General features: G+C 48.0%; 41 protein-coding genes and 2 pseudogenes (2 of these 43 only partly in view). 5 read left to right on the plus strand and 38 right to left on the minus strand.

Features of this window, described 5'->3' with window-relative positions; translation table 11 throughout:
- The 23 genes from HQN87_RS20690 to HQN87_RS33055 all read right to left on the minus strand — a co-directional run.
- Positions 1-919, minus strand: the 5' portion of a protein-coding gene (locus HQN87_RS20690) for a condensation domain-containing protein (protein WP_173137197.1). Its footprint begins 2,582 nt before the window's first position; 919 of the gene's 3,501 nt are visible here — the first part of the coding sequence; its start codon is at positions 917-919; its stop codon lies beyond the left edge, outside the window.
- Positions 912-6,713, minus strand: coding sequence for a non-ribosomal peptide synthetase (locus tag HQN87_RS20695; RefSeq protein WP_173137199.1), 5,802 nt, complete (start codon positions 6,711-6,713; stop codon positions 912-914). The genes HQN87_RS20690 and HQN87_RS20695 overlap by 8 nt, the downstream gene beginning before the upstream one ends.
- Positions 6,714-6,733: 20 nt before the next feature.
- Positions 6,734-7,888 (minus strand): U32 family peptidase, encoded by a 1,155-nt coding sequence (locus tag HQN87_RS20700; protein ID WP_173137201.1) that lies wholly within the window; start codon positions 7,886-7,888, stop codon positions 6,734-6,736.
- A gap of 37 nt (positions 7,889-7,925) precedes the next feature.
- Entirely contained in the window at positions 7,926-9,335 is a 1,410-nt protein-coding gene (locus HQN87_RS20705; protein ID WP_173137203.1) for a condensation domain-containing protein, read from the minus strand.
- 13 nt (positions 9,336-9,348) lie between these two features.
- Positions 9,349-10,878 carry an amino acid adenylation domain-containing protein gene (locus tag HQN87_RS20710; protein ID WP_173137205.1) on the minus strand — a complete coding sequence of 510 codons (1,530 nt, stop codon included), beginning with the start codon at positions 10,876-10,878 and terminating at the stop codon, positions 9,349-9,351.
- 18 nt (positions 10,879-10,896) lie between these two features.
- Entirely contained in the window at positions 10,897-11,895 is a 999-nt protein-coding gene (locus tag HQN87_RS20715; RefSeq protein WP_173137207.1) for a U32 family peptidase, read from the minus strand.
- A 16-nt stretch (positions 11,896-11,911) separates the two neighbouring features.
- A complete protein-coding gene (locus HQN87_RS20720; RefSeq protein ID WP_173137209.1) occupies positions 11,912-13,243 on the minus strand; it encodes a hypothetical protein in 1,332 nt (443 codons plus the stop codon).
- Positions 13,244-13,328: 85 nt separating this feature from the next.
- Positions 13,329-14,621 carry a hypothetical protein gene (locus HQN87_RS20725; protein WP_173137211.1) on the minus strand — a complete coding sequence of 431 codons (1,293 nt, stop codon included), beginning with the start codon at positions 14,619-14,621 and terminating at the stop codon, positions 13,329-13,331.
- Between the two features lie 29 nt (positions 14,622-14,650).
- The gene (locus HQN87_RS20730; RefSeq protein ID WP_173137213.1) at positions 14,651-15,805 is read right to left on the minus strand and encodes an acyl-CoA dehydrogenase family protein; all 1,155 of its coding nucleotides are present in this window, start codon (positions 15,803-15,805) and stop codon (positions 14,651-14,653) included.
- Positions 15,798-16,061, minus strand: a complete 264-nt coding sequence (locus HQN87_RS20735) for an acyl carrier protein (RefSeq protein ID WP_246552702.1) — start codon at positions 16,059-16,061, stop codon at positions 15,798-15,800. The genes HQN87_RS20730 and HQN87_RS20735 overlap by 8 nt, the downstream gene beginning before the upstream one ends.
- Positions 16,062-16,087: 26 nt before the next feature.
- Positions 16,088-16,942 carry a 3-hydroxyacyl-CoA dehydrogenase family protein gene (locus HQN87_RS20740; protein ID WP_173137215.1) on the minus strand — a complete coding sequence of 285 codons (855 nt, stop codon included), beginning with the start codon at positions 16,940-16,942 and terminating at the stop codon, positions 16,088-16,090.
- Positions 16,943-16,964: 22 nt separating this feature from the next.
- Positions 16,965-18,218, minus strand: a complete 1,254-nt coding sequence (locus HQN87_RS20745; protein WP_301953203.1) for an ACP S-malonyltransferase — start codon at positions 18,216-18,218, stop codon at positions 16,965-16,967.
- Complete coding sequence (locus HQN87_RS20750; RefSeq protein WP_367272758.1) at positions 18,211-21,387, minus strand: cyclic peptide export ABC transporter; 3,177 nt, start codon at positions 21,385-21,387, stop codon at positions 18,211-18,213. The genes HQN87_RS20745 and HQN87_RS20750 overlap by 8 nt, the downstream gene beginning before the upstream one ends.
- A complete protein-coding gene (gene cysC, locus HQN87_RS20755; RefSeq protein ID WP_173137221.1) occupies positions 21,332-21,949 on the minus strand; it encodes an adenylyl-sulfate kinase in 618 nt (205 codons plus the stop codon). The genes HQN87_RS20750 and cysC overlap by 56 nt, the downstream gene beginning before the upstream one ends.
- Before the next feature lie 23 nt (positions 21,950-21,972).
- Positions 21,973-26,493: a non-ribosomal peptide synthetase gene (locus HQN87_RS20760; RefSeq protein ID WP_173137223.1), complete on the minus strand. Its 4,521-nt coding sequence runs from the start codon at positions 26,491-26,493 to the stop codon at positions 21,973-21,975.
- A gap of 103 nt (positions 26,494-26,596) precedes the next feature.
- Positions 26,597-27,184 (minus strand): beta-sandwich domain-containing protein, encoded by a 588-nt coding sequence (locus HQN87_RS20765; protein ID WP_173137225.1) that lies wholly within the window; start codon positions 27,182-27,184, stop codon positions 26,597-26,599.
- Positions 27,150-28,145, minus strand: a complete 996-nt coding sequence (locus HQN87_RS20770) for a hypothetical protein (RefSeq protein ID WP_173137227.1) — start codon at positions 28,143-28,145, stop codon at positions 27,150-27,152. Before HQN87_RS20770 ends, HQN87_RS20765 begins: the two co-directional genes overlap by 35 nt.
- 387 nt (positions 28,146-28,532) lie before the next feature.
- Positions 28,533-30,083 carry a glycine betaine uptake BCCT transporter gene (locus HQN87_RS20775; protein WP_173137229.1) on the minus strand — a complete coding sequence of 517 codons (1,551 nt, stop codon included), beginning with the start codon at positions 30,081-30,083 and terminating at the stop codon, positions 28,533-28,535.
- A 367-nt stretch (positions 30,084-30,450) separates the two neighbouring features.
- Positions 30,451-31,476 (minus strand): glycoside hydrolase family 130 protein, encoded by a 1,026-nt coding sequence (locus HQN87_RS20780; RefSeq protein ID WP_173137231.1) that lies wholly within the window; start codon positions 31,474-31,476, stop codon positions 30,451-30,453.
- Positions 31,477-31,499: 23 nt separating this feature from the next.
- Positions 31,500-32,333, minus strand: a complete 834-nt coding sequence (locus HQN87_RS20785; protein WP_173137233.1) for a carbohydrate ABC transporter permease — start codon at positions 32,331-32,333, stop codon at positions 31,500-31,502.
- 5 nt (positions 32,334-32,338) lie between these two features.
- Positions 32,339-33,220 carry a carbohydrate ABC transporter permease gene (locus HQN87_RS20790; protein WP_173137235.1) on the minus strand — a complete coding sequence of 294 codons (882 nt, stop codon included), beginning with the start codon at positions 33,218-33,220 and terminating at the stop codon, positions 32,339-32,341.
- 28 nt (positions 33,221-33,248) lie between these two features.
- Complete coding sequence (locus tag HQN87_RS20795) at positions 33,249-34,622, minus strand: ABC transporter substrate-binding protein (protein ID WP_173137237.1); 1,374 nt, start codon at positions 34,620-34,622, stop codon at positions 33,249-33,251.
- 207 nt (positions 34,623-34,829) lie between these two features.
- The gene (locus tag HQN87_RS33055) at positions 34,830-35,597 is read right to left on the minus strand and encodes a response regulator transcription factor (protein ID WP_173137239.1); all 768 of its coding nucleotides are present in this window, start codon (positions 35,595-35,597) and stop codon (positions 34,830-34,832) included.
- A gap of 259 nt (positions 35,598-35,856) precedes the next feature.
- On the opposite strand from HQN87_RS33055, the gene HQN87_RS20805 reads away from it, so the two are divergent.
- The 3 genes from HQN87_RS20805 to HQN87_RS20815 are packed head-to-tail and all read left to right on the plus strand — an operon-like array spanning position 35,857 to position 39,214.
- Positions 35,857-36,831, plus strand: a complete 975-nt coding sequence (locus tag HQN87_RS20805) for a glycoside hydrolase family 113 (protein ID WP_173137241.1) — start codon at positions 35,857-35,859, stop codon at positions 36,829-36,831.
- Positions 36,828-38,042, plus strand: coding sequence for an AGE family epimerase/isomerase (locus HQN87_RS20810; RefSeq protein WP_254075586.1), 1,215 nt, complete (start codon positions 36,828-36,830; stop codon positions 38,040-38,042). The genes HQN87_RS20805 and HQN87_RS20810 overlap by 4 nt, the downstream gene beginning before the upstream one ends.
- The gene (locus HQN87_RS20815) at positions 38,042-39,214 is read left to right on the plus strand and encodes a glycoside hydrolase family 130 protein (protein ID WP_173137243.1); all 1,173 of its coding nucleotides are present in this window, start codon (positions 38,042-38,044) and stop codon (positions 39,212-39,214) included. Before HQN87_RS20810 ends, HQN87_RS20815 begins: the two co-directional genes overlap by 1 nt.
- Positions 39,215-39,300: 86 nt before the next feature.
- Here the strand turns inward: HQN87_RS20815 and HQN87_RS20820 are convergent, their stop codons facing one another.
- From HQN87_RS20820 to HQN87_RS20845, 6 genes are all read right to left on the minus strand, one after another.
- Entirely contained in the window at positions 39,301-40,581 is a 1,281-nt protein-coding gene (locus HQN87_RS20820; RefSeq protein ID WP_173137245.1) for an ABC transporter substrate-binding protein, read from the minus strand.
- 14 nt (positions 40,582-40,595) lie between these two features.
- Entirely contained in the window at positions 40,596-42,476 is a 1,881-nt protein-coding gene (locus HQN87_RS20825) for a cache domain-containing sensor histidine kinase (protein WP_173137247.1), read from the minus strand.
- Positions 42,477-42,853: 377 nt separating this feature from the next.
- Complete coding sequence (locus HQN87_RS20830) at positions 42,854-44,407, minus strand: glycoside hydrolase family 5 protein (RefSeq protein WP_367272759.1); 1,554 nt, start codon at positions 44,405-44,407, stop codon at positions 42,854-42,856.
- Between the two features lie 331 nt (positions 44,408-44,738).
- A complete protein-coding gene (gene arsC, locus HQN87_RS20835; protein ID WP_173137252.1) occupies positions 44,739-45,158 on the minus strand; it encodes an arsenate reductase (thioredoxin) in 420 nt (139 codons plus the stop codon).
- Positions 45,159-45,178: 20 nt separating this feature from the next.
- Positions 45,179-46,468 carry an arsenic transporter gene (locus HQN87_RS20840; RefSeq protein ID WP_173137254.1) on the minus strand — a complete coding sequence of 430 codons (1,290 nt, stop codon included), beginning with the start codon at positions 46,466-46,468 and terminating at the stop codon, positions 45,179-45,181.
- A 77-nt stretch (positions 46,469-46,545) separates the two neighbouring features.
- A complete protein-coding gene (locus tag HQN87_RS20845) occupies positions 46,546-46,872 on the minus strand; it encodes an ArsR/SmtB family transcription factor (protein ID WP_173137256.1) in 327 nt (108 codons plus the stop codon).
- 115 nt (positions 46,873-46,987) lie between these two features.
- Here HQN87_RS20845 and HQN87_RS20850 point away from each other — a divergent pair.
- Positions 46,988-47,386: pseudogene (locus HQN87_RS20850) on the plus strand (methyltransferase domain-containing protein); the annotation flags it as partial.
- A gap of 10 nt (positions 47,387-47,396) precedes the next feature.
- Here the strand turns inward: HQN87_RS20850 and HQN87_RS33220 are convergent.
- A pseudogene (locus HQN87_RS33220) lies at positions 47,397-47,503 on the minus strand (TetR/AcrR family transcriptional regulator); the annotation flags it as partial.
- 64 nt (positions 47,504-47,567) lie between these two features.
- On the opposite strand from HQN87_RS33220, the gene HQN87_RS20855 reads away from it, so the two are divergent.
- Entirely contained in the window at positions 47,568-47,711 is a 144-nt protein-coding gene (locus HQN87_RS20855) for a hypothetical protein (protein WP_173137260.1), read from the plus strand.
- 90 nt (positions 47,712-47,801) lie between these two features.
- Here the strand turns inward: HQN87_RS20855 and HQN87_RS20860 are convergent, their stop codons facing one another.
- From HQN87_RS20860 to HQN87_RS20895, 8 genes are all read right to left on the minus strand, one after another.
- A complete protein-coding gene (locus tag HQN87_RS20860) occupies positions 47,802-48,959 on the minus strand; it encodes a glycoside hydrolase family 172 protein (protein WP_173137262.1) in 1,158 nt (385 codons plus the stop codon).
- A gap of 26 nt (positions 48,960-48,985) precedes the next feature.
- Complete coding sequence (locus HQN87_RS20865) at positions 48,986-49,819, minus strand: carbohydrate ABC transporter permease (RefSeq protein ID WP_173137264.1); 834 nt, start codon at positions 49,817-49,819, stop codon at positions 48,986-48,988.
- Positions 49,816-50,751 (minus strand): carbohydrate ABC transporter permease, encoded by a 936-nt coding sequence (locus tag HQN87_RS20870; protein ID WP_173137266.1) that lies wholly within the window; start codon positions 50,749-50,751, stop codon positions 49,816-49,818. The genes HQN87_RS20865 and HQN87_RS20870 overlap by 4 nt, the downstream gene beginning before the upstream one ends.
- An 81-nt stretch (positions 50,752-50,832) precedes the next feature.
- Positions 50,833-52,251: an ABC transporter substrate-binding protein gene (locus HQN87_RS20875; RefSeq protein ID WP_173137268.1), complete on the minus strand. Its 1,419-nt coding sequence runs from the start codon at positions 52,249-52,251 to the stop codon at positions 50,833-50,835.
- 176 nt (positions 52,252-52,427) lie between these two features.
- Entirely contained in the window at positions 52,428-54,218 is a 1,791-nt protein-coding gene (locus tag HQN87_RS20880; protein ID WP_173137270.1) for a sensor histidine kinase, read from the minus strand.
- A gap of 7 nt (positions 54,219-54,225) precedes the next feature.
- A complete protein-coding gene (locus tag HQN87_RS20885) occupies positions 54,226-55,833 on the minus strand; it encodes a response regulator transcription factor (RefSeq protein WP_173137272.1) in 1,608 nt (535 codons plus the stop codon).
- A gap of 104 nt (positions 55,834-55,937) precedes the next feature.
- Positions 55,938-56,930, minus strand: a complete 993-nt coding sequence (locus tag HQN87_RS20890; protein ID WP_173137274.1) for a LacI family DNA-binding transcriptional regulator — start codon at positions 56,928-56,930, stop codon at positions 55,938-55,940.
- 45 nt (positions 56,931-56,975) lie between these two features.
- Positions 56,976-57,671, minus strand: partial view of a glycoside hydrolase family 172 protein gene (locus tag HQN87_RS20895; RefSeq protein WP_173137276.1) — the 3' portion only. Its footprint extends 393 nt past the window's final position; the window shows 696 of its 1,089 coding nt (coding positions 394-1,089); its start codon lies off the right edge, out of view; its stop codon occupies positions 56,976-56,978.

Consider the following 57,671-nt stretch of genomic DNA (forward strand, 5'->3'; position numbering starts at 1 on the left):
GCATAACTCTAGCAACCTTTAATGCCTGCCTGACAGCAAGGGCTTGAGCCTCTACACTTGGAGCCGTATAGCCTACCTTTTTGCTACCGTCATTATTCATGGCACTGCCCTTGATTACCGCATGAATGTTGTCACCGTCTGTCAATGCATCCTTTAATCGCTTAAGCACAACTACTCCAGCACCACTGCCGCCGACGGTTCCTTGTGCCTCATCGTCAAAAGACCGGCAATGTCCGTCCGGAGCCATAATCATTCCCTCGTCGTAAGTGTAGCCTTGCTTAAGCGGGGCCGTGATGGACACGCCTCCGGCCAGCATCATCCGGCACTCACCCGTCAGGATTGCTCTGCATGCTTGATGGATAGCAGTCAGAGTAGTGGAACAAGCAGTGTTGACCACGTATGCTGGCCCCTTCAAATCCAGTTTGTAGGCCAAAAGAGTGGCCAAGAACTGAACATTGATATAAGGATAAAGCGAGTGATCAAAACGCTCATCCATATAAGCATGGGCCTCCCAATTGAAATTGGCGGAGGCTCCGACGCAAATTCCGATATTCCCGGCGTAGGAATGCGGATTATAGCCTGCATCCTCCAGCGCATGCCAAGCACATTCATGAAGAAATCGAATCTGCGGGTCCATTATGTCTGCCTCAAGCGGATTATAGCCGAAAAAATTGGAGTCGAAGTATTCCAGGCCGCTGACTACACCTCTTGCCGGAACATATCCAGGGCTGCTTAACGTTTCTTCGTCCCAGCCAGCTTGTCGCAGCTCCTCTTCGGTAAAAAAGGAGATCGACTCTTTTCCATTCACGAGATTATTCCAATATTCCTCCAGATCTGCGGCTCCCGGAAATCTTCCCGCCATGCCGATTACCGCGATCTCCAGTCCTGTATATGCATTGGATTGCGGGATATTAGGCATTGTGATCACCGGTCAAGTTATAAATGGTATCCTGCATTAATTCAATCCCTGCTTCGATGTCAGGGTCACACGCCTCCAGAGAGGAAGCTTTATTGCTTAAATACCTCGCCAGATGGCTAATTGTTGGATGAGCGAATAAATCCGCTACCGGGATATCCCGCCGGAACTCTTGCTCCAAACGGCTGTTCATTTTTAGGAGAAGCATAGAATTCCCGCCCAGCTCAAAAAATTGATCATCGGCTCCGACACTATCCAGCTGCAGAATCTCCATCCATATGGCCGCAATTTGCTCCTCTACCCCGGAGGCCGGCCGGATATATTTCGATTTCGGCTGGAGCAAATACCGATCAGGACGGGGCAGCCGTTCCTTATCCAGCTTGCCGTTGACCGTAAGCGGAATACTGTCAACCTGTAATACATAGGCAGGAACCATGTGGTCAGGCAGATGTTCAGCAGCGTAACGCCGAAGTTCAGCAGTATCGAGTTGCTGGGAAGACACTGCATAGGCAATTAATTGCTTGTCGCCATTGGCGTTGTTGAGGTCAATTACATCAACCACCGTCTCCTTAACTATAGGAAAGGAAGAGAGTACTCCTTCCACTTCGCCCGGTTCGATCCGGTATCCGCGGACTTTGAGCTGCTGATCTTCCCGCCCCAGATAGATCATTTCACCATCCGCCATCCTGGCTGTGTCACCTGTCTTATACATTTTTGTTCCGACTGCAAAAGGATTGTCTACAAACCTTTCGGCTGTAAGTTTTTGATTTCCAATATATCCTTTGGCTAACCCGTCTCCGGCAATGTACATTTCTCCGGACACTCCTTCCGGAACGGGCTGCAGGCACTTATCCAGCAGGTATACGCTAGTATTTCCAGCAGGCTGTCCTATCGGAACGGACGTCCCTGTCATTCTGGCAGGGTCAAATAAATAGTGCATGCAGCCAACCGTTGCTTCAGTTGGACCGTACTCATTGAAGATTTCCGCCCGGCCTCCATAAAGCCGCCATATTTCATCAGCCAATGCGGTTGAAAGGCTCTCTCCACCTACAATGAACCTCTTAATGGCAGAATGGCTGTGCTTCTTACCGTGTAACAGCTTTAAATGAGAAGGAGTCAGCTTCACGGCTCCCACTTTGTCGCAGCTCATTACATCGTCAAGCAGTTGTTCGTTCCTGCCGTTAAACACGATAATTGCATTGCCGTTGATCAACGGCACAAACAACGAGGTGACGGTCAAATCAAAGGACAGGGAAGTGAACAAGGCAAAATGTAGCTGCTCCCCCCTAACATATTGTCTGGAAGCCCAGCAAGCATAGTTAGTCAAGCCTCTATGACTGATTTCAACCCCTTTGGGTTGTCCGGTTGACCCGGAAGTGTAAATAATATAGGCAGTATCCTCTACACCAATAGCTAATCCTAGATCTGCACTGTCATAGCTCAGATACAGCTTATCTTCCTCAATAATGAGAATATCTTCTTCGGAAAAGGTTAGCATGAGATCTTCCTTATTCCGTATTGCTGCTTCTTGAGCCAGCAGCAATACAGCCCCGCTGTCTTGCGAAATGTATTGTTGTCTGGCGGCCGGATATTGCGGGTCGATCGGTACATAGGCCGCCCCCGCCTTCAGCACAGCCAGTATAGCAACCACAGCCCCAATAGAGCGCTCAGCAAGCAAGGCTACAACATGTCCGCCGGCTCCTTTCCGCTGAAGAAGCCGGGCCAGCCGGTTGGAGCGTTCATTCAGCTCCTTGTAAGTAATGCTGCTGTCACCGCAATGGACTGCAACAGCGTCAGGAGTACGCCCAACCTGGCCTTCTATCAGCTGGATGATACTGCTGTCCCGGGGATACACTTCAGCAGTGTGATTAAATTGAACAAGCATACGTTCCGTCTCTTCTCCGGACAACAGCTCAAGCTCCCCGACGGAACGGCTTGGACGTCTCAGCGCATCCGCAAGCAGGCGCTGGTAATAATCAGCGAATCTTTCCACTGTGGAAGCCTTGAATAAGGCTGTTGCGTATTCAAATTCAAAGCATAATGTCCCGTTCACCTCCGTACATTGCAAGGTCAAGTCAAACTTTGATGTATCCCTTTGATAGCTATTAGGGGTTATGTTCAGGTTAGGAAGCCGAAGCTCCGGTATATCCGTATTTTGAACCATAAACATAGTGTCAAATAAAGGATTACGGTTTAAAGTTCTGACGGCGCCCACATGCTCAATCAGCTCCTGATACGGATAATCCTGATGCTCATAAGCCTTCAAGGTTGTTTCTCTTACTTGGCGAAGAAGCTCTTTGAAAGTAACCGCAGACGATACTTCCCCTTTGAGCGCCAAGGTATTTACGAACATCCCGATTACATTAGCAAGATCATCGTGCTTGCGGCCTGCAATAGGACTCCCGACAACAATGTTCTTCTGGCCAGTAAGTCTGTTAAGCAACATAAAATAAACAGTCAGCAGAACCATGAATATAGAGACATTCTCTGCGATTGCCAGTTTTTTCACTGAAGCTGCAATATCAGCCGGAATGGTGAAGCTTAAGGTGCTGCCTGCGAACCGGTTGATCCCCGGTCTCGGATAATCTAGCGGCAGCTCCAGCACAGGGATTTCTCCCTGGAACAGATTTGTCCAATACGCTCTGTCCTTTTCAAGCTCCTGCTTGTTCAGCTCCAGCCAGTTCACATAATCCTTATAGCTTACTCTGATCTCAGGAAGGTCGCTGCCTGAATATAAAGCCATGAATTCTTCAATCAGAATTTGAAGAGATACTCCATCTGCAATGATATGGTGAAGGTTAACCACAAGCTGCACCCTGCTGCCGGTCTGCCGAATGAGCCCTGCTCTCAGCAGCGGGGCCTCGGCAAGGTCGAAGGGCTGTATGAAATCTGAGATGATGGCTTCCAGGTCTTCTTCATCGCTGCCGCAGGAGAGCAGCGGCAGGGAAAAAGGAACCTCTGCATGAATACACTGTCCGTACTCCCCTTCGATAAGGTGGAAGGAGGTCCGGAAGGCTTCATGTCGCTGGATTAACCGCCGGAACACATCTTCCATATGTTCCTTGTGAACATCTCCTTCCATCGTCAGTACAGCGCTTAAATTGTACACGGTGCTGTCAGGCTGCAGCTGATGCAGAAAGTACAATCTGGCCTGGGCTGAGGACAGCGGATAATGATTCTGTTCCCTTACTCTTTCAATGGGGGTATACTCCATCTTCAGGGCGCTTTTTACGCAGTCCGCCTGTTCCTGAATCGTGAGCTTTTCAAAAAGTTCGCTGATAGACAGCTTGGCCTGCATCTGCTTATAGACTTTTGCAGTCAGTGCCGTAAGCTTTAAGGAATGACCGCCCAGCTCGAAAAAATTGGAATCCCGGCTAATCTGCTGTATGGGGATTTCCAAAATATCCGCCCAAATGGCAGCCAATGCTTGCTCGACCTGTCCCTGAGGAGGAATATGCTTAGCAGCGATCCGTTCAGTCCGCAATAAGGCTGAGGTATCCACCTTGCCGTTAGGCGTCAGTGCTATTTCATCCAGCTCAATAAAATAGGCCGGTACCATATATTCCGGCAAGCAGCTGCGTAAATAGGCCCGGAGCTCCGAATCTGAAGTCGTAGTTCCGGGGCGCTGCAGCACATAGTACGCATGCAAAGCCTGTTCCGGGGCGTAACTTCCCCCCATCCCGCTTAGAACTACAGCTTGCTTAATTTCGGTATGCCGCAGTAGCGCCCTTTCAATTTCAGCCGGCTCGATCCGGTAGCCTCTGATCTTGACTTGATGATCAAGCCGGCCTGCCAGCTCAATGGTTCCGTCCGGCAGCCACCTTCCTATATCACCTGTTTTGTACAGATTGCCTCCGCCTGGTATATAGGACTGCTCGATGAACTTCTCGCGGGTCAAGTTCTCCTTACCGAGATAACCCCGGGAAGAGATGCCTGTGCCTATCATGCACAGCTCGCCGTACATGCCTATCGGCTGAAGATTTCCCCGCTTGTCCACAATCAGAATGGAGGTGTTATCAATGGGTCTGCCGATACGGACCGCCTCTTCCTCCTGTTGATTTCTGTGCACTGCGGACAATACGGAACATTCGGTCACACCATATTCAATTGCCAGCTCCACTCCGTTTCCGATGCCTTTAACTTTGCTGACAAGTGCAGGGGAAACTTTGTCACCGGCCAGTACAATTGTCTGTAGGGTGACCAAGTCCTCCTGCCTGATGTGCTCAAGCATTGACTCAAGCAGCATAGGTACACAAATGAAATGAGTTACACCGCCCGCAACAATGGCTTCCCGTATACGGTTCATGTCCCGGTTCCCGTCCCCGCCCAGAATAATCACGCTGGCCCCGGAAATCAGAGGCGTAAAGAAGCTGGCGACAAATCCGTCAAAGGCACAAGAGAACAATTGCAAAGTAACGTCCTGAGGACCCAGATGGTAAGCCTTCTTGCGAAAAAGAAGCGTGTTGACCACATTTCTATGCTCGATCAGGGTTCCCTTTGGATTCCCCGTAGTTCCCGATGTATAGATGACATAAGCCAAATCTGCAGGTCCAGGCGCCACCATCCCTCTGCCGTGCTCCTCTATGCGTAGGTCCTTAATCACATGCGGAATTTCATTAAGGGGCAGATATTCAACCTGGGGCAAGCTCTCCATTCCTAGTAAATACCCGGCCGCTTCATCGCCCAGAACCAGCCCGACCCCGCTGTCTTCTATCATGTACAGAATTCGTTCCTTCGGATACCCCGGATCAATAGGCAAGTAGGCGGCGCCGGCCTTTCCGATTGCGAGCAAGGAGACAGCCAGCCAGCGGGATGGTGAGACCATGACCCCCACAATACTGTTCTGATTCACTCCCTTCTTAAGCAGCAGGAATGCCAGCTGGTCAGCTTGCCTGTCCAGTTCCGCATAGGTCAATTCCTCATAGCAGGAATCTGATTGCTCTGTCCCCTGTATGCGGACCGCTGTATGATCCGGAGTTTTCCGTGCCTGCTGCTCAAACAGACCCGTTATAGTCGCAGTTTCAGGGACCGGTACAGTCTCGCCTTGAAAAGTATAAAGGAGCTTTTCTTTTTCCCCGGCATCCATAACGGTTGCATCACCAATGGACATCTCAGTGTTCATCAGTACCTGACTCAGAACAGACTTGTAGGCGATGAGCATTCTGCTAATCTGGGCGGCGTCCACTTCTTCGGGGTTGTAGTTGACATTGTATTCAAGCCTGTTTCCAGTCTTCCGAACAGTTATTCTTAACGAGCATCTATTGAACTCATCCGAGTTCGGCAGATGTATGGCTTCATAGCTGAATCCATATTGGAACACGTGTTCATTGCTGTAAAGTTTCAGCTCCTCCAGAAGCTTGCTCACAGGATAGAACTGATTTGCATAACCGTCGATTACCGTCTGCTTTACCTGCATCAGTATACTTCTGAAGGTTGCTTCCGGCCGGAGATTGTCATGCAGCAGCACCGCCTTGTTATAATTTTGGCCGCTGTCTTTTAGAGTGGGCGACACGATTAGAATATCTTCGCTTCCCATATAGCGTACAAGCAGCGCTTTAAAAGCAGCCAGCAATAAGACATAGAGCGACAAGTCGTTACCTTTGCTCATTTTGTTCAATTTTTCACATACTTCTTCGTCCAACTGCACGATCTCATTGTGATCTCGGGAGAATGCTTCTCCAGTACGAAGGCCTGACAGCACAAACTCAGCTTCAGGGCAGCATCCATCCAGCTTCGTATGCCAATATTGTCTGGCCTCATCAAACACTTCAATGGAAGCTAATCGGTTAATAGTCATCTTCTTACTCTCCTTTTGCCCTAGAGATCAAAGTCAACCTCTACGGTACGTTTCATCTCCTCTTCCTCTGAACTGCAGGACTCTATCAATCCATTGAATTTGTCGTATTCGTGGTAGAAGGTCTGTGCCATTTGAACGACTTCGGTTGCCTTATCGTAGTCGATAATCTTTTTAGAGTAGTTGGTACAGTAGCTGCACGATTCACAGCTCTTCTGGCAGAAATGATCCTTCTCATAAAAAGGCTTGATAAATCCCTCTAATTTTTTATTGTCCAGTAAAATTTTGAAATGGTTGATTGAATGGAACATGTTGATAATATCCATCAAATCTCCATCATAGCTTCGGTCAAAATAGCATTTCAAAGTTCTTACGGGGTCACCCTTCATAACCAAGTGCCGGCCCTGCAGCTTGAAATAATGAATACCGACAGAAGTGTAATAAGGAATGTCTTCGGGCCGCACCCAGGAGATTTTCAACAAATTCCCAATGTCTCTATACCTCTGAAGTACACACCGGTGTTCATAATAGTTCACACTAATTTCGCTGGCCGATCCGGTAGAATCTCCGCCTATCTGATTATAATGAAACATACGATACACGCAGTCCTTCAGACAAATCGGATTGATTATGACTTCCACCTTATCCCCGAAGGTCTTCACGATCTCCCGCAAGCTGCCGAAGTTGCGGTTAATGGATTCGTCCACAACAATTCTGTCGACACCCATATCCCGGTAAAAGCTTGCTTTATTCGCATTCGTAATTTGACATAGTGTAGAAGACTTGACTGCAAAATCATATCCGGACGACTTTATAATTTCTACCAGCGAAGGTAAAGCTGCGGTAATGGAGCGAACCCCTGCCTGATACAAATCAGCAAGGAAGCTCCGGATCTCCTGTACTCCTTCTCTTGTGAACTCTTTATTATTTAAATAAATGGCATTAATCGTATAATTAAAGTCTATATTTTTGGCATTGGAATATTCGATGTATCTCCGTAAATCCAGCAGGTCGATCCGGGGCAGCTGGCTAACGGCTCTGCCTGAGGCCAGTTCATTATTAACCGTAATATTTCCGTAAGTCTCCAGTACCTTTGCATGAGCATATTCCTCATTCATTTGCGCGTACCGGTCAATGGTTTCCATTTTGAAATCAGAGGGAACGCTATAGTATTCCATGGGCTCACTTCTCCTTTGGTGGAAGACATGACTCAACCTAAATATCGAACTCAACAAGCAAATTTAATCGCTCGCTGTTTAGAACAGTTAACATGCTTTCTTTTTCTCCGGCTTCCATAAGCTCAATCTGCCTTACCTTCAACTCATTTTCGTTGGACGCGGACAAAATATGCTGCAGCACCCTATTCAAATGCAAGCCCATATCTTCTATTTCCGTTCCCGTGTACCTGCTGCTGTTATAGCTGAGGGTAAGCTCGATTCCGTGAAGCACAGAGATATTAAACACCAGATCATATTCAGCCTGGATGAGCATGGAATAGGAATTTACCCTGAGCGCATCATTGCCACAAATAGCTGCAAGATCCACCGGATAATTTTCCAGGACCACCATCGAATGAAACAGGTCATTTCCGCTTCCGCAGTACGTCTTGAGATCAGCCAGAGAGACATACTCGAACCCTTCTCTATCCTGCAGCATGTGCATGACTTGATCCAGCAGAGCAAGCAGCCTTTCTTCAGGTGTAATGTTCATCCGTAACGGCAAGGTATTAATGAACAATCCAACCATGTTCTCTACCTGCTTCAAATCCGGCTTCCTGCCCGACACGGTGGTGCCGAATACAATATCCTGCTCAGCATTGTATTTATACAGCAGAATCCCCCAGGCCGTATACATCAAGACTGCAAGTGTGATTTGATACTTCTTAAGGAAGATTTCTATCTCTGCCAGGTCAAAAGTTGAAGCTGGAACAAGGAAATTATTAATTGTTTTTTCCGCTTCTGTCTTTGGTTTTGGGTTCTGTTCCGCAGGACTTCTGTATTTTCGGAACCCTTGTAAGTATGTCTGCCAGTAGTCATGCTCTGCCTGCACATTTCTTCTGTTCAAGCTGCTTACGAAGGCTTTGTACTTGTTTTTGCAGGGTAAATCGGGCGTTCTGCCATGGTAGAGCTCATTATATATCCCGAAAAATTCCTTCAGCAAAACACCTGTGCTCCATCCGTCATAGAGAATATGATGATTGTTGAGAATCACGAGATACCGCTGCTCATTGGTCTTGCACACTACAATTCGAAAGGGAACATCCGTCAGCTCCACCCTTCTGCTGCGATCCGCGAGTATCAGCCTCTCTACTTCACATGAGGGGGCTTCACCGTCCTGCGCGAGATCAACAAACTCAATCACCGGGGAAGCATCCTTCAAAATAATCTGTACAGGATTCTCGATCAGCTCCCAACGGAACGTCGTACGCAGCATTTCATTTAATGCGACTACCTTATGCCAGGCCTGTTCAAACAAGGAGATATGCAGGTCCCCCGTTACCTCCAGGCTCATCTGCTCAAAGTATATATTGCTTGCAGGCTGCTTCAGATAATGAATCAGCATCCCCTTCTGCATCGGGGTCAGCGGCAAAATATCTTCAACATTGTCTCTGCGAAGCTTGTTCATAGCTACTCTCCCATTATGCAGTTGTGTATTGCGCCAGCTCCGCCAAGATAGCCCGGTCCAATTTGCCATTGGCGGTCAATGGCATCCTGTCTAGCTGAAACAGCTTGCTCGGCAGCATATAATCCGGCAAGAACGGCTTCAGCTCCGCTTTTAACCCAGCCAGCGACAATTCTTCTCCGGAAACAATGCAAGCGACAATATCAGCCGCTATGTCAGAGACTGGTCTGAATATTACTGCACATTCGGCACCTGGATGACTTTGGCGGATAACAGCCTCAATCTCCCCAAGCTCGATCCGTTGTCCGTTGATTTTCACCTGATGATCCAGCCGCCCCATATATTCAATATTGCCATCCGGCAGTTTGCGCCCCAAGTCCCCGGTTCTGTACATCCGGCTTGTGGGTCCTTGGACAAAAACCTCCGATGTGAGTTCAGGCCGATTGATATATCCTCTCGCCAAGTTGTCGCCTGTAATGCAGATTTCTCCCGGCTCGCCGTCCGGCTGCAGGTGTCCTTGCTTGACAATCAGAATGTCAGTGCGGGTAATCGGCTTGCCAATCGGTACTTTCTGAATAGGGCCTTCTTCCGGACAATCATAATAGGTCACATCAATCGTGGCCTCTGTCGGACCATATAAATTAATCAGCCTTGTGCGGCTGCGCTGATTCAAAAGCTCGTTGAATAGTTGAACACTGGACGGAGGCAGTGCCTCCCCGCTGGCAAATACAAATCTAAGAGCCGCCAATCTGTCAAGTTCCCCGGCACCGGCCACGTATTTCAGGAATACGTTCAGCATGGAGGGTACGAAGTGAATGACAGTAATATTGTACCTGCTGACCGCCTCAATAATAGTCTGCGGAAACTTCTCATAGCCCGGCTCCAGCAGGCAAACTTTTGCTCCGGAAATTCCCCACCACAGAAGTTCCCAGACGGACACATCAAATCCGAAGGGAGTCTTATGGAGTATCGTGTCATTCTCATCTATGGGATAAGCGGCCTGCATCCAGTTCAGGCGGTTGGTCAGAGAACCATGCTCAATCATCACCCCTTTGGGAGTTCCGGTTGAACCCGAGGTATAAATGACATAGGCCAGGTCTGAGGAATGGTATTCCTGAGTTGCCGTGTCCTCTGTGTAAAGATATAGCTCTGGATCATCCAGATTAAGCTGCTCACCGCCAAATAAATGCGGATTGATATATGGCTTCCGGGCCAGCAGCAGGATAGCTCCGCTCTCTTCAAGCATAAAACGGATTCTGGCCTCGGGAAGGGTGGGGGGGATCGGGAGGTAGGCTCCTCCAGTCTTCAGAATGCCATATATTCCAATGAGCATTTCAAAAGAACGGTCACACAAAATGCCCACTATAGTATTGCTTCCTGCCCCTTTGCTTCTTAACCGGGCAGCCAGACCATCAGATTTCTCATCAAGCTGTCTGTACGTCAGTGATTCATCCCCCAACTGAACAGCCTGCCGTTCCGGCGTCCTTGCCGCTTGCCTGCGAAACAATTCTTGAACAGTCAACGCTTCTTCAGGACGTTCAATCATTGTCCCCTCCCTCCTTTCCTATGGATAGTAGCAGACATCCGGACAACGCTTGGCGATAAAGCTCTCCTTGATGGTTTGACTGAAATCAGGATCATTTACGGAGTGCCCGGACATTTCAATGATTTGTTTAAGATTAGCAATGTCATTGGCCAAGTATTTAACCGAATACCCCCGGCCAACCACCTTCAGATGAGTAATACCAATCTGCCGCAGTTCCTTGACCTTGCATACACCGCAACCGTCCTTGCCAAAGCTGTCTTTAATCATTTGCTGCTCATTGCAATGTTCTGCCGGATGCTCGGGAGGGAGATTTTTAACTCTGTTTTTCAGATTATAAAAGCGATCCACCTTGGCAAACCGCTGCTGGCTGTAATTAAACCGCGCTATCCGGCTCGGGATATTGCAGCTAGAGACAAATTCATCACTGTGCACACTGTTACAAAAAGATCCTGAATAAAGACAAAAAGCATTCATGATAAACGCTTCATACTCCATCCCTTGCATGGAACTGCTGGTAATGCAGCTCATCATATTGTCCACCGTCGTTTTTCTCGGAAAAATAAAACGGCTGACATCAAATTGGTTAAAGAACTTCATGCTGACGTTGTTGATTACTTCAAGTTCGCTGCTGATATGGATGTCGCATTTGACTTCCTTTTCCCGCAAGTACAGAACAAGCGCAGGATCTCCGATAATAAATGTAGTGAAGCCCATATCCATCAGGCGTTCAATAATATCGAGAATCAGCGGATAATGCTCCTTCAAATAATAATGGGAGTTAAACGTAATTTTCACAGGAACCTGGTAGTGCTGAACCATCTTTCCAATAATTCGCATAGAACTGTACGTACCAATGTTATAGGACACGATCAGCGTTTCTCTGCGGTTCAGCGGCAGGACATTACTGTACCTCTTCAACCATTCATAGGGCACTATGCCGCAGAAAAATTCATCCGCGCCTGCCTGAACCAATGCTTCATAGCTATCGGCATTCGATAACGGGGCTACAATCTTCAAGCTTGCTCCCTCCTTCCTATTCCACCGAAAATACTAGTCTGTCGATCCCGTTTGCCACATATTGATCCAGCACATCCGGCTCCGTCAGCAGTGTCCCGTCGAACCCGAAAACGCTATTGCCCCGGCCAATCATATTCACATGCTTCGGGTATAGCTTGCATAGTTCTCCGCAAAATTGCGGACAATGCTCCACCAGCTTCTGCTTGTAGATGTTGAAATGAACACACTCAGCATAAAGCGGACAAAAAGCAGAGGTATTGATCTGGTAATAGGGAAAATGCAGACTGTGCGTCCCTTCGGGGATGCGATTACTGGTCCCATGCGCTTCAAATTCAAATCGGGTGATCCCCCATTTGTTCAAAAAGGCCGAATAATGCGGTGCGCTCACATTGTTCTCTTGCATTTTTTCCTTATGTCGCTCATAGCCGAACATAAGCTGTGTTCTCGGATCTTTTTTGATCTTATTGAGAAGTTTGCCGAGAACCGGAGTTATAGTCTGTCTATAAGGTTCAAGCAGTAAAAAGAGACTCCAGTCATTAACGGTGACTTCCACAGTCTTGCCCGCCGAAGAACACCATTCGTTCAAATTGTCCAGCAAGCGTTGTACAGGCTCTAATTGAGCCTCAGTCAATGAGGGAAGCACGATCGTAACGTCTAATTCTGCACTCAGGGCTTCTGCAAGCAGAACACAAAGGATCTCTTCATCAGGGCAGAGATGAGGACAGTAGTCATTACCGATATAGACCCTAGTCAGCGGCTGTGACACAAGCCAATGTTTGTCCAGACCAAGCCTTTCCAGCTCGCTTTGCATCAACGCCTTGTAGCCATACTGGGCCACTTGCTTATATAACCGGGTATTATTAATGGCCAAAGCAAGCTCGTAGTCATCCCGTGAATGCCGGCCGGATTCTATTGTTGTTCTGCTGGCCGGACCAAACCATTCCGCTAATTGAAGCTCATAGCTTTCATGGAAATCGGAATCCTTTTCATAGTCGTACATTTGCGTATTGCGCAAAAAGTCAAGTGATCCCAGCCTGCTTTGAACCTGCCCGGATGCTGTCTGCGGGAATTCCGCCAGTTGGCGTAAAATGCCTGAATAATAAGGGAAATCTTCATGCTGGCCTATATCCACCTTAAGGGTGTAGGTGCAAGAAAATTCCCGCTGCTTCAACTGGAGAAGCTCACAATCCGTGAAACGGAATGCCTGATATTCACTACGGGTCAGATTAAAGAGAGATACCTCAAGCACATCCACATCCTCGATCTGTTCGTCGCTTTCAAAAGTAATCTCGTCTCCGCAGATTTTCAGAATCCGATAATCTTGACCTTCAATAAATCCGATAGCCATAAGCGGCGGAATCTCTTGAAATTCCAGTCTCATCTTGTACATCGCCTCCAATATGAACTGAGTTATATATCTCTTTCAGTCCGGTTTATTCTGTAAGGATGCTATAGATCTGACCACAGAACGGGAGCTTTTGAAAGCCAGATACCCGCCGGGACGGCACGAATGTGTGAATCCCGGTATCATTTGAATAATTGGGGGAAATTTGAAGCAAATATGGTAAATGCCGCGGGACATTCTGGCCGACATACAGGCCGTAACCATTAAAATGCAGCCCCCGGACAAATCCGTTGAATTGGGTCAGTACCTGCTTATTACAGTAGACCATTCCTTTTGCCGAATCACAGAATAAAATATCTTTACCAATCTTAATTAAGGAATGAGGGGTATTCAGCTGTTCGGCATACACCTCATCCACAATATAGTCGTGCATATCCATTCCTAGAATAGCGCCGTCGTCCTTGAAGGCACCCCTGGTAAACATTCCGCTCCGGGAGGCCATGGCGATCAGAATGCGTTCGTTGTCTATCAGAATATCGCTGATATGCAACATCCCCGGAGTACTGTTCACAATGCTCTTTCCTACTTCGATCTGCTCTACCCGCTTTCCGCTCTCCAGTTCATACACTGCAATACGGTCCCATGCTGTCTCAATAATGTAAGCGTAGTCCGATCCCCCTGATCTATGAATATCCATGCCATGGAGGTCGGCATCCGGCAAAGCTACTGTCCGCTCAATCTCATAATCAGAATTAAGATACAGCATGCCGTTGTTATCCTCCATGGCTAAATATCCGTCCTTATATCTCAGAAGAGTCCTGAAATCACCGCTAAGATGCTTGGTATATGATGATGATGCAGTATCGTATACGAATAGTCCGCCCTTGTTCGACCGGAACGACTCAACGGTTAAGATAACCTTATTGACATTATCGCTTTCAGAGACATAACCGTTATCCAGTTCCTTCAGATCAAAAATATATCTTCCGTCAAATAGCTGCTTTAGTGGGTTCAGCCCCATTTCCTGCAGACGCTTAACTGCTTCGGGATATTGGTCGGAAAATACAATGACTTTCAGATGCTCCCCATACTGTTCGATATAATTGGCGAAGCGGCCGACAGAGATAACTTCAAAGCCGCGCAGCTTTTTCCCGTCCTCCTCCCCCCCCTCTTCTTCACTGACAAACAGCTCAATCTTGGGATACAGCAATTTACTGGATAAAGCGGCATAATATTTGGCATGTGTGTTCGTTCCGTAAATAACAAATCTGGCCTGGTCTACGTCAGAGACATGCATGTAGCGGCTGAGACTGTCTCTGCTGTTATAGGTTTCATTTAAAAGGCCTCTCGCATAGTGGGTCCGGTATTGTTCAATGGACATAATCAGCCTCCGGGATCGTATTCTTCTCTTCAGTTAAGTCGTTTGAGTTTTTTGGCTTTGCGCGCATAGCTTTTTCCCAGAATCATCTGGCTGATCTCGCTACTTCCTTCGATAATTTCAAAGGTCTTGGAATCACGGTAGTACCTGGATACAGAGAAATGTTCATTACATCCTATCGCCCCCATAATCTGGACGGCGTGGGCCGAGTGTCTGGCGGAAGCAGCAGAAGCATAGTATTTGGCCGCCATAATCCTTTCGGTAGCTTCAGGCAGCCCTTCATCCTTCAACCGGCAGGCATCCAGGCATAGCAGCTTAGCGGCTTCCAGCTCGACTCCCATGTCAGTAATATATTTGCTGATAATGCTATGCTCGGCCAGAAAGCGGTCAAAGGTTCTTCTTCTGAGTGCATGGGCTCCGCTATTCTCCAGACACCCCCTCAGCAATCCGACAGCTGCCCAGGCAACACTAATCCTGCCAAATTCCAGCGCATAGGGAGCAATATAATTAAAAGCAATACCTTCATGTCCGATCATATTGTCTCTCGGTACGATACAATTGCGGAATTCGAGCACTGCAAGATGGCCTGCCTTGAAGCCAAGCATATTATTCACAGGAATAACAGTAACCCCTGGCTGTGCGCGCTCCACGATACAGGCAGTCGGCTTGCCGTTCAGTTTGCCGAACACGATGAAAATGTCGGCCAATCCTCCGCATGTAATCCATCGCTTGGTTCCATTAAGGACAAATCCGTCACCTTCGGGCTTATATTCCGAGGTTATTCCCTGAATATCGCTTCCCGCTCCGGGCTCGGTCAAGGCAAAAGCCCCCAGTATCGAACCCTCCGCCAGTCTGGCCATCCACTTCTCCTTTTGCTGCTCGGTCCCCCATTTAAGCAGCGTCTGGGCAACCATGGTGTGCACATTAAATAGAGCCGTAAGGGATGCACTGCTTCTTCCTACAGCTTCATTGAGCAGCCCATAGGTCACACAATCCCATTCCTCCCCGCCGTATTGCCGGGGAATCATGCCTCCCATATATCCTCTGGCTGCACATTCCGTAATGATGTCCGGGGATAAGGCCTCGTCGATATCCCATTGGTTGGCATAAGGTTCAACCAGACTAGTAGCGAAATCCTGAAATTCCTTATACCGCTCCATTTGAGTCTCCGTCAGTGAGTTATGCATGGTGAACTTCCGCCTGTTTGTTATTTACAAAGGCAGCGATGGAATGGACGGATTGAAAGTGTTCCATATCCAAGTCCACAATCCTGATTTTGATCTTGAAGCTTTTTTCCAGAAAGGTCATTAATTCAATAGCAAACAGTGAATTAACGAGTCCTTCCTCAAATATACGCAAATCATAATCCAGTTCCGATTGATTGATATGTTTAAGAATGAAGCTGCTGATCGTCTCCTCATAGCTGGTCATTTCATGAGTCATAGTCCATTTCTCCTCTTCTGCATGATTTAGCCGTATACATAAAAGCCTTGGCCTGACTTCTTTCCTAAACGTCCTGCATCCACCATTTTCCTCAACATCGGACAGCAGCGGAATTTGGAATCCTGATAGCTCTCATAAAGCACATCAAGAGATTTAACAACGGTATCAATTCCGATTAAATCGGCGGTTTCAAGAGGGCCCATCTTATGCCCGTAGCACTGCTTAAATATTCGGTCTACCGCTTCAGGTGAAGCGACTTGATCCATTACGACAAAAGCTGCCTCATTCATAAACAAATGAGAGACCCGGTTGGATACGAATCCTGGCAAATCCTCAACAATGATTGCTTCTTTCTCCATTAGCGCCAGAAATTGATTAACGAGTTGAATCGTTGCTTCGCTGGTATAATAGCCCTTAATGACTTCAATAGACGGCTTCAACACAGCCGGATTCATAAAGTGCATGCCGATAACTTGTCCGCTGCGTCCGGTCACACTCCCAACCTTCGTAATTGAAATACAAGAAGTATTGACTCCAAAGCACACCTCGGGCCGGCAAATCTCATCCAGCTTCCTGTAAATCCCCTCCTTGACAGCCCAATCCTCGGTTACATTCTCTATGATGAAATCGCACTGTCCAACCTCGGAAAGCACAGTAGTAAGCTGTATATTCTGAGCAGCCTCCTCCGGATTAATAAGAGGAAGTGATTTTTTCACCAAAGCTGAGAACCGTATATTGCGCATAATCTCCTGAAAGGCAGCATCAAGAATCTCCCCGGACAAATCAACGAGTACAACCTGGAATCCATGGAACAACAGATCAACAGCGATGCTCCTGCCCATGACTCCCCCTCCGATAACTCCCACGCTAGTAATGTTCATTCTTGCAGCACTCCCTGCGATATTAGTAGACTAAGCTTTTGTAGCAGAGCACCTTCCTCATTCTCCGGATCCGCTCATCCTCAGGAAGACCCTTGGCAGTCAGAATCGAATTGACAGTTCGCAGCACATCATGGATTTGCGGTGTGGTGAGCTCTCTCTGTTGATGATTACAGTCATGATACAAGCCTTTAATTTGCTGATACGGCTCAGATACGGCAGAGACATAATTCGTCATATCAGCATTGTGATTTTTGGTTGCGGCAACGGCAGCAAGACTATGTTTCAGAACTCTCAGATAGTCATTCTGCTCCAACAGCAACGCCTGACGCACTGTCACAACATCAGCCGGTTTGTCCACGGAATAACTCTTGAGCCTATCTGTATTGATAGCCGTTAAATAGGTCAATACGGTCTTTGGCCCAAGCTCCACTACGGAGTCAATACCTGCAGTAAGCAGATATTCAATGGAATTTCGCCAGCGCACCGGATGAATCAGCTGCAATGACAGATTGTCCTTGATAGAGCCGATCTCGTCCGGATAGGGCAGTGCATTCCAATTCGCCACAACCTCCCACCGCGGCTTTGAGAAGCTGTACTGGTCAAGAATGCCCCGGAGCAGGTCAGCCGCTTCCTTCATAAATAAACTATGAAAAGGGCCGCTCATCGGAATGGGAATAACCATCCCCCCGCTGTCCTCAAGCCGTGATGCTACTTTTTGAATCGAGGCCATTGTTCCGGAAATTGAGGTTTTGGCGGGGGCATCTACTGCCGAGACATAGATCACAATGCCTTCACTGAGAGCTTCACTGCAAATCTCCTCCACCTTGCGGCAGTCCAGATTGATCACCCAGGCCATGGTTCCTTCCGTTCCGGCGGTAGTCTCATTAATAATCAGAGCCCGCTTGTGTACAATCTCCAGCGTATCCTTGAAGGAAATAACCCCCGCACAACATAATGCAGTGTATTCACCCAGACTGTACCCCATAGTTGCAGCAGGCTGCAGACCCGTTTCCTCGGCAAATACCCGGTAACAGGCGATGCCCGAGCATACCAGTGCAGGCTTGCTGTACTCCAGCTTATGTAGCTTCTCTTCTTCTTCCCTATCAAAGCACAGCTGCCGCATATCCATATGGAGCGTGTCGCTGGCTTCTTCAAACGTTTCTCTTACAATGCTGTACTGCTCGTAGAGTTCCTTGCTCATGCCGCTGTACTGTGAACCCACTCCGGGAAAAGCAAAACATAAACTGTTCGTGTATGGAAACTTGCCCTCATGCAATTCCGTTCACCTCACTTTGCTCTCTGATATGGGCTGTTGCCTGAACCTGAGACAATTGCCCCGACTCCATCACCATAATGCGGTCGGCGATATGAAAATAACGGTCATCATGCGTAATGACGATGACGCATTTCCCCTGCAGCTTCAATCGCGGGAGCAGTACGGTATAGAAATATTCCTTGAATTCGGGGTCCTGCTCCGCAGCCCATTCGTCAAACAAACAAATCGGCCGGTCCTCAAGATAGCTGACGAGCAGGGCAAGTCGTTTTTTCTGACCACTGGATAATTTGAGACTGGAGAATGCCCCGTGATCAATTTCTAACTTTCCCTGGAGCTGCAGTTCATGCAGATGGAGGCTGATTTCCTCCGAATGAGCTTGGGTATCTACACCGTACAGCTTGTCAAACAGATAATAGTCACTGAACACAGTGGAATAATTCTCACTGAGCTCTCTCGGGTTAACCTTTTTTCCGTTTACATGGATCACGCCACGTAAGGGCTGGTACAGTCCGGTCATCAGCTTGGCCAATGTCGATTTACCGCTTCCGTTGCCTCCGACAATGAAAATAATCTCCCCTGAAGTACACGAAAAGCTGACTGGACCCACGGCAAACTCCCGCCCGTCTGCCTGGCTGTATTTGAATTCCACCTGTTGAAAGCAGATTTCGGTCTGCCCGCAGCATGAAAAGCTGTCTTCCGTGAGCAGCGGTTCATCCTCTTCCCGGAACGATTCCAGTTCCTTCGCCAGCAAGTTGATACGCCCCCAGCTGATTCGTACTCTGACTATATTGGGAATTGCATTTAATAACCCGTTAACGGGTCCTGTCATGTACAGGAATACAAACACATAGCTCTTCAAGGTGCTGTTCTGAATCTCATCAAACAATAGCGGAAACACAAAGGCGACTACCCCGATTACGAAGGTAAACAGAAGCTCTCCAATCACAAACACATTAGCGAAATTGATATCCCCCTGAATCCGCTTGTCCCTGTACGCTTCACAGCTTTCCCTGACGTCCCGGCTGAACTCCTGCCGTTTGTGTTTATTGATGTACAGCTCCTTGTACCCGAATATAAGATCGTGAATGAACTTGAAAAAAACGTTCTGCATATCACGAGTCTGTTCCCACAGCCTTCCGGCCATCTTGCCCGCCAAAAAATATGAGCCTGCAGCCAGAATAATGACGCCTATCGAAACCAGTAAGCCATAGAAATTGATGATGCCCAAGTAAATGAAACAGCAGAACAATGTAACGAAGCTGGTAATACCGGCAATTAGTACGTTGCTAAACCCGCTGATCGTCTCTGTATCGTTCACTAACGCAGATTGAATTTTTCCGTCTTCCATCGCTTCAAATTTGGCATAGTTGGCATTCATCACTTTGTCGATCAGTTCAATCCGTTTGGTGTATACAATATCGTTCGCCATAAAAATAACCTTGGATCTAACCAGACGCTGTCCGCAAACATATATAACGATACCTGCCAGAAAATAGAGTAATAGTCCGTCCTGAAAGCCGTCCTCCCGATTGAGTGCTGCATTAATAATGAAAATGATAACGGCATTGCCCAAACCGCTGACAACACTCAGGATGGAGACTACAAAGATCGAATTCCTTCTATTCCGGCTAAACAGCCCGTACAAGATACAATAAATTCCAAATACTACGACAGCTGTTAAGAGGGAGCCTACTGCTAATGGAAAACTCCGGGGGGCCCACACCTTTACAAAGCTCCAGGAAAGACCGGAATACATCACATTCGGCAAGATGGACAGACAATAAACCAGAATTGCCGTAACGAGACATAAGACCAACACTTTGACCAGAGAACCTTTAAAATCAGGACGCTCCCTTTCCTGCTTCGCTTTAAACAGAAGAGCGGCAATGAAATAAACGGTCAACAAGCTAAAAGTCAGCATCAAGACTATCATTGCACTTGAAAAATGGTCTAGACTCATGTACGAATCCCGCGACTTGTCCGGGAGTTCTTCCCCTGTCAGCAAGCTCATAATGCCTTGGCCGATCTCCTCGGTGAAGGAAGAATTCATGTTAGCAAGAACGGCTACTCCCCATTGCTCCTCCGGCCGAATGACAAAAAATGACGAGAAGTTAGGATTAGAGCCGCCATGTGACAGTTCGCCTCCCCCTTTTTGGTAGTTGTTCCAGCCGAAGGCATAAGAAGAACCTTTTGCAGTGGGCGCTACTGTCCGGTCCGGGATATGGGAAGCATCAATCAGCTGTTGATCGAAATCAGAGTCAGCTTCGGTTCCTAACTGTATTTTCAGCCATTTGGCAACGTCCTTCAGATTGGAAATATAATAACCTGCCGGCGTGTTCCCTCTGTATGTCGGTGCATTATATGCTGCAGCCCGCAAGAACTGGAGCTTATACCCCGTTGCAAGAGGAGTCAGACCTTCAGCCCGGCCTGCGTAGGTATCCTTTAAATCAAGTGGTTTGAGTACATTGTCGGACATATATTCTTCATAGGGTACGCCCGACACTTTCGCTATAATTAATCCTAGAATGTCATAGTTAATCGTTGCGTATTGGTATCGCTCCCCCGGATAAGAATCCAGCTTCTGCCCGACAACTGTACGTACCGTCTCCTCCAGTGCATCCCCGTCGTCTGAGATTGGAATATCATCTATGGTCCGGGATGGAATACCGCTGGTATGATGTAGTAATTGCCTCAGTGTTATATCAATCTGATCAGGAATGAATTGTCCCTTATAGGAGCCCTCATATCTCATTTCAAACCAGGGCAAGTAAGCCGATACCGGGGCGTCCAGATTGACCCTTCCTTCTTGCTGAAGCTTCAAGATTCCCAGTGCCGTGAAGGCCTTGCTTGTCGAGCCCAATTCAAATAAAGTGGCTTCCGTAACCGGCTCTTGAGTTGCCAGGTCAGCGTATCCGAACACTTTGCTGTACACGAGTTCATGTCCGCTTACTATAGCTACAGCAAGGCCGGGAATTCTCCCCTCATTCATTAAGCTCCGTATATAAGCTTCAATTTCCTGATCCTTCAGATCCGCTCGCGAATCGGCAAATGCCGGAGCCGTACATAAGCAGCAAAGCAAGAGCAGAATAAGCACTGCGGCCGTATTTCGTATTTTATTCATCTGTTTCCCTTTTTTCCTGCCACAGCATAATGTACTTGAAAAGAGCATCGCTGGATTCCTCGGCAGACAGGAGATTGGTGTCCAGCACTATATCCGGCTGCTGCGGCTCCTCATAAGGATCGGAAATTCCTGTAAAGTGCCCGATTATACCTTTAAGGGCTTTCTCATATAACTTTTTGGGATCTCTTTGTATGCATGTATCCAGATCTGCCTTAACATATACTTCGATGTAATGGGCGTCTCCGATTCGCTGCCGGGCTACTTCTCTCATTACAGCGTATGGCGAGATACAGGATACAATCGTAATGAGTCCGGCATCTCTGAACAAATCCGCCACTTCAATAATTCTTCTTACGTTTTCATTGCGGTCCGCTTGGGTGAATCCCAGGTTTTGGTTCAGACCATGTCTTAAGTTATCCCCGTCAAGAACATACACAAGCCTGTTGCTGTCAATCAGCTTCTTCTCCAGACTGCCGGATATTGTAGACTTTCCCGCCCCTGACAGTCCGGTCAGCCATACTACCATGCCTGACTGTCCTGTCAGCCGCTGCCTGTCAGCTTGTCTTGTCTCATTGTGATGCCAGATGACATTTGCATTCTGGCTTGACATCCTTCATCCCCTACCTCTCCGACTTACTCCAATTTGGCAAAGAGACTGTCCAATTCACTTTGCGTTAACAGGGCCTCCGGAAAATCACTTGGTGTAAACTCCGGTGCCTGCTTACCCGAGCAGTGCTCAATAATATTGGCTAATGAAACAAGGTAACACTCCAGCACAGCAACAAGCTGCTCCTCACTGTAATGTTTGCTGCTGCCGGTAAGGCTGACGGTAAGACGGCGGTTCAGAATATAGACATTAAAATCCAGCATCTCCTGCAGGGTGTTCATTTCGCCTATGTCAGGACCGGTATCTACTGGAATTGCCTTAAAATGTTCATTCTCCAGCAGTTGGTCCAGATCGCCCAGATAGTTGAACCTGATAGAGCTGCCAGGTGAGCGCGTGGCATAGCCCTTCCTGTTCATCATGACGGCATAGTCGATCTTATTACCTGATACGCTGCGTATTTGCTCCTTAACGGCTATAATCTGCTGTGCCAAATCCGCTCCCTCTGCTTGCAAAACCACTGGGTACATGCATGTAAACCAACCGACTGTTCTGGAAATATCAATCCCCGCATCAATGTCCTCCCGGCCATGTCCTTCAAGCTCAACACTTATTTCATTTGCCGGCCAATACTTTGTGCACATTACTGCCAAGGCGGCCAGTAATAGATCATTAGTCTGAGTATGATAGGCTTGGTTCGCCTCATTCATAAGTCTCCCGGTGTTCCCCGTATCCATAGTACGCTGCAGACTATGGTTGACTGGAACCTGTCCTTCGGGGGTTAACTCACATTCATTGCTGAAATGAACGGCAGGAGTGCGCTCTAGCAAGTCTGTATTTTGTGCTTCATGTAAGGATTGTCCATATCGTTCAAGAGATAATGACCATTCTTGGAATGAATGCGTTTTTGATGGTAATTGTATGACGTCATTTGCCATCATCTGTCTTAACATAGTGCTCATGTCCTCCAGGATAATTCCCCAGGAGACTATATCGACAGCCAAGTGATGCGCCGTCAGAAGCACATGTATTCCCCGCTCCCCCAGATGAAACAAACCGGCTCTCAACAGAACCCCTCTACTAATATCAAAGCTCTGTTTCATTCTAGTGCCTATTTCTCGTATCAGTTCGTCCTGCTTCGGGATCGGGAAGCTCCCAAGATCATAGAAGCAGATTCCTTCTCCTGAAGGTGCCGGTAAAGCTTTGTTGTAATAAAAATGACCGGATGCCGCATTATAATTCATTCTGAAAATATCATGGTGGCTGATGATTTCCAGTATCATCCGTTCCAGCTGTTCCACCTTCAGGCTTTGCTTGACCAGCAGCATAAGCGACTGATTGTATTGGTTGGGATCGGGAAATTCCTGAGCCAAGAACCACGAAAGTATGGGAGTTGGTTGTATAATTCCCACAGCCGGCTGTTGTCCGGCTTCTGGCCTTCCTGACCAATGTACATGCCGAGCCATCTCCCTCAATAAGGGTGCTGTCAACAGATCTTTTATTCTGATTGTGAAGCCCGCAGCACTTAACTTGGAAGCGATTTGAATCGCTTTAATGGAATCGCCTCCCAAGGTGAAGAAATGGTCATCGCCTCTCACTGTCTCCAAATGCATCACTTCAGCGATTACCCGGTATAAGATTTCCTCCTCTGCAGTTAGGCTGGTATCACCGCCAGTGCCCATGCGTTCAGGTCTTACGGGCTTCGGGAGAGAGGATCTGTTCAATTTACCGGCTCCCGTAAGCGGGAGCTCCTCCAGCTCAACGAAAAACGAGGGAACCATATATTCCGGTAGCCTTGTTAACAGGTATTCTCGTAGTTCTTCTGAAGAGACGGCGCCGCTTTTCACTAGATAAGCGCATAAATACCTGCCCTGCTCTGAATCCTCCCAATCCTTAACTGATGCTTCCCGGATAGCGGTATGCTGCAATAAGCGGTTCTCTATCTCACCAGGCTCTATACGATAGCCTCTTATTTTCACCTGATAGTCAGCTCTTCCGATATACTCTATAATGCCGCCGGATATAAAACGGGCCAAGTCACCGGTTCTGTACATTCGTTGTCCAGGAATAAAGGGATTATCCACAAACTTCTCCTGTGACAACTCCGTTCTGTTCAGATAACCTCTGGCAACCCCTTGACCCGATATATACAATTCTCCAATGGCATACGGAGGTACAGGATTACCGCCTCGATCCAGAATATAAATCTGTACGTTGCCTGCAGGGCGGCCAATAGGAACGGATGCGCCATTATCCAGATTAGGATTATACTGATGTATCATACATCCAACCACTGTTTCGGTCGGTCCGTATTCATTGTAGATTTGTACCTGTTGCTGCTTGAAATACTTCTGTACCTTTCTTGCGAGTTCTGTGCTTAACATATCGCCGCCTACAATAAACCTTCTTATAGCGGAGCAGGAAAAATCCTGATCCTGGATAAGTGAAAGATGCGCCGGAGTAAGCTTCAATACAGTTGCTTTGTTATCCTTAATCACTCTAAACAGAACAAACTCTTCTTCATCATCACGATATATAACAATAAGATTACCGGACACCAGCGGAGCAAAAATGGATGTTACCGTTAAATCAAAGGCCAAGGATGAATATAGCGGAATAACCTCTTCATCCGGCCCGAAATACATCTTGGCTGCCCAGCTCACATAATTACTCAGCCCTTGGTGCTCGATCATTGTTCCTTTGGGCACTCCTGTGGAGCCTGATGTATAGATGACATATGCAAGATCATTCGAATGGATGAATATTCCCGGATTAACCTCTTGACCCTCATAAAGAGCTGAGTCATTTAAATCAATAATTCTCCCGTTATAGGCAATTGCCTGATTCCACTCACAATTTATTAACAGGATGGGAACAGCAGCTTCGTCGAGAATGAACCGGATACGGTCTGCAGGATATGACGGGTCCAGCGGAATGTAGGCTCCTCCAGCCTTCATCACTGCAAGAATGCCAATAATACTCTCCATGGAATGAACGGTGAACAGCCCTGTAACGGTTCCCCTTCCAGCCCCGAATCCGCTTAATAAACCGGCAAGCTGATTGCTTTTTTTGTTCAACTGACTATAAGTCAGACTCTCATTCCCGAAACAAACGGCAATCTTATCCGGAGACCTCGCCGCCTGTTCCTCGAACATCGTAATGACGCTCTTGCCCGGGTCATATTTCATTGCTGTGGAATTAAAGTCATAGAGCACGTAATGTTCCTCGTCCTCTGATAATAAACTTAGACTGCCAACGGGGCGTAAGGGATTAGTACAAGCTTGCTTGATCAAATGCACGATCCGCCTATACATATCCTCTATTTGCTCTTCAGAATAGGCTTCCTTCTGATAATCAAATTGCAGACTCAGCGCACCGGATGCTGACCAGCTCTTGATCACAAGCTGCAGCTGATATTGCTGTAAGCCGTTATAGAACTCCTCGTTCTTAACGGAAAAGCCGTTAATCTCAGGTGCCAGTGATGTGTTGTACCAATTTATACAAGCTTGAAATAAGGACGAATGATGTTGTTTGAAAAACTTCACATCTCCGGTTAACAAATCAAAGGGATACTTTTGATGAAACAGGCCATCCATAATAGTTCTATGAACCCGCGCGATCATCTGCCCTACATTTTCCTCGTAATTCAATAAAAAACGAAAAGGCATTGTGCTTGTAAACATACCGAAGGCGCTCTTTTCCCTCCGCCCTGAGCGGTTCAGTACAGGGATTCCCAAAAGTAAGTCGGTCTGACGGAGCATTATGGACGCATATAGCAGATAAACGGCTGTAAAAAAGGAATTGCCGGAGCAGCCATATCGGGCTGTAAATTCCTTAATCTGCCCGGAAAGCTCTAAGGACAGTTCGAACACGGAGCGGTTACCTTCCAACGATTGACTATTTCTTGCCGATGAATCCTCTAGATCCTGTAATTGCTCGATCCAGAAGGCTTTGTCTTTGAGGAAACGCGAAGATTCAAGATAGCGTTGTTCCGTATCAAGATAATTTAGATAAGAGTAAGAGGATTCATCCTCTATTTCGTGTCCGTAACATAATCTTTCGTAGTTTGTCCCAATCTGCTCGGTCATTACATTCATTGACCATCCGTCCGCAATCAGGTGATGGAATTTCGAGAAATATCCCATTTCGGATTCGGATATTCGAAATAACGCAAAATAGAAAAGAGAAGCATCTTCCAGATCAAACGGTGTTGAGGCTGTTGCTTGACTCCATTTCTGAAATTCTTGTTCCGGTTCAGAGCATTGGGAAAAATCCAGTCTGTCCAATGGGAAGGGCTGGTATGGGGGAACATATTGACAAGGCCCATCCTGTCCTTCTCTAAATCTTAATCTTATTCCGTCATGCATTCGTATAAACAGATGAATAGCTTGTTCCATTAGATCAAGCTGAACCGGCCCGTTAATCCGTATGGTCCCACCAATATTATGAAGACTGGAGCCTGAATGGATTTTGTCCACAACCCAAACCCGCTTTTGCGGATGGCTTAACGAATAGTACTTGCTATCGCCATGCATGTCTTCTTGTGCCATATCGTAACTCCTCGAATTTCAAAATATTATAAATTATTCTAAAATGATTCATCTTTTACTATAGTTAACCACTCAAGGAGTCTTTCTTCAAGTGATCAATTTGTTAAATATTACTAATATTAAAATTTTTATCTAAAATATTAAGTGTAGCGCATACAATGAGCATGTAAGGATTGTCGGGGAATTGGATTGAATGTAGCAAGCGTGTGCGGTCTAATTGGACTTCACGGACATATATGACCGTCTCCCATTCTACCTTCTCATCCTTGTAGCAGAAATAAGGCATCACCCAAGCAGGTTCCACGGAATCACTTTTGTAAAAGCGATGCCAGTCAAAAAAACCGAATTTCTTTCTCTCCACAACCCCGTCTGAATAACGCAGTTCGATCAGATCCTCAAATTCGCCCCAGCAGCAAAAACCCAAAAAGAAAAGCCGATCATAATGCTGTTGGCATTCAACCTGTATAACCTGCTCTTCGCAGCTAACTAAGTCCATTGCAGCCGTATCTGTTCTGGGAAAAAGAAAAGGAACACCGCCGACAGACTGGACCTGACCATTGGGCATTAAATGTCCTGCCAGACTCTCAAATCCGTGATTCAGGATTCCCACAATCCCCAATTCCGGCCAAGTTACACCCTTCGTATTGTGGTAAGCTTCAAGACTGACCGTGTGATAAGAATTTGTGTTCAAGCTTAGCTAACATCCCCTCTATATATAGTCTCAGAGCAACTTCACAGCGTTCCTCATACAGGATAATTTTGTCGAGCCGTTCAATTGCTCTCTTCCAGTCGTAGGTTCCCGTAATTACTGTCTTCATTAACCCATTGCGGAATGCAAGCCATTTGTTGAAGCATTCTTCAAACACTTCAATAAGCGCGTTATTGGCAGTATGGTACAAAGGGGATTGTTCGGAGCAATCCAAAAAATATATAAATTCCAGAAATCGGTCCCTAACATCAGTCTGTATTTTAAGCAGATCCCACCATTGTTCAACATAGCTAACCCCCTCCTCCCGCAAAGCCAGCATATCCTTACGGAATGCTTGCAGACCCGCTATTCCCGTCGCAACGCTCCTGTCTGTCCATCCGGCAATATGGGTCTGGCAGGCCGTAAGCAGATTAAGAACATTTTGCATATCCATATTGAGCTTCGGTGCTGTCAGACGAAAAGCTTGGGCTCCCCCGGCAATGTAGCCGTCGTTCACAGCTTCAATCGGTACCCACTCCATAATTTCAGGAATCCAGTCTATTACTAGAGCATGGGTCCGTTCCTGATTGTACTGCTGAATATAGAAGTAATGGCCATCATGTGCCCTATGATAATTGATGGTCCACGGAAGGTACCAGCCATCCGAATGGGTGAAGAGTTGCCCGCCTTCGTCCATATAATCTATCAAATTGGTATAATCGGCCTGAGTATTTTCCATGTGATAAATTTCACATAAACTGGTGTAGAACGGCGGCTTTGCAGCTTCTTTCCGGTGGTGCAAAAATTCATGCGGAGAATAATAATAGAATCCCCAATTGCCGGAGAACGTGTACTGATAAGGATAACCGCTGTTATGAATATGCAGACAAATCAAATAATCCAGACAATTAAAAATGGATAATCTCTTCTGGTAAACGGGAATTCTTACCGGCGTGCCCGTCATATTCTGCCTCCTGCTTCACTTAATCTGTTAACATTAGTTATTATAAACCAATTCATTGTAAATGTTTGTCTAAATTGGCTGTTGAAATTTGTCATATTTTGATATAATTTACCCTTTAGGTTAAAGAACCAGCTTCATATTTCCGCTATCAGCCTGTATTTCCCTGCCATTAGCTCCACCCTGTTATGTTCTATCCTTACGTTATCCTTTGTAATCTTTCACACACCTTTTTCTTGTAGTTTCAACCTTAGTTAAGGATAACACCGGTTCTTGGAGCGGGGTTTGTTGACAACACTTTTAATTATGTTGTACGCAAAAAAGAGCCTGCTTCCAGCAGGCTCTTAAAGTCAGATCATTCCGTGTACGGTTATGTAAGATTCCCCCAGCTTACTTCACAGGAATCTTGATGGCTTCATGTTCCTCCAACAGCTGCTTCAGCTTTTGGCGTTGACGTTTCTCCCGTTGACGGCGCTCTCTGTCCTCCTCCTGAAGAGCCTTGAGCAGGGAAAAGCACATTCCAATCAGAACAATGGCAAAGGGTAAAGCGGCTACAATGGAAGCGGTCTGAAGGCCGCTTAACCCGCCGCTAATCAGCAGGACTACAGCGATGGCGGATTGCAGAATGCCCCAGGTCAATTTCACTCTTGTACTGGGATTGAGATTACCGTCTGAGGTCAGCATGCCCAGAACGAAGGTGGCCGAATCGGCCGAAGCGATAAAAAAGATCATAATCAGGAGGGTAGCTATAAGCGATACTACAGTACTTAAGGGCAACTGCTCCAGCATGACAAAAAGAGCGGTGGTTGTATCTCCTTTAACGGCTGCTGCCAACTGGGCACCATCGAACAATTCCATTTGCAGGCCCGTTCCTCCAAATACCGAAAACCAGACAAAACCGAACAAGCTCGGCACAAGCAGGACGTAAATGACAAATTCCTTGATCGTCCTTCCCTTGGATACTCTTGCAATAAAGGTTCCGACAAAAGGTGCCCAGGCGATCCACCAGGCCCAATAGAATAAGGTCCACGCCCCGATCCACGTTCCCTTTGAAAAAGGCGTTAGCCTCAAGCTCATATTGACGATATTTTGCAGATAGCTTCCTAAAGTGGTTGTAAAGGTTTCGAATATAAATGAAGTCGGACCTGTTATCCATACGAACAGCATCAAAAGAACGGCTATCACTAAGTTTGCGTTGCTGAGGAGTCTAATTCCCTTGTCCAGACCGCTAGTGGCGGAGATGAGGAACAGCACGGTCACTATTGTGATAATTATAATCTGAGCGGCTACGGTGTTAGGAATCCCGAATAAATAATGCAATCCTCCGGTAATCTGCAGAGCCCCGAGACCCAGTGAAGTAGCGACGCCAAAAATAGTGGCAATCACCGCTAAAATATCAATGGCCTTGCCCAGCCAGCCGGAAACCAGCCGTTCCCCCAATAATGGAATAAAGGCTGAGCTGATCAGGCCTTTGTATCCTTTGCGAAACTGGAAATACGCAAGCGCCAATCCGATGACGGCATAAATCGCCCATGGATGCAGTCCCCAATGGAAAAACGAATATCGCATGGAAATCCTCGCTGCTGCTGTCGTCCCCCCTTCTACACCTTCTGGAGGAGATAAATAATGGGACAAGGGTTCAGCGACTCCCCAGTATACGATCCCGATCCCCATCCCTGCGCTGAATAGCATCGACAGCCAGGATATTGTGGAATACTCCGGTTCATCTTCGTCGTCTCCCAGACGGATACTGCCAAACCTGCTGAAGGCCAAATAAAAGGTGAAGATCAGGAAAAACAGAGTAGCCAGCAAATAGAACCAGCCGAAATTGTGGATAGAGAACGTGTAAGCAACATTAGCGGTATGGGCCATTTGGTCAGGTGCTACGGCTCCCCATATTGCAAAAATGGCTACGATGGTAATGGCTATTGTAAAAACCATAAATGAACCTCCATTGGTAGTGAATGTGTACAGGTTTTTCTTAAGTATGTGTTACTTCAGCTTTTAGTATGAAACTACCCTTTTAATCATCTAATTTAACATTTTAAAAATTTATCACAATCCTTGAAATCACGGGGCTCAAACCGGCTCGGGAAATTCTACGGAGTGAAGGTTACGCCTTGGCCGTGCGCCGAATGACAGAGCCGTCTGCTGATGCAAGCCAACCATGACCAAAACGCAGAGCAGCGATCCTCCAATAACGGGAGAATCGCTGCTCTGCTCACTTTTTATAGCATTAAGGATGAAGAGAACCGTATAAGAGCATGAATGTCTGGGTCTGGACATCCAGCTCATGAAGCGCAGGTCATTAGATCTTGCCCAATCCGGCATCATCGCCGACTTCTTCATGAGTCTCGATCACGTAATTGACAATGTCTTGAACAGTCGTGTAAGCCACTCCTACGTAGGTGTCGGCGGCGCCATAATAGATGGCAATCCGTCCGGTTTCCGCGTCATTCAGCGTAGCGCAGGGGAACAGCACATTGTTCACGAAGCCGCGTTCCTCGTACCACTCCTCTGGTGTAAGCACAAAATTCTTAGAGCGGTATTTAACTCTGGAAGGCTCATCCTTATCCAGAATAACAGCGCCCATGCTGTATACAAGACCGTTGCAGGTTCCGGTTACACCATGATAGAACATCAGCCAGCCTTCAGAAGTTTCTATGGGTGCCGGGCCACCGCCGATTTTGGTGCTCTGCCACCAGCCTTGTCCACCCTTGGTCATCACATGGCGGTGTTTACCCCAGTACACAAAGTCGGGGCTTTCACTCAGGAACACATCGCCAAAGGGAGTATGGCCACTGTCGCTTGGACGGGACAGCATCACGAAATTACCATTTATTTTTCTTGGGAACAGCACCCCATTGCGGTTAAACGGCAGGAACGGATTCTCCAGGCTGGTGAAAGTTGTGAAATCCTGAGTTGTGGCTACGCCGATTGCAGCTCCATAGAAATCCGTACACCAGATAATGTAATAAGTATCTTCCACTTTGACAAGCCGGGGATCATAGGCATAACGCGGCATATACGGATTACCCGCCTCATCTGTAAACTGTATCGGCTCATCGTCAATCTTCCAGTCCAGACCGTCTGCACTGTGCCCCATCCGCAAGTGAGGACGGGTTGTGTTATCTTCCACCCGAAATACACCAAGGAAGCTGCCGTCATACGCAATAACCGCACTGTTGAAAATACGCGCTACGCCTTTTGCCGGATTGCGTTTGATTACCGGGTTGTCGCTATGTCTCCAGACCGGATTGTCATTGCCGGCAGGTCTATCCTGCCAGGGCATATTGGGCAAGTTCTGGCTTGCAGTCAATGTAACTTCTTTCATAAGTGAGATTCCTCCAAGTATTATTATTTGACAGACCCTTGGGCAAAACCGTTATAGATATATTTCTGCAAGGAGACGAAGGCGATCAGGGTTGGAATAATGGCGATCATGATCGCTGCGCATATCACTTCCCACTGTGAGCCATAGGGACCCTTGAATTTGAATAATGCTGTGGAGACGACCTGCAGACTGCTTTTGGGCATATACAGAAAAGGTGTATAGAAATCGTTGTAGATGTTAACGCCTTTCACGATAATCACGGTTACAATCGCCGGACTCAGCAGCGGCAGAATAATTCTCCAGTAAATTGTCCAGTAGGAGGCTCCATCCAGCATCGCTGATTCGTCCAGGGATTCGGAAATGGAATCCAGAAATTGCATGAAAATATAAACGGCGATAATATCGGTTCCCAGGTACATCAGGATCGGTGCCCAGCGTGTATTGAACAATTCCAGCGAGTTGATGATCTGGAAGGTAGCTACTTGTGTAGTGACTCCCGGAATCAGCGTTGCAAGCAGGAATGCGCCCATAAGCAGCTTGCTGCCTCTGAATTTGAAGCGGGCCAGAATGTAAGCCATCATCGAACCGGTCAGCGTGGCACCGGCGATGGATATAAGCACGATGAACATCGTGTTCATGAAGCCCAGCAGCATATTGCCGTCTACGAAGGCTTTGGTATAGTTGCTGAAATTCAGCCAGTTCTCCGGCAGCGTAAGCGGACCGGTCGAGGCATATTCCTCATTCGTTTTTAAGGAAGCGAAGAAGACAACGGCGATCGGGATCAGTGCCATCAGTGCCCCTAGAATTAAAGTGAGGTATTTGAAGAAGGAGGCGGCGCTGTATTTTAAAGTATGCATAGTTCTTACTTCTCCTCCTTAATCAGAACACGCTGCACAATGGTTACGACAATAACGATTCCCAGCAGCACAACTGCCATGGCTGAGGCAAGACCCATCTTACTGTATTTGAAGGCCACATCGACAGTCTGGATGACAAAAGTGCCACTGCCATTGGAGCCACCGGTCATGACATACGGAATTTCGAATACACCGATCGCCCCGCTGACCGCGAGGATCAGATTGAGCTGCAGAATGCGTTTGATACTCGGAATAATAATATGTCTGAATTGGTGCCAGCGGTTGGCCCCGTCGATCTCCGAGGCTTCATAGATATCACCGCCGATGGAAGAAATCGCTCCAAGAAAGATAATAAAGTTCATTCCCATATATCTCCATACGGAGGCAAAAGCTAGCGATATATTGATTAAATGCGGATTCAGCAGCCATTTCTGCTGCCAGGCTCCAAGACCTGCCAGATCAAGGAGGGTATTCAATGTTCCTTCAGGCTTGAAGAAGAACAGGAAGATGAAACCGATGGCTACACCGTTGAGCAGCGTCGGGAAGAACAGAATCCCCTTGAACCAGTTCTTCATCCGGACATTAAAGCTTAGAATGGTGGCAAAATAAAGGGCCAGTCCCATCTGCACGAAGGTGGCAAGGAAATAATATAAGCTTACTTTAAAGACTGCGAAATACTCCGGCTTGGTGAAGATCGTTCTGTAGTTATCGAAGCCGATGTACTCCATATTCTTACTTAATCCATTCCAGCTCGTGAAGCTATACTGAAACATCTTGACTACCGGTAAATACGAGAACGTTAGCAGCAGGGCTACCGGAACTAAAGAAAATAAGAAGATAATTAAAATTCGTTGATTTTTGTAGCTCATGTTGGACAATTTGGGCACTCTCCACACCTCCTGCGTCCTCTTCTATCTATTGAGCTGCAGTAACCTTTGCTCTTGCAGCCTTCCACTTGTCGTTCAGGTCTTTCATAATATCGTCATAGGATTCTTTCCGGTTTCCGATAGCAGCTTCAATGATTACCTTCTTGAAGTCTGGCTGCCAGAGGCCGATTTCAGCTTCTTTATCAATGGCATCCACCCAGCCCTCTTCCCCGGCCTTTGCAGGCGCTAGTGTGTCGAAGGTAACGTCAGTGCCTGCAAATTGTTTGAGGATTTCAGGAAGCTCTGCGCCCTTAACAGGACTCATACCGCCGCCTTCTGTAGTCGGATAGCCGGATTCATTGATGAACCAGTCCACCCATGCTCTTGCGGCTTCTTTGTTCTTGCTGTGAATGCTAACACCCAGATTATAATCATCTGACAGCGGAACAAGAATCTTGTCTGCATTGGTTGGGAAAGGCATGAAGCCTACATCATCAGGATTAGTTGCCACTCCTTTGATCTGACCGATCGCCCAAGAACCAAGCATCATCGTGCCAATCTTGCCGTTAGCCAGGTCAGCCTTGGAAGATTCCCAGTCAGTCGTAGTAGGGTCTTCTTCGATCAGGCCGTTCTTGGCAGCATCATACAATACTTTGTACAGGTCATAGTGCGGCTGACCCTGAACGAAATTATCATCAGAGGCTACCTGGGTGATGTTGACATAGTCGCGGTCTCCGGCAACCGTAGCCAGATCAGATTCCCATTGTGTCAAGGTCCAGCCGGCTGCATAGTTTGTATACAGCGGAACGGCATCTGTTTTGTCCTTAATACTCTTCAGCGCCGCGGAGAATTGATCAAAGGTTCGCAGAACCTCGGTAATTCCGGCGTCTTTAAAGACTTGTTTGTTATAGATCACACCGGAGAAGTTTACCGTAATTGGAATACCATAAGCGATTCCGTCTACAGTGCGTTCTTCCAGTCCGGTATATTGCTGCTCCAGATCAGACATAGCGCCCAGCGGCTCGAAAAACTCAGGCAGGTCTTTGATCGGTACGCTGGTAGGCAACAGAAGCACATCGCCGTAATCACTTGTGCTCATGCGGATTTTTATTTGATCCTCATAATTGGACAGCGCTTCAAAGTTTACTTTGACATCCGGATATTTCTCGTTGAATTTGGCTGCATAATCTTTGAATACGGTATCAACAATGTCTGTTCTTTGTGTGATAACTGTGATATCGCCCTTGATATCCTTAGCGGCATCGCCGTCCGGCGCAGCAGTCGCCTCCGTGTTTGCTCCTGTACCCCCTGCATTTGTTGCAGCTTCACTACTTGCATTGTTGTTGTCCGATGAACATCCTGCGAACAAGCCCGCCATCAGCGTCAGTGCTGCGAGACTTGTGACCGCTCTCATTTTCGTCATTTCTTTTGGACCCCTCTCATCATTTCAAATCATGAAACAAGCGATAACTTAATGATAACAAAATATTATTTGTTATCGCTTACAAACACATTATAGTTCGTTTTCACACTCAAAACGATGGTTTCAATTGCTTTTTCTGGTCTTAAATTTGTTATATTTGTTTTTGTTTATTTTCTGAATTTAAATAATAAATTAAATAAAAAAGGGCTATCGCCCGGAGGGACGATAGCCGCTTTTATAATCTTTGGGTGTCATACCGCATATTTTTTTGAACAGCTTGTTGAAATAAACCGGATCGCTATAGCCGACTAATTCGGCGATTTCATAGTTTTTGAGCTCGGGTTGTCCGGTGAGCAGCTCCTTTGCTTTGGCAATTCGTATGCCGATCAGATAATCCGTAATCGTCTGGCCTGTCTTGTATTTGAACAGACGGCTTATATAACTGGCGTTCATGCCTACTTTGTCAGCAAGACGCTCCAATTCAAAATTATGGTTATATTCCTTTTCCAGGATGCCTTTGGTTTGTTCAACGACGTAATGCTCTCCGCCCTCTGGAGACACTGGTGCTGCTTCTACAGACTCAGGAGGATTTAACTTTTGCTTCTCCTGTACACTATTGAGCAAATCGTACAATTGGGCCTTCTCTATAGGCTTAAGCAGATAATCCATAATCCCATAACGGATCGCCCGGCGGGCATATTCAAATTCACTGAATCCGCTTAACACGGCAATCGGCAATTGCTTGAAATGGCCTCTTGTTTCTTCAATCAGCCTGAAGCCATCCATTCTAGGCATTTTGATATCCGTAATCAGCAGGTCGAGCTCATCCGGCTTTAGCTCCCGCAGATGATTCCAAGCCTCCAGTCCGTTACCATATGAACCAATTACCTTTACTTCCAGGTCCATTCTGGAAGTGATTTTCTCGAGTCCGCGGCGAATAACTTCCTCATCGTCCGCAATGATGACCTTAATCACCCAAGAATCTCCCCCATTTCATCTTCCGCCATGATGATTGCGCTATCATCATCAATTATAGACTTCCTTTCATGGTTAGCAAATGTGCTGTAATGCTATTTTATAGTCTTGTATTTACTTTACGCAGTTTATCCTTGAAATCACGGGGGAAAAGAGTTATAACTACATTATATTTTGTTATTATATTATAACTATATAATAATAACAAATAATAAATTGTTAGTTATACTATTAATCCGTTAAAGCGAGGTTGCTAAGCATGGTACTACAGAACGAATATATCGGAGGTGTTACCTGGGGATTCATGGGGGTACGGGGAACCTGGGCAAATGCAGACGCAGAGACTTCCATGGAGTTAATGAAAGCGACCACTGCTGCGAATTGGACAGCTATCGCATTTAGTGCGGTTCAAGCCACACCGCAATCGACGGTGATTCCTTACCGGGAGAACCCAACGGTTGCCGATGAAGAGATTCACTGGGCTATCCGCAAGGCCAAAACCATGGATCTCAAGGTATGTCTGAAACCCATTGTCAATTGTGCGGACGGGACTTGGCGTGCCCATATCAACTTCTTTGACAAGGATGTTCCTTGTGAACCCAAATGGTCAGACTGGTTCCGCTCTTACACCGCCTTCATCCTGCATTATGCGGTAATCGCTGAGCAGAGCGGCTGCGAAATGTTCTGTATCGGCTGCGAATTGGTCATGTCAGACAGACGCGCTGAGCAGTGGCGGGCATTGATTGCTGAAGTACGCAAGGTGTACAGCGGAATCCTTACCTATAATTGTGATAAATATCAGGAGGATAATGTGACCTGGTGGGATGCCCTTGATGTCATCTCTTCCAGCGGTTATTACCCCCTGCAGGATTGGGAGGCTCAGCTTGACCGGATTGAAGCTGTAGTGAAGCAACATAACAAGCCGTTCTTCTTCATGGAAGCAGGATGTCCTAGCCGGATCGGTAGCGCCGCCGTTCCCAATGACTGGACGCTGAAAGGTGATCCGAGCTCTAGAGAACAAGAACGCTTTTATGAGGAGATGTTCAGGAGCTGTGACGGCCGTGATTGGGTTCAGGGCTTCATGCTGTGGGACTGGCCGGCACACCTCTACCCGATCGAATCAGCGCCGGCGAATGATGATTACTGCATGTACGGCAAATCTGCAGCAGTTACCATTAGTCAGTACTACCAATCCAAAATCATAATGAATCCCAAGGAGAACCCAAACGAATGAGCATGTTGACGAAAGAATGGCTAAGCAGTTTCGAACATGAGCTTAAGGGGAACATCCTGAAGTTCTGGATGGATCACACCCTGGATGTAAGTAGTGGAGGCTTTGCCGGAGAGATTGACAACCAGATGAATGTCATTGCCGGTGCGGAGAAGAGTCTGGTCCTGAATACACGAATTCTTTGGACCTTTGCGAGTGCTTACAGTATGTACGGCACCAAAGATTACCTGGAGATGGCAGAGCGTGCCTATGATTACCTGACCCTGCATTTCACGGATACGGAATATGGCGGGATGTTGTGGATGGTCAATGAGCAGGGAGAGCCTTCCCAGCCGAAAAAACAGATTTATGGTCTGGCCTTTGCCATCTATGCGATGGCTGAGTTCTATAACGCTACCGGACGCCCGGAGGCTCTACAGCAAGCGGTTGATCTGTTCCAGCTTATTGAGAAATACGGATATGACCCCTTGCATAAGGGCTATATTGAAGCACTATCGCGCGACTGGAAGATAACGGATAACCTGAGTCTCAGTGCTAAGGATCTGAATGAGAAGAAATCCATGAATACACATCTGCATATTCTCGAGGCATATACAGGACTATATCGCGTGTGGAAGTCAGAGGAACTGAAGAACAAGCTATACGAGCTGATTGAAGTCATGCTTGATCACATTATTGATCAGGCTGGAGAACACTTCCACTTGTTCTTTGACGAAGAGTGGCATGTGAAATCCGATACCCTATCCTATGGACATGATATTGAGGGCAGCTGGTTATTAGTTGAAGCCGCTGAAGTGCTCGGAGATGAGCGGCTGTTTCAGCGGGTACGCGCCAGAGCGGTCACTATGGCTGAAGCGGTTCTCGCTGAAGGGATAGCCGATGATGGAGGCATCTGGAATGAAGCGGAGAACGGCAGCCTCATCGACAAGACCAAAGACTGGTGGCCGCAGGCTGAAGCTATCGTAGGCTTCTATAACGCCTATCAGCTTACGGGTGATTCCCGTTTCTTGGAGGCTGCTGAGAACACTTGGTCGTTCACCGACAAGTATATTATCGACCACAAGCTTGGCGAATGGGTCTGGGGGGTTGACGAGGATCTGAAGCCGCTGGAGCATGCCCCCAAGGTCAGTGCATGGAAATGTCCTTATCATAACAGCAGAGCCTGCTTCGAGATGATCAAGCGGCTTACCCTCAACTTAAAGGAGACGATCTAATGACTATTTTTGAAGAACGTAAACAACAATTAACTGCACGCTATGAGGCATTGATAGGCCGCAGCAATGAGAAACTCCCTTTCGGCAACGGTATCTACGACCGTTATCTCTACCCGCTGCTTACGGCTGACCACGCACCGCTGATCTGGCGTTATGACTTCAACCCTGAGACCAACCCGTATTTCGCGGAACGAATCGGCGTGAACGGTATCTTTAATCCTGGTGCGATTGAGCTGAACGGAAAGTTTTACATTGTGGCCCGTGTAGAGGGCAATGACCGCAAGTCATTTTTCGCTGTTGCCGAGAGCGACAGCGGTGTGGATGGCTTCCGCTTCTGGGATCACCCGGTAGTTCTCCCTGAGACGTCAGACCCGGACGTCAATGTCTATGATATGCGTCTGGTGAAGCATGCCGACGGCTGGATCTACGGCTTGTTCTGTACGGAACGTAAAGATCCTGAAGCTCCCCACGGCGATCTTTCCAGTGCTGTTGCCCAGTGCGGCATTACCCGTACCAAGGATCTCATAACCTGGGAACGCCTGGCTGACCTGAAGACCGGCTCCGCCCAGCAGCGCAATGTTGTGCTGCACCCCGAGTTTGTAGATGGCAAATACGCTTTCTATACCCGCCCGCAGGATGGCTTCATCGACGCGGGTTCCGGCGGAGGCATCGGCTGGGGGTTGTCTGAAGGAATCGAGAATGCTGTCATCACTGAGGAAACCATTATGGATCAGCGCTACTACCACAGCATTAAAGAGGTGAAGAACGGTCAAGGTCCGGCTCCGATCAAAACCGCCAGAGGCTGGCTGCATATCGCCCATGGCGTCCGTAACACTGCAGCCGGACTGCGTTATGTGCTGTATGCATTCCTGTCGGATCTTGATGAGCCGAACAAGGTAACGCATGCCCCAGGCGGACACTTCATTGCTCCGGACGGGGAGGAGCGTGTCGGCGATGTATCCAATGTTGTCTTCTGCAATGGCATTATTGCCCGTGATAACGGTGAAGTCTTCATTTATTATGCATCCTCTGACACCCGTATTCATGTAGCCACAACAACCGTTGACCAGCTGCTGGATTATGTTCTGAACACACCTGAAGATCCTCTACGTTCGTATGCCTGCGTTCAGCAGCGTATAGCCATGATCGACCGTAATTTACAGCTGAAATAGATTAAAGGCGGGCCATTGTAACTCCAATGGCCCGCCTTTTTTGAATATAGAATTTATGCCTGTAAGATCCTTCGCTACTTGCTTGATCAGTTCCTCGCATCCTTCCATTTCACATTCAGTTCATGGAAAGATTGCTCCAAATCCTGCGCAGCAAGCAGTTCCTGAATATAATCGCCCGACCAGAATGACAGCTTTGCCCGGTTGGCCATGTCGATGAAGGCATCGGTCTGGACAGTAGCCTCAATCATTGTGGGATGATAGGAGAGAAACTCGCTGTATTGCGGAAGTGCCGGCTCGTCTGAGCTATGTAATGGCAGAAATCCCCAGTCTGTTGTATAGGAGGTCTCGTTGACGAAATAATGAATCCATTTCATCGCCAGCTCTTTATTCTTGCTGAATTTACTGACTCCTATGAACCAATCCGGATTCAAGGCGGCATAGTGGGTAGGATGATTGTCGTAAGGGAATGGGAAAAAGCCGATATCCTCGGGCGCAGCCCCGGCATCAAGAATCTGGCGGATCGTCCAGTTGCCCTGAAAATACATCCCTGCCTCCCCTTTGGCCAGCTTGGTTTTGGAAATCTCCCAGTTGTTGGAGAATAGCTGATCCTCCACATAACCTTTGGCCAGCATCGTTCTGGCAATCTCTATCGCCCTGCCCCATTCATTGTCAATCTTCCAGGGCGCATCCTCCTGCACCATTTCGTTCAGATATTCGGGATTACCTGTCATATAATTAACCAGATTATTGCCCCATTCCCGCAATGGCCAGACTGCACCATAATTCATATACAGCGGTATGATGCCTGCCTGCTTCAGCTTGGCACTGGCAGCATAGAATTCGTCCAGCGTCTGCGGAACCTGCCCGATGCCCGCTTGTCTGAAGGCCTGCTTGTTATAGACGACTCCGCTGGTTGTAGTGCCGGTCGACAGTCCATATCTTTTGCCGCCATAGGTTGCGAAGGTTGTGAATCTCTCCTGTGCAGCGAGTTCCGCATTCAGTGGCTCGAAAAAATAGCTCAGTTCCTTCGCAGGCAGATTAACGGGCAGCAGCAATACATCTCCCGCATCCTTCGTGGACAAGCGGACCAGAATATCGGTGGCATAATTGGATATGCCTTCGAACTCCACGTTAGCCCCCGGGTATTGTTTCTTAAATCCATCGGCATAGCTCCGGAAAGTTCCATTCTCAATCAAATCTATACGGTTGGTCAGCATGACGATGGTTCCGGTCAGCCCGGATAGAGATTCGCCTCCGGCTGGAGAAGAGGTGGGCAACACCTGACTGCCGCCGCTGTCACAGCCGCCTGACAGCAGGAGCAGGAGCAGTATGGAATGCATCGGCCAGCGTTTCTTTATACGTATCAAGCAGATTCTCCTCCTTATGTTCTTCCAGTGGTTATGGCTTCTCTTCCCGGCAAAGGGAGAGAAAGAATGACATCTGTTCCTGTGCCAGGCTGACTAAACACCTCTATGCCATAGGATGGACCATAGTGAAGCTGGATACGGTGGTGCACATTTTTCATACCGATTCCGCCATTAATGCTAAGCTTCGGTACTGCTTCATGCCTCAGACTGTCATTGAGCTTGTCCAGCGTCTCTTGTTCCATCCCGCAGCCGTCGTCACGAATATGAAACAGCAGCTTGTGCTTAATAACTTCACACTTAATGCTTAAATGCATCAGCGGCTTCGAATCATCTAATCCGTGATAGGCGGCATTCTCAATAATCGGCTGAAAGACCAGCTTGATCATGGAGTAGTTATCCAGTTCTTCGGGGACGTCGATCAGTAATACAAACCTTCCCGGATAACGGCAGCCCAGAAGCTCGACGTAATTGCGTACATACATCAGCTCCTGTTTCATAGTGGTGGTGCCGGACCATTCACCAATGCTATAGCGCAGAATCTTGCCCAGAATAGAGATCATGTCGGCAGCCTCTACATCATCGTTCAGCTCTGCTGTCATACGGATCGACTCCAGCGTGTTGTAGATGAAATGCGGGTTGATCTGGCTTTGCAGTGCCTGCAGCTCAACCTTTTTTTTCTGTTCCTCCATCTGATAGATATCCTGAATCAGTTGCCTGATACGGGCGAGCATCCGGTTGAACTGATGGCCTAGAAGTCCTATTTCATCCTTACGATTGACGCGGAACGTTACATCAAGGTCGCCGTTTTGCACTTTTTTCATCAGCTGAATCAATTGGGTCAGCGGCTTCGTCAGAGCAAAGGAGAGAATAATGGAGATCATCAGCGCAACTACAACAATAACCAAGGTAGCAGCAATGGTGGCATTGCGGGTCAGCGTTACTCCGCGGGTCAATTCATCTACAGGAATGGATATAATGACCTTCCAATTCGTCTTGGCAGAGCTTGAATAAATATTCAGCCGCTGCTTGCCGGATATTGTGTCATAAAAGCTTCCGGCTTCACCCTTAGCAGAGCGGTACAGGGTGGAATGTGAAATATCGGTGGTTAGCAGCTTCTGATCGCTGTCATAGATAACCTTCCCGTTCTCGTCAACGATGACCGACGTACCATGTGTAACTTTGTCCAGTTCGGCTACCTGATTTTCCAGATTGCTGATATTTGCTTCAACTGCGATGAGTCCAACCGGATTCCATAGCCCGTCTACAATTTTACGGACAACGGTGAACGCATAACGGGTGCTTTGCAGATTGCTGGTATACGCCTGGGTGCCGAAGAGGAGTGCCTCTCCACTCGAATTCTTCGACTGCGCGCTCCAGAACTTGTAGCTCTGCTCGAGGTCCAGACGGACGCCGCCATCCTTGGCGGAATAGTAGCCATTCCCGTATCCGTCAAATATATATACGGAGTTAGTTCCGCGCTTAATATTGTTAATGAATGAAATATTTCCTTCAATGCCCCGCTGGATCGACAATAGCAGATCGAAGTCACTGGTAGCAGGCTTTGCTGTGCTTCCCCTACTCTCCGAATTCTTTTGTTCATAATAGTGATTGGAGCGGATCAGGTTCTGCTTGATCTCATTCACATAGGCAGGCATCGAGGAGATTCTTTTCATATCTTCAATGTAGTCGTCAATGGAGTCCATCATCTGATCAATCAGCTTCTCTGAGTAAGCAACAGTGTTAGCCTGTATAGATTCAGAGTAGCTTCGGAAGCTGATTACGCTGATGAATGAGAGCGGAAGTGTAATAATAATCAGGAAGACGAGCAGAAGCTTGCGTTCCATGCCCATGTCCCCGATGTAGGACCACCAGCGGTTACTGCGTTGTGCATTCATTTGGTCCTTCTCCTTACTTTAGCTTATGTATATAAAACGCACTTAAGATTTGAACTTGAAGCTTCATCGTCACTGCGGTGAACATTTGGACTTCCGGCCGCTGTTGTCACCAGATTTCTTGATTTAATCCGCTCTTCGCGGTTGAAATCCGGTGACAAAGGCGGTCGCTACCGCTCCTACAGTTCCAAATTTCCCCTCCACTTCTTTTGCTTTTTGTTATTTCTTCAGTGCCTTCTATATAACTTTTTATTAAGAAATACCTAACAGTTATTATACTTGTTAGCGTAAGGGTATACAAGACTATCCAGCGCAAAAGAACCCCACATCGTGGGGTCCCGGAGTTGATAATTACTCAGCTAAGGCACAGTAAGGATGACTTATTGTACAGTTACACTATCCACATAAACAGCTGATTGTCCGCTGCTGTTAGAGGAAGCTCCGAACTCAACCCCGAGCTCTCTTACATCGGATAGATTAGAAATATTACTGAGTGAAAGTGTCAATGTAGAGTCTGTTGAATGAATAGCTGTAATTCCGCCATCATGCCAAGTCCAGCCCGACCCGGTCTTCACATACAATTTGGCTGAAATGCCGTTGCCAATATTTCCCCAGGGTGCGTGCTTTATGGTTGCTTTAAGAATGTTTTTACCTGATAAATTATGATGCCCAGTGTAATAAAGGCTGTGCGAGGAACCGGCGGCTAAGTAGATATCTGCCTTCAGGGAGTTTGTCCCGGCGGCTGTCCATTCATTGGTGACCCAAGGCCCGCCCGATATATTGCTTCCCGACCAGCCCGAGATTCCGGATTCGAAATCATACAAGGTTGTCACTGTACCTCCCGGTGTTGGGGTTGGTGATGTTGTCGGTGTCGGTGATGGTGTTGGGATTGGGGTCGGTGTCGGTGATGCTGTTGGAGCAGGTGATACTGTCGGAGTCGGGGTCGGAGTTCCCCCTCCGAATACACCACTCAGGATGGATGTGGCCTGGATGCCATAACTGCCGTTTACAACGGTGTTGCCGAAGGAGGTAAGTGAATTTCCTGCCCAATCATGGGTCATATCAAGATAGGTCAAGTCACTGCTGTTCCCCTTCCAAGACCAGGCGAGCCAGCCGACCTTCTTCTGCTGGGAATAGCTCATAATCGTTGCTTCATCCACATCCCCATTGGTGTGCTGCCCGCCAAACTCACCAATAATGAGCGCAAGATTCTTGTTCAGCACTTCGTCGATATTGGATTTGACTGTAGCTGCATTGCCGCCGGCATATTCATACATGTGTATAGAGAAAACTGTATTCTTCAATGAATCCGAGTTCAGGACTTCTGTGCCATAATTGATGGCCGAAGCCGGATATTGCCCCCAGCCAGCCGAGTCAACAATGAGGGTATGATTCAGGCCGGCATTGCGCAGCTTGGGGATAGCCTGTTTATAGCCGGCAGCCCATGCCGGTCCATCCCATGTTCCGTACCACTCGTTGGCAATATTGATGATTACGCGGTCTTCTTTGCCGATCAGGGCGCTCTTAATAGCAATCCAATAATTCACAGCATTGTCCAGATCGGTGAGACTGTCACTCCCTGTGGCATCATGCACTTCCAGCACAGCAATCAGTTTATTTTGCTCGCAAAGGCTAAGGATGTTCTGGACAGCGCTTACATCATCTAACGTCCATTTATGACCGTCAGACAATACAATTCGGACCGTATTGGCCCCTGTTTTGGCAATGGCCGGAATTGCGGTGGTTAACTGATCCTTGTACCAGGTATGCGCATGATTGACGCCTCGCATAACAAAGGGTGTACCGGTTGCATCCATTAATTTGGTTCCGCTTACATAAAACCCGCTGGCAGCATGAGCATCTTTTGGAACCAGTCCGATCAGAGATAAAACCAGTAGTAACGCCGTCAATGTTATCGACCACTTGCGTATCACCAATAACCACCTCATGAGATTTTATTTATGTGAACCCTCATATACGAAACGATTGACCTGAACGTTCACCTCCAATTTTAGAATATGAGGGGACATATAGAGTTGCTCTTCTTAAGCATGGGTTCACGAGTTTGTTAGTTTATCTGTATTCAGTTAGTGACTTATTGTCATATTAGCATAACTTTATTTAGGGTCCGTATAACGATTTTATCCTTTTTCCTAATAATCAAAATTATGTATAATACATCGCCGGAATCTTAGGATATCAACCGGATGCAATTAAAAAAGGGCTGTCCCAAAAGCCATGAAATGGGATAGCCCCTTATTTTACCTATTTACCTGTTTCAGCAAATTGTTTGATGCGGAGGCCCACTTGATCACGAACCCGCTGGAAGACCGCCCACTTCTCCTCCTCTGTACCTTGCGCTTTGGCCGGATCATCGAATCCCCAATGCTCACGTTTCACTTGAGGCGGAGTAACGGGGCATTTATCTGCGGCGTCTCCGCATAAGGTAATCACCAGGTCAGCGTTATTTAGAAGCTGAGGATCTATAATATCGGACGTTTGATCTGAGATATCAATGCCTACTTCGCTCATCGCCTGAACAGCTTTCGGATTCAGACCGTGAGCCTCTATACCTGCACTGTAGACCTCCCATTGCCCGCTCAAGTATTGCTTAGCCCAGCCTTCGGCCATCTGGCTCCGGCAGGAGTTGCCTGTACACAAAAAGTAAATGGTTTTCTTATTCATAAGTCATATCTCCTTTGAGTTTAAAATAGGGTCAACGTTATATATAGACCAAGCAGTGTGATAAACAGCGTAGGGATCGTCAAAATAATACCTGTTTTGAAATATGTCCCCCAGGATATCTTCACTCCTTTGCTTGAAAGAACATGCAGCCACAGTAAGGTTGCCAGAGAACCAATCGGTGTAATCTTCGGTCCTAAGTCAGAACCGATAACATTCGCATATACCAAAGCTTCTTTAATCAGCCCAGAGGTGTGCGTAGAGTCAATGGCCAGCGCATCAATCATGACGGTAGGCATGTTATTCATGATGGAGGAGATCACTGCGGCAATAAAGCCCATCCCCATCGTTGCTGCGAACAGCCCTTGATCGGCAACAGATTGAATAATACCTGCAAGTATGTCCGTCAGTCCCGCATTGCGCAGACCATACACAACAACATACATCCCGATGGAAAAGAAAACAATGGCCCAAGGCGCCCCCTTCACTACTTCCATTGTTGGTACAGCAGCACTTTTCCTTGCCATGAACAGAAAAAAGATCGCGATGACACCTGCCACTACCGATACCGGAATATTTAGAAACTCACTGACAAAGTATCCTCCCAGCAGCACCGCAAGAACAAACCAGGACAGCTTGAACATCTGCTTGTCTTTGATAGCCTCCTCAGGGTTTTTTAGCTGCGAGCTATCAAAGTTTCTTGGAATGCTTCTACGGAAAAAGAGATAAAGCACCAGTATACTTGCCCCTAAGGAAAATACAGTAGGCACTAACATCCGTCCGGTATATTCCATAAAGGTCAGCCCGAAAAAATCAGCCGATACGATATTCACCAGATTGCTTACCACCAGCGGTAAAGACGTAGTATCTGCTATGAATCCGCTGGCAATGATGAATGGAAAAACCTTTTTCTCATCAAAATTCAGCGCACGGACCATAGCCAGTACAATCGGTGTTAGAATGAGTGCTGCTCCGTCGTTAGCAAAGAATGCCGCTACTATGGCACCCAGAATGATGACATAGATGAACATCCGGGTTCCATTCCCGCTGGCAGCTTTGGCCATATGTAGAGCAGCCCATTCGAAGAATCCGATTCTATCGAGGATCAGTGAGATCAGGATGATTGCAACAAAGGCAAGTGTAGCATTCCATACCATTAGCGTAACGTCCAGAACATCATTAAAGCTGACTACACCGACAAGTAACGCCAGTAACGCTCCGCCGCAGGCAGACCATCCAATGGACAAATGTTTAGGCTGCCAAATGACAAAAATCAAGGTGACTATAAAAATAAGACTTGCCAGAGCTACCAAATTAGTTCCCCCATATTAAGTCTATATGCCGAACATCATTATATGATTATATACTTATATAATCAACGATAAAAATGTCATTCGCAACAGATCGAATTAGACGGCTTGTTTAATTTCGATAAAAGGATACTAGCTTCCGGTGTAAAATTTAATATGGCCTTAACATGGGGCTTATCTTCAATATTTAAAGAATAATACACCCACTGTCCCCTTTTCTGTTCCTTTACCAATCCGCTGCTTTTCAGTTTTCGTAAATGCTGACTGACGGCTGGCTGAGAAATATCAAAAAGATCCACGAATTCACATACACACCACTCCCGCTCTTTTAGAAGAGTAAGAATCATGAGGCGTGTTCTATCTCCCAGGAGCTTCAAATCTTCTGTAAGATCATTTATTAGTTCCATTTCTAACTCTCCTCTCTCCGTATATAAGACGATAGTTATATTCTAAGACCTCTATGATCAATTATCAACTAAGTCTAATAAATATTTGCAATTTGCAATTAATTACGATATAACTACGGAATTCAGATTGGGCGAAATTGAACATCTCCCCGTCGCTGACAATTCAATAAACGTGATTATCTCCAACTGCGTGATTAACCTCTCACCAGACAAACAGCAAGTATTTCGGGAGGCCTATCGTGTCCTCCAACCAGGCGGCCGTCTGGCTATCTCCGACATTGTAACTACAGCAGAACTTCCCCCTGAGATCAAAAATGATCTGGACGAATACTATTCAGGTTGTATCTCCGGAGCTTCTTCCATCGCTGATGTAGAGCAGATGCTTCGGGAAAGTGGCTTCTCTGAGATTAGTATTGAACCCCAAGACGAATCCAGAACATTTATCAAGGACTGGGTTCCCGCTGCGAACGTTGGCCAATACATTGTTGCTGCTGTAATTAAGGCGAGAAAGTAACTACAATCAGATAGGGCATCGAACGGATTATCCCCATTCCAGTACACCCACTGATGCTGAAATTAAAAATTGTACGGTAATGACCCAGTTCCTGTCCTGATCGGGATGGATGGAGTCCGCTACCTATTGAAAGCGCCATACGTTCGATACCGGGAATAATAAAACACTGGTGAACGTTCACATGAACGGCTCCATAAAAAATGTCACGGTGTACAACGACAGCTATTACAGTGATGATATTCCCGGTGTATGGATGTGCAAGGATTTCAGGGAAGCCGGTCCTTACGCCTTCAGGCTGGAGCTGGGCGGGAATTACACGGTTTAACCGCATCATCACACCGGACACATACAACAAGAGCACCTTTCCATCCTCTGGATAGGTGCTCTTGCTTCATAGATCTACGAGAATTACGGATTAGAAAGTCTGGAAGAACTGCTTCGCGCTGTCCTTCTCAGGCAGCGGCAGCCGAAGGGCTACGGGCAGCATCTCCGGATAAGCTTTGTGAGGCTCACGCTGATACCAGTAGGCCACCGAAGAATAGTCATTGGACTGGGAGTTTCCGTGACCATGTTCGATACTGAAGCGAAGGGATTCCCGGAAGATGATCGGATCGACAATATGGAAACGGTATTGCGTAATTTTGCCGGAGTAGTCATTGAAGAGGATCGTATTACTCTCCCTCCATGCGTCCCCGTTGCCGCGGATGGGCGCATAGAGGGATATCCCGTGATACGGGCTGTCGTATTTACCGGACGGGTAACCCCAGGCTGCACAGAAATAATCCTCTGTACCGGTGCCATGCAGACGGGGCGGCCACGGCTCGCCGTCGATGAAGAACATGTCATCCCCTTCTCCAGGCCAGCTGAAGCCCGGCATCGGATTCAGGTGATCAATGCTGAGATTGCAGCCGACATAATGCCCCTCCCCCACCGCATCCATAAGCACATAGTTGTCGTCACCCGTCAGATTTTTAAGCTCATATACTTTCTGGTCGGCATAATTGGCCTTATCCTGCGCGTCATGCTCCAGCTTCAACGCTGCAAGATCGACCGTCCCCTGGGTAGGATTCTCCCTCCGCCAGGAAGCGTGGAAGTAGAAGCTGTCCTCCGGAATCTGCTTCTCCACATAGTCGACATAGAAGTACAATACCATCTCATCCTCGCATTCATTGATAATCTCAATGCGTGCGCTGCTGCGGAACGGCATCTCAAAAAAGCAGTTCATCGCTGCCTTATCCTCAATGACATCCTGTGTTGTAATCATATTGAGCGGCATGGAGACATAATGGCTGGCAACCCCATGACCTACGCCGAAGAAATCGCCTACCGGCGAATCTACACTAGGCTCTTCTTCTCCATCCCAAAACATACGCACCAGCACTTTGCGGAATGCATATTTATTCTTGGCTGCGATTGTCATCCAGATATGCTGAATGATGCCCGATCCTTCAATCTCTGCGATCGCTGCCGTCTGGCCGGCTCCAATCACGATGAAATCCCGGTTGCCCCCGGTCTGATCCCAACTGGATAGTCTGCGGGACTGCCCTTCCTTGCGCTGATATAATGAATTCATCCTATTGTCTCACTCCTTCTGCAGGTTTAGGCTTTGATGCCTGTAAGTGTAATACCTTCGATAAAGTACCTCTGTCCGATAAAAAAGACGATAATCGCCGGAGCCAGCACTACCGTAGCTGCCGCCATCATCAGATGCCATTCCGCAGCGTACATGCCCTTGAATTGCTGCAGGCCAAGCGCCAGTGTATATTTGGACTCATCGTTCAGATAGACCAGCGGCCCCAGAAAGTCATTCCATGAAGCCAGAAAGGTAAACAGTCCTACAACGACCAGGGCGGGCCGTGTCAGAGGAATGATGATGGAGATGAAAATCCGCCCGTGGCTGGCACCGTCCACATAAGCCGCCTCGTCCAGATCGCGGGGAATACTCAGATAGAACTGGCGCAGCAGGAAGATATTGAACGCCCCTCCACCGAACCAGGCCGGTGCAATCAGCGGAATGAACGAATTGGTTAATCCAAGCTTGCTCCAGCCGATGAAGGTCGGAATCAGCGTAACCGCATAGGGCAGCATCATACTGGATAACAGCAGGCCAAAGATAAGGTCGCGTCCTCTCCAGGACATCCGTGCAAAGCTGTACGCGCTTATAGAGCAGGTAACAAGCACACCAATCATCGAAAAAATCACAATAACTGTGGTATTGATAAAATAACGTCCAAAGGGCAGAATGGTCAGCGCCTCACTGAAATTGCTAAACCGGAAGGGGTTAGGTATCCATATGGGCGGCAGCTCAAAAATTTGCCCCATATCCATCAGGGAGCTGCGGATGAGCCAAATCAGCGGCAGCAGACTGAAGAGGCCCCCGGCCATAAGCACCAAATACACCAATCCCTTTTCAACCCATGCCTTGGTCCTCATCTGGCTTCATCCCCCTCGTAATACACCCATTTTCTTGATGTCTTGAAGACCGTATAGGTCAACAGCATAATGATGATGAACAGCACCCAGGCAATGGCGCTTGCGCTTCCCATCCGCGAGAACTGAAAGGCTTCCCGGTACAGATAGAAGACATAGAACAAGCTGGCATTGTTGGGTCCGCCGTTAGTCATGACATAGGCTTGCGAGAACACCTGGAATCCATTAATGATCCCCATGATCAGGTTGAAAAAGATCGTCGGCGTCATCATGGGAATGGTAATATTCCGCAGCTTGTTCAGCTTGGAGCCCCCGTCTATCTCAATGGCTTCATATAGCGAGCGGGGAATATCCTGCAATCCGGCCAGGAAAATAATCATTGTCCCTCCCGTTGTCCACAGGTTCATTAGCGCCAGTGAAGGGACCACAGATTTTTCTCCGAAAATCCACTGGCTGCCGGGAAGGCCGATGGCGCGGAGCAGCTCGTTGGCCAGCCCCAAATCGGGATTCAGGAGCCATAGCCAAATGAACGAAATCGCGATGATCGGCACGATGGACGGCAGATAGAAGACGGTCCGGAAGATGGCTTTGCCTTTGATATTCCTGTTCAGCAGAATGGCCAGGAGAAAGGAATAAATAATACCGGTGGGCACGCTAAGTACGACAAAATAGAGGGTAACTCCGAGCGCCTTGTAGAAATACTGGTCTTCCCCGCTGAACATTCTGGTGTAATTATCCAGTCCGATAAAGGAGGGTGAATTGGACCCGGAATAGTCGGTGAAGCTCATATACAGGCTGTAGATCATGGGACCCAGCGTAAATATCACCAGCCCAAGAATGGCCGGCAAGGCAAACAAGATGCCATACAGCTCATTCCTATAGGAATTGCGCTTGGTCTTTGGGCGTTGTACACCCAGTGAAGAGACGGGCTCCATACACATGTATCCTCTCTTCGGGCATTGCCGGCAGCGGATGTGCCCCAAGAATCCGGCAGATCCGCCTTCCGGCAAGGTCCGTTATTTCAAATAGGTTCCTTGTATAAGCGGCTTAACTTTGGCCTCCACTTCTTTCATCGCTTCGGCAGCCGTTTTGGTGCCGAGCCATACCTGATCCAGCCCCGCGGTTACCGCAGCGTCAATCTCTACGAAGTTGCGGATATTATTCTCAGGTGAAGGCTCTGCATGTTCGTAGGTGGAACGCATAACGGCATCCTGGAAACCGGCCGGACGGCCCGGAAGCTCTTCATTTGCCCAGCTGTCCACCAGCTTCGGATCTTCATACCACTGCTTCAGCTGCGGCATCCAGAGCCCCTGATGAAGCTCCAGTACATTCTGCGGATCCGTCAGGAATTTGGAGAACTCCCAGGCTTCCTTCGGATGCTTGGTGCTCTTGAAGATAATCAGGGAGCCTCCGAGGAAGAAAGTCTTATAGTCCTTCAGCACCGGCAGTACACCTACGCCCCAGTTGATCTTGGCCTTGCTCAGGTCCAGATGGTTCCAGCTTCCGTCTATGACCATTGCCACCTTTCTGGACTGGAGCGCCGTTGCCGGTGCCGGAATGCTGCTGGCTTGAACCGGGGAAGGAGCAACATGATGGACATTGATCAGGTCAGCAATCTTCTGAATCGCTTCGGTCGCTTCAGGCTTGGAGAGCCCGAATTCCTTGCCGTCCCCTATCAAATAGTCCCCGCCGTTAGACAGAACCAGCGGCATGTAGGATAACCAGCTAAGGCTGTATTTCACACCGTATTGCTTGATGTTCTTGGGATCAAATCCCGGATCATCCGGATGCTTGCCGTTCCGGTCAAGGGTGAGCTTCTTGGCTGTTTCCACGAATTCATCCCATTGCCAGGCTTCTTCCGCTTTGGTTGGCGGCAGCTCAACCCCCGCCTCTTTGAACAGATCTGCATTGTACATCAGAGATGGAACTACCGAAGCCTGATAAGGTCCCGCACTTTTATCGGTATCCCAGTTCCACCAGGCGTACTGAAGGTAATCCTCCTTCTTGATGCTGGGGTCATCCTTCATGAGATCGAAGAAATTATAGATCAGGCCTTCTTCCCCCATCTTCAGCTTCCAGGCGGCTGAGTAGCTTAGATCCGGTGCTTCATTCCCGGCGATCATGGCATTCAGCTTCTGTAAGAAGTCTGTGCCCGGGATATGGATGGAATCTATGGTGACGTTAGGGTTCTTAGCTTCAAAAGCCTTAATAGCGTCTTCCACCGCCTTCTTCTCCTGGGGACTGCCCCAGAACGTGAACTTCAGCTTGACCTTCTCTCCGGTGGCCGTGCCTGCTTCTCCGGTAGCGGGATTATTGCCTGAATCTGAATTAGCCGTACCCGTCTGGTTCCCGCCATTACCGCAAGCGGTTACAAGTAATGCAATAATCATTAAGAAGAGTACCATCAGCTTGGTTCTGCCAGTGTGCCTGCTCATTTTGTATATCCCCCTTATGATTCAGATGTAAGCGCTGCAGCCGCTGATTACAGTGTAAATGGACCTGCCGCTGTTGCCTATGGTACGATCTTTCGTTTCTTGTACGATTTTACGGTCAATGATACCAAAGAACCCCGCAGGCCATTGGCCGGCGGGATAGGTTGGAATATCAGCCATTATTCAAGCGGGCCGGGATACGGTATGACCAGCTTCACGCGGGTCCCGAATTCAAGAACCGATTCAATCTCTATGCCATATTCACTGCCATACAGCAGCTTGATCCGCTTATCCACATTTTTCAGACCTATATTGGCATTCTCCTCCTTCAGCAGCTGTTCCATCCGCTCCGCCTCAATCCCGCTGCCGTTATCTTCTACACAGAACCGGATGGTATTCCCCTGTTGCTGTCCGTAGATGGTGATCAGCCCGCCGCTCTCCATATTCCGGAAGCCGTGAATGATGGCATTCTCCAGCAGGGGCTGAAGGAACAGCTTCGGTACATTCACCTCCAGCAGCTCAGGCTGAATATCGAAATCCACACGAAACCGGTGCTCGAAACGGTTAGCCATAATCACTATATAGTCCTGCAGCCAGGCGAGATCCTCTCTAAGCAGCATTTGGTCTCTCCGGTTGTCCGTAGTATAGTGCAGCATACGGGACAGGCTGATCAGCATATGGCTAACCTGCTCCTTCTCTCCGTGTACAGCCATCCAATTTATAATATTCAGCGTATTATACAGAAAATGGGGATTGAGCTGAATATTCAGCGCGAGGATCTCCGTCTCCCGCTCCCGCAGCTTGACCACATAATTCTCATCAATCAATGATCTGACCCGCTCATTCATGCTGTTGAACTTCATCAATACATGGCCCAGCTCATCTCTGCCCTCCACCTTGATCTGCGCATTGAAATCACCGCCGCCCACCCGCTTGATGGCCAGCAGCAGCTTGCTTACCGGAGAAGAGATACGTGCGGAGATCAGATAAGCGAACAGAAGCGAGAGAGCCAGCAGCGGAGCCCCCAGTGTAATCATAAAGAACAGAATGGTATCCGCAATATCATGGGTCAATGCGCCGGGCGGAATCAGCACTACCGACAGCCAGTTAGTCACCGGGGACACAGCGAAGCAAGCGATCATCCGCTGCCCGCCGGTAGTTACATATGCCGTCCCGCTGCCCTCGCTGCGCACCTCCTTCAGCCAGGCGGCGGATTCCACGGTCCCCAGGCGCGACTTGTCCTGATGGGAGATGATTGTACCGTCCTCACTGGCCACCATGAATACGGAACCTTTAATAGGGATACTGTCCCTAAAGATACCTGCATACACATCTTCCTTGAAATTCATCACCAGCACCGGTTTCTCGGATGCCCCGCCCGCCCGGACAATGACGTCATTCCGTACACAGGAGGGATTGATCTGCCGGACCGCCGAGAACATATAACGGTAATCAATATCTGTTCCCGCGAGCTCAGGCAGATTATGCATCCGGGTATAATCATAAGTCGGCACCCAGGCGATACGCCCTTTCCCCTCAGCGGCGCGCCGGTACAGCTCGGAGGTGTAGAAGTAGTCCGGGGGATAGGTATTCTTGCTTTTGTTGCCATACACGAACCCTTGCGTGACCAGTTCAGTGGAATACAGATCGGCCGACTGTGAGAAGTATCTGCCAAGAATCCCCGTCACCTTCTTATTGTTCTCCAGCAGCTGCACCCCCACGGCCGGACTTGGCTCATCAAAAATCTGGTACAGCTCACACTCTACCATCAGCGATAAGCTGTCTTCCTGAATGATCTTCAGCCGTTCGTTGATGATCTGATTGTTCTTCAGCACAATCTCACTGACGTTGTCGCGGGCCAGCTTCAGCATAATGTCCTTGCTTGCATAATAGTAACCGAAGCCGAGGATGGTAAGTGGTAGCGTAATCAGCACGATATAAGATAAGATCAGCTTATTCTTCAGTCTCATAGTCCACCTACAATACATCTTTCTTCCGGAACTCCTCCGGTGCCAGTCCAGTCTCCCTTTTGAACACTCTGGTGAAGTAACCCGCATCACGAAATCCCACGCTTAAGGCGATGGTAGAGATTTTCCGGTCCCCGTCCTGAAGCAGCTCTTTGGCTTTGTCCAGCCGCAGGCGCAGCAGATATTCGGTGAAGGTCATGAAGGTGTGCTGTTTAAAAAAACTGCTGAAATAGGCGGAGCTGAAAAAGAAATGCCGGGCGACAGACTCCAGCGACAGATCCTCCATATAGTGCTCCTCCAGAAAGGCCTTACACAGGCCGATGGTCCGCCCGCTTTTGTTATTTTTGCGTTCCCCGATGCTCCCGATGATCCGGTTCAGAACAGAGACCCCGCGCGCCTCCACTTCCTCCAGATTCTCACAGGCCGGAATTTGAAACTCCATCTCTGAAATGAAATTACTCGCCTCATCCTGGCGCAGCAGGGCTTCGTTTCCCTTGACTTCATGAACCAGAGCGTACAGAACAGAGTCCTTCAGATGAGCCGGGGACGGATAATCCCCTTCAAGCAGCCGCTGAATAAGCGTCTTCAAGGCCTCAGCAGCCGCAGCCCTGTCCATCCGCGCGAAGGCATCCGTCATGCCCGTATCCGCAGGAATCATCTTCAAGCTGGGCTTGTCAGGGTTGTAAGCGATTTCATCGTAAAGGACAAGCTGCCCCTCTCCCGTATAAAAGGTATACTCGAGCGCTTTCTGCGCCTGCTCAAAGGATGCCGGTGCCCCGCTATAGGGATCAGCCACCCAGTTCCCGGCCCCCAAAGTCAAAGTCAGGCCATATTCCTCCCGGATCTGGCGGATAAATTGCCGGAACTGCTCCAGATCCCGCTTCATCAGCCACTCCAGGGAATGGGCCGGGGTCACCACGGAAGCAATGATCGGGTGCTCTCCTTCCAGGCTGAACGATAGCGAAGGACCGACCGTCTGATAGATTTCCCGTATCCAGTTCTTCACCGTGGCTTTCAGTTCCTCGAAATCCTCAGGCGTATAGGACCCGGCAATCTCTTGCTTTTGAAACCTTGCCAGCATCACGAACCCCCCGTTTGAAGCGGGGAAGAGAGTGCGGATTTCCTGAAGCTCCTTCTCACTTGCAGCCGAGCGCATCCACCGGCTGAGCAGGTGCTGCTCATAGACCGGGGCTGCCGAGTGGAGCCTCTGCTGAAGAACTGCCCCCGTCTGAAGACTCAGCCGTTCCTTCTCCAGTGCCGTGTCGAGCTTGTCAAGGATCTCGGAGAGATCTCCCAGTGCCAGCGGCTTCAGCAGGTAATCGAAGGCGCCAAGCTTCACCGCCTGTCTTGCATACTCGAAATTTCCGTACACGCTGAGAATTACAATTTTGACCCGTTCTCTGCGGCTCTCCATATGTTCAATCAGAGTCAGTCCATCCATATTGGGCATCCTAATATCTGTGAGGATAATATCGATCCGGTTCTCCTCGATAATTCGCAGAGCCTCCAGTCCATCCTTCACCATGAAAATCCGGTATTCCGGACGGAGCTGCTTAACCATGTCGGATACGCCGCGGCGGTGACGCGGTTCATCATCGGCGACAAGCACGTTATACATTGCCCTCTCTCCTCTCGCAGAATAGCCTATTTAGAAAAAGGCTGCCGAAAACTTCTCGACAGCCCGTACCTTCTCTATCCTTCACGCATTCTTCCATGTCTTGCTCAGCTGGTGTGCCTTGCCATCAGTTCAATGGGGAACATTCTGTCGACAGGCTCGGCAGGCTCCCCTTTGGATTCAACGGATTGAATCATAAGCTCTGAGGCATTCATAGCCAGCTCGTTAATCGGATGCCGGATGGTGGAGAGACTTAGCAGTTCCGATACGGTCGGCATGTCATCCACACCAAGTACCGCGAGATCCTCCGGCACGGATAATTTCAGATCCTTGCAAGCCTTCAGTACACCAATGGCTGAAATGTCGTTCAGGCAGAATAACGCCTGCGGCAGCTGTCCATTCCCGGCGAGCTGCGTGACGGTCTCGTACCCGAAGCTCTCTGTCATATCTCCCGTAATGACCGTTGTAAGATTCCCCTTCTCCTGCAAAGACTGGGAGGCACCGTTCAACCGGTCGTCAAATCCGGGGACCTGTCCGTGCGGATAGGTCAGAATAATGATTTTGTGATGCCCCCGCGACATTAAATGGTCTACACCCGTCTGGCCGCATTGATAGTCGTTCACCCGTACGATATGAGCACCATACGGTAAATTATGCCGCCCGATGGTGATGACCGGAACATTGAGATCCATGAGCCTCGGCATGAACTTCTCTGTCTCCAGGGTCGCCTTAACAATAATCCCATCTACCATCTGGATATTCATGAAGATTTCATCGAAGTCCAGAAGAATCAGCTTGTACCCCATGGTCTTCAGATGCTGCTTCAGCACCTTGGCGAAGTGCAGGAAATACAAATCTTCGAAATAACCGTCATAAGTGCTGTTTGACAGAACGAGTCCGATGGTATGCATTTTGCCGGTAATCAGGCTTTTGGCTACAGGGTTCACCTGGTACCCTAGTCTGGTGATCGAGTCGCTTATTTTCTCCCGGGTCTCGGAGCCCATCCGGTGAAAGTTACCGTTCATGAAATGGGAGACCGTTGCCGGCGACACACCTGCATCCTTGGCGACCTGTACTAGTGTAACTCTTTGTTTTGCCATTTGCTGCACCTCTGCGGATTTACTTGCACAACTATACGTCCATGCTTAACGGGGACGTCTTTCCATTACGTCCGGAAATTCCGGGAACGCCTGATGCGGCTCTGTCTGATACCAGTAGCTGATCGAGCTGATATCGTCACTGCGTTCAAATAAGGCTTGGCCGTCATGCCCTATTTGCTGCACAGTCACCTTCAGCTCCTCTTCGAACAGAATCGGATCGAGGATGTGCCAGCGGTAGAAGCCCCGCATCGGACAAGCCGCCCCGTCATAAATATGGGAGCGGGTGTCATCCTTCGTCGCAAAATAAGGGAAACCCATGAACGGGGTGGAGTAGGTCTGCTCCTGTACCGGGTTACCGTTATCATATTTCACAAATCCCCAGGCGCCTCCGAAATAATCCTCTGCCCCGGTGCCGCAGATTGTCGGCCAATCCCGGTCACCGTCGATATAGAATTTCACTTCTCCTTCACCATACCAATAACGGGATAGGGAAGTCCAGGACATATATGTGCCGATAAATTTGCCTCTCCCTTTAATTCCATCAATTAAAGTGTAATCCTGCCTCAGCACAGTAGGATTCTCTCTGCGGTACTGGGCATGAAAATACTCGGTATCCTCATCCAGCTCATCAACCAGCCTGTAGTCGAATTGATAGAAGAATGCCTCAATGTCCTGCGGATGCTCATTCGTAATGGTTATTCTGGCTGCTTGGCGGAACGGCATGGCGAAGTAGCTGTTCAT

This window comes from Paenibacillus tritici (assembly GCF_013204885.1).
Lineage (GTDB): Bacteria > Bacillota > Bacilli > Paenibacillales > Paenibacillaceae > Paenibacillus_AQ > Paenibacillus_AQ tritici.

Excerpts from the sequence above, each read along its gene's own strand:
- HQN87_RS20695 (WP_173137199.1), bottom strand. The coding sequence starts at position 6,713 with ATGACTATTAACCGATTAGCTTCCATTGAAGTGTTTGATGAGGCCAGA.
- HQN87_RS20700 (WP_173137201.1), bottom strand. The coding sequence starts at position 7,888 with ATGGAATACTATAGCGTTCCCTCTGATTTCAAAATGGAAACCATTGAC.
- HQN87_RS20705 (WP_173137203.1), bottom strand. The coding sequence starts at position 9,335 with ATGAACAAGCTTCGCAGAGACAATGTTGAAGATATTTTGCCGCTGACC.
- HQN87_RS20710 (WP_173137205.1), bottom strand. The coding sequence starts at position 10,878 with ATGATTGAACGTCCTGAAGAAGCGTTGACTGTTCAAGAATTGTTTCGC.
- HQN87_RS20720 (WP_173137209.1), bottom strand. The coding sequence starts at position 13,243 with ATGGCTATCGGATTTATTGAAGGTCAAGATTATCGGATTCTGAAAATC.
- HQN87_RS20725 (WP_173137211.1), bottom strand. The coding sequence starts at position 14,621 with ATGTCCATTGAACAATACCGGACCCACTATGCGAGAGGCCTTTTAAAT.
- HQN87_RS20730 (WP_173137213.1), bottom strand. The coding sequence starts at position 15,805 with ATGCATAACTCACTGACGGAGACTCAAATGGAGCGGTATAAGGAATTT.
- HQN87_RS20735 (WP_246552702.1), bottom strand. The coding sequence starts at position 16,061 with ATGACTCATGAAATGACCAGCTATGAGGAGACGATCAGCAGCTTCATT.
- HQN87_RS20740 (WP_173137215.1), bottom strand. The coding sequence starts at position 16,942 with ATGAACATTACTAGCGTGGGAGTTATCGGAGGGGGAGTCATGGGCAGG.
- HQN87_RS20750 (WP_367272758.1), bottom strand. The coding sequence starts at position 21,387 with ATGCTCTTTTCAAGTACATTATGCTGTGGCAGGAAAAAAGGGAAACAG.
- cysC (WP_173137221.1), bottom strand. The coding sequence starts at position 21,949 with ATGTCAAGCCAGAATGCAAATGTCATCTGGCATCACAATGAGACAAGA.
- HQN87_RS20760 (WP_173137223.1), bottom strand. The coding sequence starts at position 26,493 with ATGGCACAAGAAGACATGCATGGCGATAGCAAGTACTATTCGTTAAGC.
- HQN87_RS20770 (WP_173137227.1), bottom strand. The coding sequence starts at position 28,145 with ATGACGGGCACGCCGGTAAGAATTCCCGTTTACCAGAAGAGATTATCC.
- HQN87_RS20775 (WP_173137229.1), bottom strand. The coding sequence starts at position 30,083 with ATGGTTTTTACAATAGCCATTACCATCGTAGCCATTTTTGCAATATGG.
- HQN87_RS20780 (WP_173137231.1), bottom strand. The coding sequence starts at position 31,476 with ATGAAAGAAGTTACATTGACTGCAAGCCAGAACTTGCCCAATATGCCC.
- HQN87_RS20785 (WP_173137233.1), bottom strand. The coding sequence starts at position 32,333 with ATGCATACTTTAAAATACAGCGCCGCCTCCTTCTTCAAATACCTCACT.
- HQN87_RS20795 (WP_173137237.1), bottom strand. The coding sequence starts at position 34,622 with ATGACGAAAATGAGAGCGGTCACAAGTCTCGCAGCACTGACGCTGATG.
- HQN87_RS20805 (WP_173137241.1), top strand. The coding sequence starts at position 35,857 with ATGGTACTACAGAACGAATATATCGGAGGTGTTACCTGGGGATTCATG.
- HQN87_RS20810 (WP_254075586.1), top strand. The coding sequence starts at position 36,828 with ATGAGCATGTTGACGAAAGAATGGCTAAGCAGTTTCGAACATGAGCTT.
- HQN87_RS20815 (WP_173137243.1), top strand. The coding sequence starts at position 38,042 with ATGACTATTTTTGAAGAACGTAAACAACAATTAACTGCACGCTATGAG.
- HQN87_RS20825 (WP_173137247.1), bottom strand. The coding sequence starts at position 42,476 with ATGAATGCACAACGCAGTAACCGCTGGTGGTCCTACATCGGGGACATG.
- arsC (WP_173137252.1), bottom strand. The coding sequence starts at position 45,158 with ATGAATAAGAAAACCATTTACTTTTTGTGTACAGGCAACTCCTGCCGG.
- HQN87_RS20845 (WP_173137256.1), bottom strand. The coding sequence starts at position 46,872 with ATGGAACTAATAAATGATCTTACAGAAGATTTGAAGCTCCTGGGAGAT.
- HQN87_RS20855 (WP_173137260.1), top strand. The coding sequence starts at position 47,568 with ATGAACGGCTCCATAAAAAATGTCACGGTGTACAACGACAGCTATTAC.
- HQN87_RS20860 (WP_173137262.1), bottom strand. The coding sequence starts at position 48,959 with ATGAATTCATTATATCAGCGCAAGGAAGGGCAGTCCCGCAGACTATCC.
- HQN87_RS20865 (WP_173137264.1), bottom strand. The coding sequence starts at position 49,819 with ATGAGGACCAAGGCATGGGTTGAAAAGGGATTGGTGTATTTGGTGCTT.
- HQN87_RS20870 (WP_173137266.1), bottom strand. The coding sequence starts at position 50,751 with ATGGAGCCCGTCTCTTCACTGGGTGTACAACGCCCAAAGACCAAGCGC.
- HQN87_RS20875 (WP_173137268.1), bottom strand. The coding sequence starts at position 52,251 with ATGAGCAGGCACACTGGCAGAACCAAGCTGATGGTACTCTTCTTAATG.
- HQN87_RS20880 (WP_173137270.1), bottom strand. The coding sequence starts at position 54,218 with ATGAGACTGAAGAATAAGCTGATCTTATCTTATATCGTGCTGATTACG.
- HQN87_RS20885 (WP_173137272.1), bottom strand. The coding sequence starts at position 55,833 with ATGTATAACGTGCTTGTCGCCGATGATGAACCGCGTCACCGCCGCGGC.
- HQN87_RS20890 (WP_173137274.1), bottom strand. The coding sequence starts at position 56,930 with ATGGCAAAACAAAGAGTTACACTAGTACAGGTCGCCAAGGATGCAGGT.